The following is a 57,671-nucleotide window of genomic DNA, read 5'->3' on the forward strand; positions in this document are numbered from 1 at the left end:
TTTAGAGCAGGCGACTGCTGAAGTCAAAGCAAAAGTGATCGAAGCGAAAGCCTATAAAGCAGCTCAAGCAAAAATTGCCAGCATCCTGAATGATTTTAAAACCCAGCCAGCGGCACAAGTGGTTGCCAAGTCTCAGGTGAACTTTGAAAATGCGGGTACTTTTGCGCGTTCTCAAGGTTTGAAACGTCCGATCGAGCGTGCTGCCTTCAGTATTCCGGCGCCAGCGAAAGAAGGTTTATGGTCTGCTACGACTGCGAAATTACCAAATGAATTGGTGATCGTGGCAGTTTCAAATGTCAACAGTAGTGTTGCCAGTACTTTGCCAGCAGAGCAGGTACAAGAGTTGAATAAACTGTACCAGCAGTTCCGTGGACAACAAATCCTGGAAGATTACACTGAATATTTAAAATCAAAAGCCAAGATTAAATAATGATTTGATCTAGGTCATAAAAAAGCCAGTGGTTATCCACTGGCTTTTTTGTTAAAGCAAAAAGCTTATTTTTTCTGGATAAATTTTGCTTCCTCTGATTGAGGATATTGGCTGAGCAGCTTGCTTTTATATTGATTGGCTAAAGCTGTGTTTTTATCAACTTCTTTGGCGATACTATAGAGTTGATACACTGCACGAGATGCTTTAGCTGAGTTTGGATAGCGTGTCGCAACAATATTATAGTTTTGTTTTGCCGCTTTATAATCCACAGGCTCAACAGCCAGATAAAATTCAGCTAGCCAAAAATAGGCATTCCCCACATAAATGCCGTTGGGATGGTTTTTAATAAAGTTTTGCATCGGCTGAATCGCCTTTTTTGCGCCACCTTGTTTATAGGCATCCAGGGCTACGGTATACGCCGCTTTTTCTAATTCAATCTGGCTGCTGGCACTCTCTGTTGTTGCTGTATTGGTCTGTGGTTGTGCAGCCGGAGCTTGCGTGGTGGCCGGTGTCGTCTGTTGCGATACCGGTGCTGCAGGTACGATCGCAGGAGCACTGGTGTCTGCACTGGTTGAGGCAGTTGCAGCCGATGGATCTTGTGCCTCAGGATTGTCCTCAGGCGGATCAATTTTTTGTGACAGCAGTTCCAGACGCTGATCCAGATCGGTATAACGGTTAGTTAACTCTTTTTTTAATTGCTCGATGGCATTGTCATGTTCTTCAAGCTGACCACGTAACTTGCGGATCTCTTCTTCAAGCTTTTGGTTCTTCTGCATGATTTCCCAGTTCAGACTCGGCGTACCGGCAACCACATTACTGGCTTGTTGCTGGCTTAAAGCACGCGATTCAATAGGGACGTTGGCATATAAATGTGCACTACTGAGCAGGGCAATAAAAAGTACGGAATGCTTTTTTAGCATAAAAATTCATCCATAAGTTGAAATATAAAGCTGTGGCCGAACAAGTCTTCACTGTTTACTTGCAACACACCAGATATAGATTTTTGATTTAGCCATTAAAACAGCAACTCATTTAAATGCAATAAGCATTTACAATCTTCAAGCACTTTTGAAGAAAATTAATCGGTTGTTGTTGAATGTTTGCACATCTTTAGAGTAAATCGATCAAAAATACAGAGGGTTTGATGATGAATTAGGCAGTTGAGCTAAAAACTCACTGAAAAACAGAGACAAGTCTTGCAACTCAGGCAAAAATCTCTATACTTTGTCAGGCAATGGTAGCCCTGCTGGTAGCTTCGCAATTGTACTCTACGAACCCCGCCAGGACCGGAAGGTAGCAACGGTAGTAGAACTATGATGTGCCGAAGTCATGCTGGTAGGGCTGCCACCAGTTATTCTTCTTCGCTCGTTCGAGCAATCGCTTTCATAATCACACCCATATCAAAGCCACGGTATTGTAAAAACCTGATTTGTCTTGCCTTTATTTTCGGGTCAGTCGCGACTTCTTCGCCAAATTTCTTTAGTTTCAGTTGATAGGCCTGATCGAGCCAATCCACTTCTTGCAATTCTTCTGTAATCAGTTCTGCGTCCAGCTGTTTAGCTTTCAGTGCCTGCTTAATGCGTTGTAGGCCTTTTCCTTTTCTTAACTGACTTGCCAAAGTCAGCTCGGCCACACGCTGGTCACTTTGATAATTATTCTGCGCCAGTTCCTCTACCAGTTTCTCGACTTCTTCGGAATTGATCGCATATTGATTGAGCTTGGCAATCAGTTCTGCCTGTGAATAGTCGCGACGTGTGAGTAGGGCAAAGGCATACGAGCGTAGTCGCGTTCCGGTCAGGGTTTTGGGTTTTTCTGTTTTTTCACTATTAAACAAAATCGATTTCCTCATGAAACAAAAACGCCCCGAAGGGCGTTTTAGCTTAACTTTCTAAAAAGTCTGGTTCTTCTTCATCTTCAGTTTGTGCAGCTTCAACATTGGTTTTAGTCAGAAGTTGCTCACGAATCTGTTTTTCAATCTCTTGCGCCATGGCTGGATTCTCTTCAAAATGACGAATCACATTGTTTTTACCTTGGCCAATTTTGTTGCCTTGGTAGGAATACCATGCACCTGCTTTTTGTACGATATCTTGCTGAACTGCAAGATCAACCACTTCACCTAACTGATTGGTACCTTTGCCATACATAATCTGGAACACGGCTTCTTTAAAAGGAGGCGCCATTTTATTTTTGACAACTTTAACGCGAGTTTCGTTACCAGTAATCTCATCACCTTCTTTCACTGCACCAATACGACGGATATCTAGACGTACAGACGCATAGAATTTAAGTGCGTTACCACCAGTGGTGGTTTCCGGGCTACCAAACATTACACCAATCTTCATACGGATCTGGTTAATGAAGATCACCATACAGTTAGAACGCTTTGCATTACCTGTGATTTTACGTAATGCCTGACTCATCAAGCGTGCTTGTAGACCCATGTGTGAATCACCCATTTCGCCTTCAATTTCGGCTTTAGGGGTTAACGCAGCGACAGAGTCGACAACGATCAAGTCAATAGCCCCTGAACGTACCAGCATATCTGCGATTTCTAGCGCTTGTTCACCGTGATCGGGTTGAGAGACCAGCAGGTTATCAATATCGACACCAAGCTTACGTGCGTATTCTGGATCTAATGCATGTTCCGCATCGATAAATGCACATGTACCGCCATTTTTCTGACATTGCGCAATGGCTTGCAACGTCATGGTCGTTTTACCTGATGATTCAGGACCGTAGATCTCGATGATACGGCCTTTAGGCAATCCGCCAATCCCTAATGCGATATCCAGTGTTAAAGAACCTGTAGAAACAGCTTCAACTGCCTGTACAGTGTTATCACCTAGGCGCATTACTGTATTTTTACCAAATTGTTTTTCAATCTGGCTTAACGCAGCTTGTAACGCCTTGCTTTTATTATCATCCATCTCAAAACCTCAAAACTTTATTTCTTAACGACTAACCCAAGTGGATGTATTGAATCTCAACTTGTTGGGACTTGAGTATAGTGGCAGATTCTCGTTGTTTATTCTACATCTGATCTCTGTCTATGCGACACAAGATGACGCACCCAAAATTAGAAAATTTTATTCATCATGATAAGACCATGACTGTACATTTTCCTGCTTAAAACGATTGATATCACGACGATCTTTTTTGCTTGGTCGATGATCTGGTCGGGCTAGATTATGCATTTTTCGTTGTGATGCATGCAACTCCCGACGGGCAATACTTTCAGCTGTTTCTTCATAAAGCAGTTGTGCGGCCGGCGCGCCACCACGTACCGCTGAAAGAGCTTTGACTACCACGGTCTTTTTCTCAAAACCCTGCTGGATGGTCAATTCCATACCAATACGCACGTCTCTGGAGACTTTAACGCGATCATTATTGTGGTGGACTTTACCACCTTCTATCGCAGCTTTGGCAATTGAACGTGTTTTAAAAAAACGTGCAGCCCAAAGCCATTTATCAATACGCATGGCGTCCATGCTTTCTGGTTCATGCTGTCTTGGCATCTGTTACCTGTAGGTTGGGTTCAAGATAATCAAAAAGTTCAGTTAAATGATCAAGTGCCGGATAGGGTAATTCGGTTGCCACTCTGGCAGTTTTACTGCTTGAGGGCTGTAAAATACTAAACAGCTGAGTAATACCGAAATCTTCTGCGCTTTTGAGCACGGCAACGGTATCATCAATAAAGACGGCCTGAGCCGGATCAAAGGGATGCAATTGCTGTAGTTTTTGCCAAAAAGCGGTTTCTTCTTTGGCGTGCCCAAGTTCTTCACTACTGATCATTACTTCAAAATAGGGGCGAAGTTCCACATTTTCAAGCTTCAATTGCAGGCCTGCACGATCGGCATTGGTCAGTAACCAGCAACGATAACCTTCGGCTTTGAGTTGTTGTAACAATTGATGGCAGCCAGCACGTGGGCCAATTTTCTGGCGATGCTGGTATTGAAGTTGCAGGACATCGACTCCGACTTTAGCCGTCCAGAACGCCGAAGAGTACCAAGATAGTGTATGCTTATGTTGTTGGTAAAACTGAAATAGGGTTTGCTGACTTTGTTCCAGGCTGCATTGATGCACTTGAGCATGTTGCTCAGGCAAACAGTGATTCCAGATAAAGTCGTCAAATGCTAAATCGAGTAAAGTGCCATCCATGTCGAACATGGCAATCGGCTGCTGCTGTAAATCTGAATATGACATAAGGTTGGTCTATGTTTATTAAAACGCTTGCCCCACAAGATCAGTTAATTTCACAACTTGTTCCGATCATGGCGCAGGCTAGTCAATTATTGCTGGAAGAATACCAAAGTTATTGTGCCGGGTGCGAGTTTAATATTCAGGAAAAGAGTGATGATTCTCCGGTAACGCAGGCGGATCTGAAAGTGAATCATTTTTTAATGAAGCATTTAGCGACCATCACCCCGCAACTGCCGGTATTGTCGGAAGAGAGTGATTATTCGGCGCGGTCTGCTTGGCAACGCTGCTGGATGCTGGACCCTTTAGATGGCACCAAGGAATTTATCCATGAGCGTGATGAATTCACCATTAATCTGAGTCTGATTGAGGATGACCGGACTACATTTGCAATCATTGCAGTACCATGTGAGCAGGTGATGTATATCGGCTATACCTCACAATTGCCTTATAAATATAGTTTTAGTCGACAAGCATGGTTTCAGTACCAGATTGAAGAACATGATTGTTCCGCACCCCTGCAAATTGGTCTGAGTCATAACAGCAAAAATCCGAAGTATAAAAACTTTATGCAACCGATCTTGCAACATCGTGCTATTGAGCGCCGCGAAGCGGGCAGCGCCTATAAGTTTTGTATGATGCTGGAAGGTGAAATTGATATTTATCCTCGCTTTCATCCCACCTCGGAATGGGATACCAGTTCAGGGCAGGCTTTACTGGAAAGCATTGGTGGTGGCCTGATGACGCTGGATCAAAAGCCTTTTTTATATAATCAGCGTGAAACGGTTTTAAATGGCGGTTTTATCGCGTTTCGAGATCAGCATTGCAAAAAAATTGCTTATGAGGCTCTGGCACTTTCAGGCATTTTGGATTGAGAGTCATTCCACTCATGCTATAGTGGGTTAAATCCGAATTTGTGTATGAATATGGCCCTGCATTTATTGCCGAAAAGTATGTTCGAAGCAATTGATTTATTACCTGGTGCTTCAACCCCTGTCACCTTGTTTACCCGACACTCCTTGCGTGAGTTGGTGGATGGGCAGGGCTTGGCGGGTTATGATCTGCAATTGACAGAACCCGGGCGTGATCTGGCTTATGCTTGGGGAGAGTATTTAAGTCAACATAGCGATCGGGCCATTCAGCATTGTATTTCAAGTCCAATTCAACGTTGTGTCGATACCGCGGCCTTAATGATCGAAGGTGCGGACCAGACCCGTAAAGCAGTGAATACTCATCGTATTGAAATTGTGGAACAGCGTTTACTGGTTGAGCCAGGAAGTTTCGTACTAGACATCAAGCAGGCTGCGCCCTATTTCCGTAAGCAGGGCGCTTTAGGCTTTATTAACAGTTTTGTGAATAATGCACTGCCTGGGATGAAACATCCGATCACTGGCGTATTTGATGTCTTGGAACTGCTGTACCATACTCATCCCACTCAGCAAAATAGCCTAAGTCTAGCAGTAAGTCATGACACGATTCTTGCGGCTATCATTGCCGTCATTTCCGGAAAAAACCAGATTGAGCAAACAGATTGGCCTGCGATGATGGAAGGTTTGTTTGTATGGTTTGAAGGCGATGATTTTGCCGAAAGCCAGTTAAAATGGATTTGGCGCGGCGAGAAAAATGTTTTGAATATAAAGCAGTTTTTAAATAGATAGAGGTACAGAAAATTTGGAGCTGTAATGTATAAAATGAGGCAGGCGGGATTGCTCTAAATATGCCAACAATATCAGTGTTTACTAAAGCCCAAATATTTTTATTTGGGCTTTGTTCTGAAGGCGATTGAAGAAAGGAAATTAGCGGCATTTACCGGTTTTTTGTCCTTCAATACTGCTTAAATTGGCTTGTAGTTTAGTGGATGCAGAGCACTGCAGATCCCCAGAAATAACCGATTTTTCCAAGTGAATCATGGTTGCGGCCTGCGCTGCCCGTACATCACCACTCACGCTTGAATTGATTAAGCGAACGGCTTTGGCTTGATGGGCTTGTATGCTGCCCTGAACGGATGAGCTGTTTAGAATCAGGCTGGCATCTTTCTGAATATTTACATCGCCTTCAATGGAGGCATTATTTACCGTACAGGTGGCGCCAGCTGGAATAGTAAGATCACTGAGTGTATTGTTATCGATGGTGCTATTACATGTTGCTGCAAAGGAAAAGCTGCTGCATAAAGCAAAGGCAGTGGGAATAATAACTTTCCAGATTTTATTCATGATGCTCTCCAGCATGTGATATTTAATTATTTATATACACTTCAATTTAAATTAATTTTATTTTCATAAAATAGAGCGTTTAAGTTGTAGAAATGTAGTTGGGCATTGGTCTGGTTGTGATCTTGTACCCGTGTTTATTATTCTAAAATTACAATAAATTAAGCATGCTATTTCAATATTAAAAATTAACTTCACATTCGATCATTTAAATTGTTAGTATGATAAATACATGATTTATATTAATTTTAATTAATTAACAGAATTTATCATTAACGATAATCTGACAAGTTTTTCTTGGGGAAATGTGATGCAATTACAACTTAAGCATTTAACGGCCTGTTTGCTGTCCATGATGCTGGTGGCTTGCGGTGGTGGTTCAGATGACAGCGGTACAACACATCATACTGAGCCACCGAAGAATGATCATACCACGGCTGGAAGTGGCAGTCTGGTTCCCGACGATGGAAGCAGTGAGTTGCCAGGCGATGGGACACCTGAGATACCGGATCAAGGTGGTGGTACGACAACAGAAACGCCATCGATACCTCCTGTTCTGGAAAAGTATCCTGAACCTGACAAAGATGTGATCGATGAAGCGGTTTTGGGCTTTTATGATTACGATAAACTCGGACTGCCAAGAATATTACGCAATGATTTAAATGGCGGATTTGCTGCAATGTTGCAATTTGCACAAAGCCATGTGGTCAATCCTAACCAGAATGAAAAAGACTCGATGCCACGCTTAACCGCGGAAAAAGATGCGTTGTTGCTGGTGACACCATTGGCGGAAATGGGTGATCTGCAGGCATTAAATGTCGAAATTTATCGGGATAATCAACTGCTACGAACGGTTAAATTGAAAGAACCCTCAAGAATTGCAGCTTCGGATCAATCCAATACCGATGGGCGCCCGCCTGTCAGTTATTCGACGCGGGCATGGACAGTCGCATTGAAATGGCATGAAATCCGAGCGGGTCTGCATCTTCGGGTGATTGATCCATTGAATAATCGTAGTGGTGATTTAACGGCAGACAAGATTGATCTGGCCGCACCAGGAGAGTTGGTGCTACAGAATATCCGTTTAGGCTTATTAACTGATCTGCCGAAATCTACGGGTCATTATATGCTGCTTGAGCCTGCCAAAGCGGGCACTGATTACTTCCAGACCATTCCGGCGGCGCGTATGATCGTTGCAAAATATGATGATTTAAAACTCGATAGGGTCATGGTTGCAAGTGGTGTCATTTATGACACAGTCAGTGCCACAACAGGGGATGTATATAGCGGTGATATGCGTGAAGATACTGCTAAATCGACCTTCGGTGTGGGCATTAATTTGGCGAATGCTGGAGTGACGAGTGCATCTATGCGTGATCAAGTACAGCCATTGGTCTTTGACGAGGTGGCAAAAATTGATAGACCACTTGCTCAGAGTGTGGTGGCGCATTATGCACGCGGGAAATATAGCAATGGTGAGGCCACCCATGGCTTAAGTGGTGGTAATGGTATGTTGACCTTGATCGACTCTGTGGGGAATGAGTTTAGTCATGAAATCGGCCATCATTATGGGCTTGGGCATTATCCTGGTGCCGTGGGTGAGAATATGTTCTGGGCTGCACATCATGCGGATAGTGGTTGGGGGTATATCGCCTTTAGAAACAAAATGCGTGGCAATCTTAACTGGACCAATACCAGTCTAGGCGATGGTGCCAATGGCGTACCGAACTTCCTGAATAAATATGCCTATGGTTGGGATGCGATGTCGGGCGGTGCAACGGCCAGTAGTATTTCCAAATATACCCATTACACCGGTTATAGCACCTACCTAAAAATTCAGCCAGCTTTTGATCGTTATGTATGGGATGCGAGTTCGCCGACCGGTTATAAAAAGTGGAATGCCAGCACCCGTATGATGGAGGTTGCGCAACCTAAAACGCCAAATTCAAGTAATGTCTGGTATAACCGTGCCGATGGTAACTATCTAAAACCAAGAATGTTTGGTGTACCTGTGTATACGATTTTAGGGGGTTACGATCCAGAGACACAAGTTGGTTTGATTTATCCGGCAGCAAAAGGAAATTGGGGGAATGTATTTGATCTACCGCAAGTAAATCCAGCTGCTGTAACCGCAAATTGCTGGCTCAATGTACAGTTTGCAAGTGCAACACAAAATATTGCTTTGGCGCCGCAGCGCATGAATGGTAATGCCAATAAGTTCCATATTAATCTTGCTCAAACTGAGGCACCACAGCAGGTCAAGCTTTATTGTAAAAAGGCCAATCAGGCAGCAGTTTTATTGTCGAGTATGTCGATTCCTGCCAATACGCCTGCGTTAACACCGGCAGTTGATATTGGTAAGGAGGCAGAATATTCAGCTCTAAGAACAATTGAGTTACCGCAGCTGGAACAGGCTTTGCTCGATAATAAGAATAAGCGGGTTGTGAACCTCTCACCTGAAGCTAGATTGCTGTTTGATTCATATCGAAGCTTTAAGGATCAGTTATCCGCTGATGCACAAACCGAAATGATGCGTTATACCCAGCAGCAAATTAAGCTTTATCGTGTAAATCGCTGGATCAATGTCTATCGCTCGGATTTAAGCAATTTGAATCCTGATGCGGTAAATGCCTTTCAGTCCTTTGTCGAAAAACTAGCGCTTAAAGGGGATTTGAACTTTGCATCGAGTACAAGTTTGATGAACCGAACCAACTGTCTAAAAGCTGAGACGTCTGCGAATGGCCAGTTCAATGCCTTTATTAGCGGCCCGACGGGTTGTATCGGTGATGATTCGGAAAAATGGGTTTATGATGCCTTGGGCAAAATCCATAACAAGCAATATATTGATCAATGCCTAACCACTACGGCTGGAAATGTGATTAATCTGATGCCATGTGGTACTGCAAATAGTCAGGTGTGGGAGACGGATACTGTTGCGCAGGCAATAAAGCAGTCAAATCAGTGTTTTGATCTGGAAGGTGGGTATCTAAGCAATAATCGTGCACGCTTAATCCGTTATCGCTGTACCAATGGGGCCAATCAGAAATGGAGTATTCCGGTGATGAATCATAGTTTGCTTCTTGCAGGACTATCTGCCAGGAATTTACCAATCGCCGCTAAGGCTTTATCAGTAACACCTTAATTACTATAGTATCTAAGTTGATTTTATAAATAAAAAATATGAAGCTCTTTGCGGCTTCATATTTTTTCATCAATAAAATGTCCTAAAAAGTTAAAAATAATAAAAACGGTACTTTTAAAATCAATCTTTTTTCGTCATGATAGGAAAATAAAAAGAGAAAACCGACACATAATTGGATAAAAAGATGTTATCAAACACAATTTATTTATGGGAGCCTGAGATTTTTACAGGCAAAGTGCCCGCAGAAGATGATTCTCAACAGGTTGCTTTTGAGCTGCATCAGCAATATTGCAACACTTCCAGCCAGGGTAAAACATTACAGGCTTGGTTGGAGTTATTTTCAGATAAAATTTGCGATCCTCAATATCAAGCCTATTTTTCCGAGCCTACTCAACAATGGGTACAAGGGCTCAAGAGCAAGTTTGCTCAAGGATTATGTGCCAGTGTGCAAGTTGAAGTGCTGGCCAATGAGGCTCAAAATGATGCAATGTATCGGGTTTTTTATGAAACGGTTCAAGAGACCGGGGTCGGGTTTTATGAGCCGAATTATAATGTGTGGGCGATTGGTGAATTGCAGTCTCCTGAAAATGCCGTCTCAAATATGCTGCAACCGTATTTATTGGAGCCATTAGAGTTAAAACGAATTCAGCCTGTACAAGAGGCGAAATCGCTGTTGCAAACAGGTGATTTTGAGATGCCACATAATATGGCTGCTGCAGAGCAACTGATTGGTCAATGGTTTGAGCAGCAGGACGATACCCGGCATCTCAAGCTTGATGTGTTTAATGTAGCGCATGATTTTATTTCAAACTGGGGGAATATTGGTCGACCGGAGCTGGCGCTGGATACGGGTTACCGGTGTTTTTTATTGACCCAGAAACAGCTGGGTGTGTTTTATCAATTGAAGATGGTGCTGAGAAAACTGACCATTAGTCCGATGCTGTCTTTTGCAATGGATTTTACCGATCGTTTTATTCCTCAGCACTTGCAGGAGCAGTTATCTGAACGGTTGATTTTTAGGCTGCGTTCGATGGATGTGCATCGGCGTGCTAATGGGGAATATAATCCAGAACCTTGTTTTGCATTAACGGGACGTTGGGAAAGCAAGGCCAATATTCAGGATTTCTTTAAACAGCTGGATGCTTATATTGCTTTTATCTTTACAAATCTGGGGCACGGCAAACTGGGAGCGCTGCAAGCGTGGGCCTATGGCGATATGCCGGCAGACTTTATGGTGGATCTGGATTTTCGTTTTGAATTGATGATGATTGCACTGAGTCAGGATCATGATTATCTAAATGAGCGCTATCAGTTTTATAAACGGTCTTTTACTCAGCACAATGCGCGTGCGCGTGATCTGGGATTGCTCGAGGAAAGTTATAAATTTTGTCAGAAACTGATGCTGCTTGTGAAAGAGGCGGGAACAGGTTTACAGCCATATTTGAAAAACTGAAGACAATAAAAAAGCCCGAAAATTCGGGCTCTTTTATATGCATCAAATTAGTTAGCTAATGCTTTAACTTGAGCATTCAAGCGGCTCTTATGACGAGCAGCTTTGTTTTTGTGGATGATGCCTTTATCAGCCATACGGTCGATTACAGGAACAGCTTTTTTGTAAGCTTCTGTAGCAACAGTATAATCACCAGCAGCGATCGCATTTACAGTACGTTTGATGTAAGTACGAACCATAGAACGCAAGCTTGCGTTGTGTTTACGTGCTTTAACGTTTTGACGAGCACGTTTTTTAGCTTGAGCAGAGTTTGCCACTCGTGCACTCCTTGAAAATAAGTTGGTCTGGGCGGGCTGAAGTTAAAACCAAAATAACATTGGCAACATTCACCAGCCCGTAAACAAGTGCCATATTTTGAGGAAACTAAGCCCCGAAGTCAAGTCTTGTGATACTTTTAAGTACATTTAACAGGTGATAATCGTCCAATAAAACGTTACATTAAGCCTAGTCATGGCTTGGAAGAATTAAAAATGAGAACAGGTGATAAAAAAGCAATTGTAATTGGTGCGACAGGACTGGTCGGTCAGGCACTGGTGGATGAACTGCAACAAGCTGAAGATTTTAATGCTATTACCGTAGTCGTCAGGAAAAATTCAGAAACATTAAACGCTTATAGCAAGGTCACCCAGCTGATTCTGGACGACTTCCTGTTGTTGAATGATGAAGATGTCAATGCCTATACCCATGCCTTTAGTTGCTTGGGAAGCACTATTAAACAGGCGGGTTCCAAAGAGGCTTTTTATGCAATTGATTATGAAATCAATGCGCATTTTGCTGATTTGATTCAGGATAAAAATATTCATTTATTGCTGATAAGTGCGTTGGGAGCGAACGCAAATTCGCCAATTTTCTATAATAAAGTCAAAGGTGAACTGGAAAATTACCTGAAGAGCCTGTCAATTTATAAGCTATCAATTTTCCAGCCCTCACTTTTAATCGGCAAACGTAGTGAGGTTCGTCTGCTTGAAGATCTGGCACAGACAGCATTTAAACTGGTCGAAAAAACCTGGACTCGGCCGTTTAAACTTAAACCTGTTACCGCAGAACAATTGGCGCATACTATGCGAGTTGCAGCACAAACACAGACTGCCGCATTCAAACTCTACGATAACCTGAGTATACAACAAAGCAAATAATGGAGAATTTCAGTGACGACAATTCCTTTTGTAACCTGTGATTTGTTAGATGATAACCCGGAAAAAGAGCTACAAGTGGTCATCCCGTCTTTAGATGGTAAATTCTTTAAAAGCTATGGCGCGCGTAAAACCTTTGGCGGTCAAGTGGTGACTGTAAAGTGTTTTGAAGATAACTCACGTGTGAAAGAGCTGTTGGCAACCGATGGTACAGGGAAAGTACTGGTAGTCGATGGTGGTGCATCAATGCGTTGTGCCTTGATGGGAGACATGATTGCCGAGTCCGCAGTGAAACATCGCTGGAACGGGGTGGTGATCTATGGCTGTGTCCGTGATGTGGATGCACTGGCAGAACTGGATTTGGGCGTACATGCGTTGGCTGCAATCCCGCAAAAAAGTAATCGTAAAGGCATAGGCGAAGTCGATATTAGCTTGTATTTTGGTGGTGTGACAATCAACTCGGGCGATTATATCTACGCAGATAATAATGGCATTGTGATTGCAAAAGAAAAATTAGTCGACTGCTAAAAGGAGAGTGCGATGCTGAATAGGGTGAATCACCAACTCAAGGTTTTACAATCGGTTGTTGCCAGTGTAATCGAAGGCGGACGAGGGGCAATGGGAACACCATTCCCTAATCAGCCGGCAAAGGCAATAAAACTGTATGAGTTTGAAGGTTCACCATTTTGCCGCCGTGTCCGTGAAGTGATCACCTTACTGAATCTAGATGTAGAAATTTATCCATGTCCTAAAGGCGGGCAAAAATATCGACAGATCGTTAAAGCCAAAGGTGGGAAAAAACAGTTTCCCTTTTTGATTGATGAAAATACCGGTGACCAGTTATATGAGTCACAAGCCATTATTCATCATCTGTTTAAGCACTATGGCAAAACAGGGAAAACACCGAAAAAGTATAGCCATTATCCAAAACTTCCGTATGTCTCTACGTTGGCCACAGTCGCTAACGCAGCGCGTGGCATCTGGATTGATCCGCAGATTGTTGATCGTCCAGCACCAGCGCAGTTATTGGAACTGTGGAGTTTTGAGGCGAGCCCGTATACCCGTTTGGTGCGTGAAGTCCTGACCGAGTTAGAACTGCCCTATATTTTGCATAATGTACCGAAAGAACGTTGGCAGGATATGGGGCCAGCCGTGTTGCGTCTAAAGCCCGGTAAGTATATTCCGTTGCCGAATGGCAAACGTGAAAAGGTGGTTGAGGTCATGGGACGCGATATTCAGGTGCCTTATCTGGTTGATCCGAATACAGGTGTGAAAATGTTTGAATCTGCCAAAATTATGGAATATTTAAAGAAGCAGTACGGCGTATAATTGTTCAGAAAGCATCTTTTAACAGGTGCTTTTTTATATCAACTGCTAGGGAGGTTGCTTCAATTATGGGTTTAGCGGTTTAATACAGTTGAAAAAATAATGATGTGATCTTGAAATGTTAAGCCAACTGAGCAACTTATTTAAAAGTTCTAAAGAAACACCCGAGCAACTATTTCTAAAAGAACACGCTCTGTCTTTTGATGCTGAGCAGGGGCCAATTTTAAATGGTGTGGTACTGAATGATTTGGGTTTTCGTCTGGAATATTTCTCAAACCGAAAATTAGAACGATTTGATGATTTAGAAAAGCTGTTCCGGATTGCACCACAAATTAATGAAAAAATTGATCTGGAATTACACTCGCAACGTTTTGTTGAGCGGTTGGGAAATAATCAAGAAAATCTCAAAGAACTCAAGCAAGCAATTAAAGTTTTAAATGATTATTATGTGAAGTTTAAACGGGCGAGATAGAGCAGTATAAGTCGAACACCCTCCATCAAGTAACCAGCACATATAAGGCGTGGCTACAAAAGTGTAGTCTTACCCTATATTCGGGTATGAACTTTCATAAAGATAATAACTAGAGACAACTGAATGGCACATCGTATTTATTTATATAATGTTAATAAAGATAAACAGCATAGCGATTTGGGCTATCTAGGTGAGTGGAAATATGAAATTCCACAGTTGTTACTTCCGCTGTTTTTTGCACAACCTTCCCGTAAGGGGCATTTGCTGTACTTTGACCGCCAAGGTGGTGTTGAGTACTTACAACGTTTTTACGATTTATTAAATGAACAATATCAATTCAGTGAACAGGCGGGCTGTGTAGAGGCCCAGCAGACCATGTTCGAGCTGTTACAGCACTTGCCTTATGAACAGATAGAAATGGATGCCACTGATGTCTTTAATATGAATGAGGACAGTCATCGTCAGCAGGCACAGCAATGGCTTGAAGACATCCTGGATAAAAAAGCCTTGTATGATCAGGCTCTGGAGCAACGGGATCTAACTGTTCTGGATGCGGTATTAGCCAGAACGGGCTATGAAAACTTTTGGGATATCTTACAGACAGACTGGGTGCAATGGGGACTGGGCTATTGGGAAGAATCACTTTATCGGGATGCATCGGAAAGCTTTGAGGAAAATGGCCTATGGGGACTCAGAAACCGTCAGGGAGAAGTTGTTCTTGCACCGCAGATGAGCGAGATCTGGGCGTTTAATGATGAGGGGATTGCCGTATTTGAGCGCAATGCACAATATGGTTATCTCAATCATTATGGGAAGATTCTGCTCGAAGCTCAGTTTGCAGATGCCTATGACAGTTTTCAACTGGAAGGTATAAATTATGCAGTGGTTCATCCACAGGAAAAGCCGGAATTAGAAGGCCTAATCTGTGTGGAAGATGGTCAATGGATGATTCCCGCCTACTATGAAGCGGTAGAGCAGCTACTTTACTCGGATGTTTTTAATGTATTTAAAGCAGGCCAGTATCGCCTGGTTAATCTCCAGCATCAGGCTATTGTCGCTGAATCATCGGATCATCCTTTCGATCTGGATTATTTAAATGAACAGGTTAAGCTGTATTACTGCGCACAAAAAGGCTCGGCAAAGAGACGTTATTTCCTGAGTAACGGCAGCTATCTGGGAGAGTATATTGAAGATGTACTACAACCGCTCAGTAATGGCTATTTATGGGTCAAGCCGAATAAGTTCCAGCGCAAGATTTGTGTACTAAAACCAAATGGCGAGTTACTGATTGATGATATTGATCAGCTAAAGGAATGGTCGGGGTATGGTTATTGTAGTTTTGCTTATTGCAAAAATAAGCAATGGTCTGTCTATCAGACCGAAACCCATCGCTTTTTGTTGCCGCAAGGTATGGATAAGCTGATTGAGGGAGAATATCTGCATGAACTCGAAGATATTTATCCTTTTGAACATGCAGGGCAATATGGTCTATTCGATGCCAAGCAACAGCGATGGCTGATCCCGCTTGCCAATCAGTTTAAGCGTATCCAGCATGTCAGTCACGGCTTGTTCCAGTGCATCACAACAGCGGGAAGCCATTACTACGATGCAAAACAAAACATGCAGGGAACAACAGGTTTTGATTATATTGCGCCGGCAATTGAGCGTTATGACCCGGAACAAGGGCTATTAACTTTATTCAAAGCGCTGAATGTATTTTTTATCAACCCGCAGCGTCAACTGGTACAAGCTGACCCTGATCAGATTGCTCAATTTTATCTGCGGCGCTTTAATTTCCAAGGCAAGGATTTAAGATTTTTCGAGCAGTTCTATTCACGCTGGAAGGCCGCCCAAGGCGATAGCTATTTTGGCCAGCTGAAGGTCAACACCTTGTTAAAAATGGCGCAATCTTTTGAAGAACATCATGATATTGCGCAAGCCATACAATATTATCAGGCTGCTGTGGATCAGGGGGATAGTGAGAGTATGGTGGCCTTGGGCCTGATTTATAATAACGGTGAAGGTGTGCAGCAAGATTATGTGCGCGCGCTGGACTATTACTGGCAAGCAGTGCAACTGAACAATTCGTGGGGTTGGAACAATCTGGGGTGTATGTATCTTAACGGGCACGGAATTGAGCAGGATGTCCAACTGGCGATTGAATGTTTTAACAAGAGTGCACAATTGGGTAACGGGCAAGCCTGCAAAAATCTGGCAGGGTTTTATTATGACGGGATTGAGGTTGAACAGGATCTGGAGCTTGCCAAAACATATTATCAACGTGCCGAGCAGCAGTTTTATTTCAGTGGAGAACAGCTTGCTGATATCTACTATCAACAGGCGGAGTATGCTCAAGTTGCCAAGCTGATTAAGCGTGATAAAGACGAAGCATATACGGCGATCTATTATGCGCTGATGTATGAAGCAGGGCATCAGTTTAAGCAGAATATTAAAAAGGCCATTCAATATTTCGAGAAGGCATTGCAGTATGCTGATTATGCTTATGCATTGAAGCAGTTACTGCATTATTATGCTGAATCGGAACAGTTTAAAAATCCTGAAAAATATCAGCACTGGCAGGAATATATCGTAAGTAATGCTATACAACTTGATGAATCTGCATCTGATTAAGCAGGGCGTAAGCGCAGTAAAGCACTGAGCAATAAAAAAAGCTGAATCAAGTGATTCAGCTTTTTTTGCTTCAGTCGGTGAGCAATTATTTTTCAATAATCGCGGTCACACCTTGACCACCCGCAGCACAGATCGAAACAAGGATACGACCTGAACCTTTTTGGTTTAAGATTTTCGCAGCCGTCGCGATGATACGACCACCTGTAGCGGCGAATGGGTGACCCGCAGCTAAAGAAGAACCTTTAACGTTGAGTTTGCTACGATCAATTGAACCTAAAGGTGCATCTAGACCTAAACGCTCTTTACAGAACTTTTCATCTTCCCAAGCTTTCAAGGTAGAAAGTACTTGTGATGCAAATGCTTCGTGGATTTCATAGTAGTCGAAATCTTGAAGTTTAAGGCCAGCACGCTCAAGCATACGCGGAACTGCATAAGCAGGGGCCATTAATAAGCCTTCTTTCTTGCCCACGAAATCAACCGCAGCAGTTTCAGAGAAAGTCAGGTAAGCAAGTACTTCGTGACCATTGGCTTTCGCCCATTCTTCAGACGCTAAAAGAACGCATGACGCACCATCAGTTAATGGTGTAGAGTTACCTGCTGTCATGGTTGCAGCTTCGCCTTTACCAAACACTGGTTTTAATTTTGCCAGTTTTTCGGCAGTTGAGTCAGCACGTAAGTTATTGTCACGGCTTAAACCCAGGAATGGCGTGATTAAGTCATCGAAGAAACCTTCTTCGTATGCTTTTGCCATTTTTTGGTGAGAAGAAGCAGCTAGCGCATCTTGTTCTTCACGTGGAATACCCCACTCAAGCGCAGTGATTGCTTGGTGGTCACCCATTGATAAACCGGTACGTGGTTCACCATTTTTAGGCGCATCCATCAGGTCTTTTACATTGATTTTCGCTAAAGCTTTTAAACGGTCTTTACCTGTTTTGGCAATGTTAAGCTCAAGCAGGGCTTTACGTAAGCCGTCACCGAAAGCGATTGGCGCGTCAGAAGTGGTATCAACACCACCTGCGATACCCACTTCGATTTGACCTAAAGCAATTTTGTTTGCGACCAGGAAAGCGGCCTGTAAACCTGTACCACATGCTTGTTGAATGTCATAAGCAGGGGTTTCTGGTGCAAGTTGCGTATTTAATACACATTCACGCGTCATGTTAAAATCACGGCTGTGCTTTAATACTGCGCCCGCAACCACTTCACCTAGGCGTTGACCTTGCAGGTTGAAGCGCTCAACCAAACCGTTTAACGCAGCTGTAAACATGTCGATGTTAGAAGCTGTGAAGTAAGCGCCGTTAGAGCGAGCGAAAGGAATACGGTTACCGCCGATAATGGCAACACGGCGCACAGTGTTTTGGCTCATGGTTTTATCCTGTTGAACAGAAGGTTTGGTTGTTTTAGCAGTCGCTGCTTTCGTCGTTGTAGAAGACGCAGCGCTTTTTGCAGCGCCTGCACTACGTGTTGTAGAACGGGCACGCGTTGTTTTTGGTGTCGTGGTTGCTGCTTTTGGAGTTGTGCTCGCAGTTTTACGTTTCGTAGAAGCTGCTGTTGATGTATTTGACACATTCTCCTGAGCAGAATTGTCGACTGCTGGATTTTCTTGAGTTGTTTTGCTCATAAGGCTTTTCCAAGCATAATTGCGATATTCTTGCTACAAACATACCATATTTCCCATACAGCTGTATTGACTAGAATGACGCTTGCGACCACATTCAGGTCAAGACATCCAGACATGAACTCAAGTATGATTTGTGATGAGTCAATCAGACATTGATTTCATGCCATATCCCAACATGATTCATGTGTTTGTAACAAATTCATTTGTATGAGAGATAATAACCATGACTGATCAATACCAAGCATTTACACAATCACCTTTAGGTAAATTTGTTGTAAAAAATTTAGGTCTGCCATCACCAGTGACGCTAGATCGTTTTGAAAGTGCCCAACCTGTTGTGAATGGGGCAGTATTGCTTGGCGCAGCACCATCAAGTACGGTTTCTGCTGCGATTGCTCAAGTTCTTAGCAATATTCATGCAGATAGCTATGTCGGTAATAATGTTGAGTTACAGCAGACTGCTGCAAAAGTCGGTTTAAATCTGCGTCCATTAAATGCCGATGATAAAGAATCTAAATTCAAAGCGGTTGTATTTGATGCCTCTGGCATTCAGGATTCTGAGCAGTTAAAAGAGTTGTATAACTTTTTCAATCCAATCGCTCGTCAAATCTCAAGTTCAGGTCGTGTGATTGTGATCGGTACCACACCTGAAACTGCAAAAACAGTCAAACAGGCGATTGCACAACGTGCGCTTGAAGGTTTCATCAAATCTATTGGTAAAGAGTTCAAAAAAGGCATTACTGCTCAAGTGGTTTATGTCGACCAAGGTGCAGAAGCGAACCTTGAATCAACTTTACGTTTCTTGATTTCACCACGTTCTGCTTATGTATCAGGTCAAGTGATCCGTGTATCTAAAGCTGATGTGGCTGATTTAGACTGGGCGAAGCCACTTGCAGGTAAAACAGCATTGGTTACCGGTGCGAGCCGTGGTATCGGTGAAGCGATTGCACATGTATTGGCGCGTGATGGTGCACATGTCATTTGTTTAGATGTACCGCAACAACAAGCGGATCTTGAGCGTGTGGCAGGTTCAATTGGCGGTTCAGTACTCGCAATCGACATTACGGCTGCGGATGCGGGTGAAAAAATCAAGACTGCTGCTGCAAAACAAGGCGGTTTAGACGTGATCGTGCATAATGCAGGGATTACCCGTGACAAAACTTTGGCAAATATGAAGCCTGAGCTTTGGGATCTTGTCATTAACATCAACTTGTCTGCCATTGAACGTGTTAACGATTACTTACTATCTCATGACGGTTTAAATGCCAATGGCCGTATCGTTTGTGTATCATCAATCAGTGGTATCGCGGGTAACCTCGGTCAAACCAACTATGCAGTATCTAAAGCAGGGGTGATCGGTCTGGTTAAATTTACTGCGCCGACATTGAAAAATGGTATTACCATCAATGCAGTTGCACCAGGTTTCATTGAAACGCAAATGACTGCTGCGATTCCATTCGCGATTCGTGAAGCTGGTCGCCGTATGAACTCAATGAATCAAGGTGGTTTACCTGTAGATGTAGCTGAAGCAATTGCGTGGTATGCATCTACTGGTTCAACAGGTGTGACTGGTAACGTGGTACGCGTCTGTGGTCAAAGCTTGTTAGGTGCTTAAGCATTAGGGTTTTGAAGAGGGGTGCTTGTGCATCCCTTTTTTATAAAAATATTGAAAGGTTTATTATGAATACACGTCATTTTAGTCAGTTGCCAAAACCTTATTTAGCTTATCCAAAAGTCATTCAAGGTCTCATTTTCAAAAAGCCAAAAGGTGAAAAAGTTCTGCCACAAGTTGAGTATGTGGTAGATGCACTTAAAATTGATAGCAAACATTTAGAAAGCTATAACGAGATTTGTGGTTTTAAAAATGATGGTGTTGTACCTGCAATTTATCTGGCGGTTTTGTCGCAAAGTCTGCAAATGCACATGATGACCAGCGAAGCATTTCCATTCCCGATCTTGGGTTTGGTGCATATTCGTAACCAGATCAAGCAAATACGTAATATTGGTGTGAATGAGCAAATCACGTTGTCATGCAAGTTTGGTGAACTAAAACCGCACGACAAAGGTTTGCAATTTGATTTCATTACCACTGCCAAAGTTGCCGGTGAAGTGGTGATGGAAAGTTTAACTACCTATTTATCACGTCAGAAAACTGAGAAAAAAGCAGGCGAAAAAGCTAAAGATACGCAAGAACCCGCTTATCAACCACAAGCAGAGTGGAATATTTCAGAAAATACTGGGCGCCGTTATGCGGTGATTTCTGGCGACTTTAATCTAATTCATATTCATGCGGTGACTGCAAAAGCGTTTGGCTTTAAACAGGCGATTGCACATGGTATGTGGAGCAAGGCCAAAGCTTTGGCGAGCATTGAGCTTCCAGCAGCTTATGAAGCTGATGTCTGGTTTAAACTGCCAATGTATTTACCTTCAACGGTTGAGTTCCTTACCGCAGCTGAAGCAAAGCAAACAGATTTCCTGATCCGTAATCTGAAATCTAAAAAGCCACATGTGGCAGGTACAGTGAAGGCACTTTAATCTATTCTTAAATTGTAATGCTCCCTGTTGTGCGCAATAGGGAGACCATAAAAACATAAATATCATAAGGAATTGAGCTTTGATTAAAGAATTATTATTTGCGGATACATATCATTATCACGGTAGCGTTGATGAACGCTTTATTGATCTGGCTCACCAGTTTAGCCGTTTACAGGATGCACGTAGTCAGCAAGGTGGCGCGGCATTGGTGGTGTATTTTCAAGGGCAGAAAGTTGTTGATATTTTCACGGGGAAAAAATCTCAACATGAAGACTGGCAAGCCGATACCTTGGCCATGTGCTATTCAACCGGTAAGGGGATTCTTGCAACGCTGGCACATATTTTAGTGAGTGAAGGCGTGCTGGATTATGAGCAGCCGATTGCACATTATTGGCCTGAATTCGCTCAAAATGGCAAGGCCAATATTACCTTGCGTCATGTGTTATCCCATCAAAGCGGTTTGTTTGATATTCGCAATATGATTGATACTGCGACAGAAATGCTGGATTGGTCGCATATGCTGGATGTGGTGGCTGCAGCAACACCGCGTTTTGCGGCAGGACAAAGTTTTGCCTATCAACCCTTGACCTATGGGTGGATTTTGGGTGGTGTGATTGAGAAAGCAGCCAAACAGCCGTTAAGCTGGCTGATGCAACGTTATCTGGTACAACCGCTTGAACTGGATGGCGCTTATTTTGGAACGCCTGCTTCAGAATTAGATCGTGTTGCACGTTTATTGGAAAAACCCAAAACGGCATCTCAAGCTAAACCGCAGAACAAGAAAAACAGTCAACCCCGTAAAGCCTCTTTATCGGAACGCTTATTAGAGCTTTCAGGACAAAACCCGCAAGATTTTCAGGATGCCATGATTCCTAAAGGGATGCGCCATTTTAGCTTCTATAGTGATGAGGGCTTACAAGCGGTCATTCCGGCAGCCAATGGTGTATTTACTGCAGATAGTCTGGCTAAAGTGTATGCCATGCTGGCCAATCAGGGGCAATGGCAAGGTCAGCAACTGATTCGACCAGAAGTGTTCAAGCAACTCAGTACGGTACAAAGCAAAACACGTGATCAGGTCATGCCGATTCCAATGCACTGGCGTTTGGGCTACCACCGTATTCTCACCCTGGGCAAACGTGCGCCCCACGGCTTTGGACATGTGGGCTTTAATGGCTCGGGGGCTTGGTGTGATGTTGATCGTGAACTGAGTTTTGCTTATACCCACAATTTTAATGTGACTTCAGCAACCGGTGATTATCGTTTGTGGGGCCTGAGTCAAGAAACATTACGTTGTGCCGATGCAATTTTAAATGGGCGCAAAGGCTGGTTTTAATTGCTCTTATTTTGATAGGGCGGAATATGATAAATCACTGCTTCATATTTACGTTCAGTCTTGTATGCAGCAATAGTGCCCCCTAAAAATTCAGCCAGTTTACGACTAGGCTGATTATCGACTGCTACTGGATATAAAAAATATTGAGCGGATAGATGAGTAGAGGCCCAACGGAATACTTCTAAAATCGCTTCTTTGGCAAAGCCTTGATTGTGGCAATCTTCCCGAATCCATAATCCGAGTTCCGGTGTCGACGTCTGCATACCATGCACACCGATCAGGCCAATAAAACGCTGCTCTTGTTTATGGCGCAATACAAAGTGTTGGTCGCTATGCTTTGTTGCTTTGACTAACCATTGCTGAGCAATTGTTTCCTGCTCTGCAAAACTGTGTGCAGGCTCCCAACTCATATAGCGCGTTAGCGTTGTTGTAACGCATGGGTAGATATCAGCAAGATCATCCAGTTGAAACGTAAATAAATTAAGTCTTTGGCTTTGTAATAAAGGTGGTTTCATTGTTTGCTCATTTTAGTTTTAAACAATTCTGCCTGAATCATGGCTTCGGTATGACGTTTAAAGTCAATTTCATTTAAACCATTCAGCCCGAGTTTGTAAATTCCTTCCAGACCACAGACAAATGCAATTAACCGCCATGCAATGTCATGGCTATTGCTCTCAAAATGAAACTCTCCCTGTGCCTGACCTTCATTGATCATATTGACAATGGAAAGATGCCAATCTTGCATGGCGATATTGTAGGCCCGTTTAATTTCTTCATCTTGGTCAATCAGCACTTCAGCTTCATTCCAAAGTCTTAAATAAGGCTGAATCTGTTCAATGTTTTCGCAACCCAGCAGGAGGGAAAGACGTTGTAAGGCATTGGCTGTGCTGACCTGATTTTCAATTTCGTCCAGTTGTTGCATCAGTTTGATAAATGCTTCTGCTTTTAAATGCGAGCTGGAGGCAAAATGATGATGGACTTGTCCTGTCGAGGTTTGGGCTTCGGTGGCAATGCGGCGCACAGTCATCGCAGAAAAACCTTCGTTTAAGGCGACCTGCATGGCTGCCTGTAGAATCATTTCACGACGTTGTTCGCGATTTAAATAAGCCATTCTTTATTCGCACCTCTACCAGGATATAAATCGGGAACACACTACTCCAAATTTAAAAGTTGGACAAGCGTTCAATTTTGGTTATAATGACATCAATTTGAACAATTGTCCAATTTAGAGGCATTTATGTCACGCAAGTGGTTAATTCTTGCAATCGTTGTATTGATCTATCTCCCAGTATCGATTGATGCAACCGTTTTACACGTGGCGACACCAACGTTGAGTGAGTCACTTTCTTTAACAGCAAATGAGTTGCTGTGGATTATTGATATCTATTCTCTAGTTATGGCCGGTCTGATTTTACCCATGGGTGCATTGGGTGACCGAATTGGCTTTAAACGCCTGATGATCATTGGCGGCATCTTATTTGGTCTGGCATCACTGGCAGCCGCATTCTCTTCGACTGCTTATGCCTTGATTGGTTCGCGGGCTTTACTGGCCGTAGGTGCGGCCATGATTCTGCCTGCCACTTTATCTGCGGTCCGTAATACCTTCCTGGATGAAAAGCAACGTAACTTTGCGCTTGGCATCTGGGCAACGGTCGGCGGGGGCGGTGCTGCCTTTGGTCCGTTGCTCGGTGGTTTTTTACTTGAGCACTTTCATTGGGGTTCAGTGTTCCTGATTAATGTGCCGATTATGCTAGCTGTATTGGCTTTAACAGTCTTCGTGATTCCAAAACAGGCAGGGCAACCAAAACAGAACCTTAATCTGTTACAGGCGATTGTGCTGGTGGTTGCGATCCTGAGCATGATCTATGCCGTGAAAACCGTGATGCATGGTTTTAGCATCTGGTCGGTGTTGATATTCGCAGTGGGTTTTAGTTTGCTGGTGGGCTTTATCCGTAAACAGCTCACCTCAACTTCGCCAATGATCGATATTCAATTGTTTAAACATCCGGTGATTGCAACGGGTGTGGTGATGGCAATTGTCTCCATGATGGCACTGGTCGGTTTTGAATTGCTGATTTCACAGGAACTGCAATTTGTTTACCAGCTTTCGCCATTGGCTGCGGGTGCATTCATTTTACCGTTTATGGTGGCGATCAGTCTGGGTGGTCCAATTGCCAGTATGCTGGTCAACCGTTTTGGACTGCGTTCGGTGGCGTCGCTGGGGATGTTGATGAGTGCTGTCAGTTTGTGGGGCCTGGCCAGTACAGACTTTATGCAGGCGAAGATGCAGGTCTGGAGCTGGATGGTTGTGCTGGGAATCAGCGTAGAAATTGCTTTACTGGCGTCCACCTCGGCCATTATGTCGTCAGTGCCGCCAAGTAAAGCCACGGCAGCAGGGGCAATTGAAGGCATGGCTTATGAATTGGGTGCAGGCCTAGGCATTGCCTTTTTCGGTCTGATGTTGTCATGGTTCTACGCCAACTCGATTGTGGTACCAACCGATGTGCCATCTGGCATCATTGAACAGGTGAGTAGCTCGATTGGTGAGGCAGTTCAGGCTGCCAAGCAATTACAGCCCATGATTGCTGAGCATGTGATTGCAGCTGCAAAACAGGCTTTTAGCCAATCGCATCGTTCCGTGTTGAATGTGGCAGCCTTATTATTCTTGATCTTGTCGATCTTTATCTGGTTTGCTTTACCAAAGCGAGTCAAGGTCGTTGAGGAATAATGATTGACCCTGATCTAAAGTAGTTTAGATCAGGGTGTTTTTTTAAGGAACGTTTATCCCAAACTGACGTAAGATTTTACACAACTGAATCATCGGCAAGCCCATCAAGGTGGTTTGATCATCACCCACCATTCTTTCAAATAAGCTAATGCCCAAGCTTTCACATTTAAAACTACCGGCACAATGCAAGGGCTGGTCAATCTCAATATAGCGCTCAATTTCTGCCAAGGTCAGCTGACGAAATTTGACTTGGTAATGTTCGACCCGTGTCGTTTCAAAGCCAGACTGTACATGTTGAACACTGAGCGCAGTGCTGAAAAATACAGTTTGACCCGAGTTGGCCTGTAATTGCTGAATGGCATTTTTAACACTCAGCGGCTTGCCAATAAAATCATAGGGGGCGTATTCACGCCAAGCGACCTGATCGGAACCAATCACAATCGCATCTGGATGTTGCGCAGCAATTACAGCTGCTTTCTCAAAAGCGAGACGTTTAGCCAAATCGTCGGCATGTAATTCACCTGTTGCAGATTCATCAATATCAGGCGAGATACTGCGATAATCCAGCCTTAAACGATCCATGAGGTCTTTACGGGTCTGGCTGCCGGACGCCAGAATCAGTTCATATTGACGCATTACACTGCATATTCCACAAGAATATTGAGCGGTACATAGTGTAGTACCGCGTTGTGGCATGCATTCAGTTTGATCGGCGGTGCATGCCCAGCCTGATAGGCTTCAACCCAGCGCGTTACACAGATACACCAGAAGTCACCCGGTTTAAGACCTGGGAAGCCGACTTCAGGTAAGGGGGTGATCAGGTCATTGCCGACTTTTTGTGAGAAATTCAGAAATTCAGAGGTCATTTGCGCGCACATGGTATGTTGGCCTGAATCGGTGACCGCGGTGTGACAAAAACCATTACGGAAATATCCGGTTAAGGGATCATAACAACAGCTGGCTAAAGGTTCGCCAAGCACATTTAAACGATTAATTTTAGGATCTGGATGAATAGACATAATAATAATAAAGATCGAGTGACGTTGATTATCATAATCAAAAGTGACGGCTTCGGCAGCTTTTCTGCAAAAAAACTCACCTTTATTTCAGAGAATCATTTAAAATTGTGCCGTTTTTAAAATCAACTAGAGAGCCATCCATGAATTTTCAGCGCATGACTGATCTTGATTTAGCAGGTAAACGTGTCCTTATTCGTGAAGACTTAAACGTTCCTGTAAAAAATGGGGAAATTACCAGTGATGCACGTTTACGTGCGGCATTGCCGACTATTAAAGCTGCTTTAGAGAAAGGCGCGGCAGTGATGGTATTTTCTCATTTGGGTCGTCCTGTAGAAGGTGAGCCAAAACCAGAACAATCACTTGCGCCAGTTGCTGCTTATTTAAGTAAAGCTTTGGGTCAAGACGTTAAATTATTTACAGACTATCTAGATGGTGTGGACGTTGCAGCAGGTCAGGTGGTATTACTTGAAAACGTGCGTTTCAACCACGGTGAAAAGAAGAATAACGAAGAACTGGCAAAAAAATATGCAGCGCTTTGTGATGTATTCGTCATGGATGCATTTGGTACAGCGCACCGTGCAGAAGCATCAACAGAAGGTGCAGCACGTTTTGCACCAATCGCAGCGGCAGGTCCTTTACTGGCTGCTGAGTTAGATGCGCTTGGTCGTGCCATGCAAACCCCAGAAAAACCAATGGTGGCGATTGTTGCCGGTTCTAAAGTATCAACCAAGCTTGATGTATTAAATTCATTGTCTACCATCTGCGATCAATTGATTGTTGGCGGCGGTATTGCCAATACCTTCCTTGCAGCAGCAGGTTATAACGTGGGCAAATCACTTTACGAAGCTGACCTGGTTGAAACGGCAAAACAAATTGCTGCAAAAGTCAGTGTACCATTGCCAACGGATGTTGTGGTTGCAGATGCCAGTCAGATCAACTTTGAAGACTTCCTGGGTTCATTGGCAAGCGCGCAAGCTGTTGTGAAAAATGTTGCAGATGTGACTGACACCGATATGATTCTGGATGTTGGTCCTGAAACGGCTAAAGCATTTGCAGAAATCCTGAAATCTTCAAAAACCATTCTTTGGAATGGCCCAGTGGGCGTATTTGAAGTGGATCAATTCGGTGAAGGGACCAAAGCACTTTCTTTGGCGATTGCTGAATCTGCTGGTTTCTCGATTGCAGGTGGTGGTGACACATTGGCTGCGATTGATAAATATGAAGTTGCTGACCAAATTGGTTATATCTCAACCGGTGGCGGTGCTTTCCTTGAGTTCGTAGAAGGCAAGACTTTACCGGCGGTTGCGGTTCTACTTGAACGTGCTTAATCAAGACGTAGCGCTTTGATTAAATAAAGAAATAAAAAAGAGTCGATTTAAATCGGCTCTTTTTACTTTTGTATAACAGGGTCGTCATTAAAGTGTCATATATCTGAAATATGCTTGTCACAAGTTAATCAAGTTACTGTGGAAAGACGTGATGAAATTTAAATTGACCCTTGCCGCGCTAATCATTGCTCCAATCATGCTGACTGCATGTGCAAAGAAAGATGAATCGAAAAATGCTGAACAGCAAGATCAGGCAGCTTCTGCTGTATCTACTCAATCGACACAGACCACTCCCGAACAACAAGCTGCAATTGATGCCATTGATAAGCCCAATCTAGATGAACATAATAGCAATGTTGCAGAGCATGGGGCGGCTTCGGAAGTTGCTGCGAGCCAAGCTCACTAAGCCATAAATAAAATAAAAGCCGATGTAGAAACATCGGCTTTTTTGTATTTAGGCGTTGGCCTTGCAATAGAAGGTGAGAGTGGTCTGATAATCATCATCTTTGGCTAAAGAGGCATTTTTACCGGTAATGGTGCCAATCACACCTGCGGCGGCTTCAACCATCTTGCCGGTTTGCTCATCCACCACACCTTTGAGTACGCCTTGATAGGCGGTTTTTTCATCTACAACAACAGGTGAGGTATTGCGGTTACAGGTTTTTTGAGCAGCACTAATCGCATTATTTTTGGCGATCAGGTTGGTTTTACCAATGCCCGTCACTTCAAACTGATTATTTTCTTTTTGAATGGCCAAGGTATTGGTCGGTGTAGATGCACATGCCGTCAGACCCAATGCTAGGCCACCAAGTAAACTCATGATGAAGGTTTTTTTCATTGCTTGTTCTCAAGTGATTACATAATCATATTATTTGAACATATAATTTATGGGTGCTTTGGCAGGTTATGTACAGTTTATGCAGAGACTCTGTTAATTTTGTCAAATGAATGATGAGCTTAGTAATCATGAGGTTTTCCATTTATTGACAAAAAAGCAATATAACCCATCCTTACAAGCAGGAATTAGGCATAGTGGAATTGATTCAGATTATGCTAATCTAGCGCCATCCTTGTGTTAGTTAGATTCATTTCAATGACGGACTCAAATATAGAGACAATTCATCAAAATATTCATCAACGTCAATCTATTGGGCAACTCATTGAGCCTGCACCGAATACAGAACAACTTGAAAAAGCAGTGCAAGCTGCGCTGACTGCCCCAGATCATCATCGTTTAAAACCGACCCGTTTTGTCATCGTTACTGCTGAGCAACGCGCTGCTTTTGGTGAGCATCTGGCTAAAGCCTTGGCAGACCTCGGAGAAACAGATCCTGCCCAGCTCGATCGGGTCAAGCAGCATCCGTTCCGTGCACCGTTGCTGGTTCTGGCTTTAACGACGCTTCAGGATCATCCCAAAGTACCGCACTTTGAACAGATCCTGAGCACGGGCGCAGCGATTCAGAACTTCTTGTTATCTTTACAGGCCCAAGGGTTTGCCAGCATGTGGCGTTCAGGTGCCGTCGTTGAGTCAAACTGGTTAAAACAGCAGTTGGGTTTAAAAGAGCAAGATTTAATTTCAGGAATTATTTATATTGGCACTGCGGCAAAGGCGATTGCACCACGTGCAGAAATAAACAGTCAGGATTTTGTCAAGGTGTGGCAAGCAAACTAAGCTCGGTTTGTAATGATGAAAGAAAGAAAACAGGTTTCAGGATAAAAAATGACAGAGTTAAAATTTAGCGATTTAGTTGAACCGGTGGCTGTAGATCAAAAAACAGCATTAAGAATTACAGTATTGGGTGGTGGTAGTTTTGGTACAGCCATGGCTAACCTGGCCGTGCGTAATGGCTGCGATACCATGATCTGGATTCGTGATGCTGCCGTCGCAGAAGAAATTAACCAGACTCACGTCAATAAACGCTATTTACCTGATTTTACTTTGGAAGCCGGATTGCGTGCAGTCGCTGATCTGGAGCTTGCAGTACGTGACCGTGACATTATTCTGGTGGCGATTCCGAGCCATTCATTTCGTGATGTGTTAAAGCAGATTGCACCGTTTATTACTTCTCAGGCTGTAGTTTCATTGACCAAAGGGATTGAGGCCAAAACCTTCAGTTTCATGAGCGATATTATTCGCACAGAATTGCCGGAAGTACCCTACGGTGTGTTATCGGGTCCCAACCTTGCCAAAGAAATCATGGCAGGTATGCCATCAGGTACGGTGATTGCCAGTGATTCTGAACTGGTTCGCTATGCCGTTCAGCATGCCTTACACAGTGCTTTATTCCGTGTGTTTGGTAGCGATGATGTGCATGGTGTGGAATTGGGCGGTGCATTGAAAAATATCTATGCCGTGGCGATGGGGATGGGGGATGCCTACAAGATTGGTGAAAATACCAAGAGTATGATCCTGACCCGTGCCTTGGCTGAGATGAGTCGTTTTGCGGTCAAGCAGGGTGCCAATCCTTTAACATTCTTGGGATTGTCGGGTGTCGGTGATTTATTCGCAACCTGTAATAGTCCATTAAGCCGTAATTATCAGATTGGCTTTGCGCTGGGTTCAGGTAAAACACTGGATCAGGCAAGCAAAGAATTGGGGCAGACCGCTGAAGGGATTAATACCATTGTTCAGGTGCGTACCAAAGCACAAGAACTGGATGTATATATGCCGATTACCAATGCGCTATATGAAGTGATTTTTGAAGGCGCACCACCCATGAATATTGCATTGTCGTTAATGAAAAATGGTCATCGTAGTGATGTAGAGTTTGTTTTACCTCATCATGAAGTCTAAGCAAAATCATGAGATGTATCAAAAAACTGTCATCTATTCGCGTTATGATACCGCTATAAAAAATAAGGTCGTTTTATGCAGTTAACTTTAGTTCGTCACGGTGAAGCGTCTCCAGCCATTAATGGAAACGATATGCAACGCCCCTTAACCCAGCGTGGTCATCAGCAGGCTGAGCAAACCGGGCAGTTTTTAAAAGATGTAATTCAGCCAGACATCTTTGTGGTGAGCCCTTTGTTGCGTGCCCAGGAAACTTTGGCCCATATCAAGGCACATTTTCACGGTATTCCCGTATTGATTTGCGATAAAATCAAACCGGATGATGATGCCAAAGATGCGATTGAATGGTTGTCAAAATTACCGTATGAGTCAATTGCAGTGGTCTGTCATATGAATGTGGTAGCGCATATTGCTGAACAGTTGACCCATGAGAACTTTAATCCATTTGCATTGGCAGAAGCCCGTATTTATGATCAAGCTGTGATCGCGAATGGACTATCGACACAAAACAACCGTTTTACGCCAACATTATAATTTTTATATATCCGCGTTAGGATAAGGGTACTGAACACCGATGCTGTATTTATGGATGCCCGAAACCAATGGAACATGGTATTGGTCGGCTGGGGAAAACTGGTTGCAGGCAGACAGTCTTGAGCAACTGATTCAAGACTTGCAGGCGCATAGCGGAAAAGAGACCGTGGTTTATTTTCCAAGCCGTCATGCGCAGATGTTGCAACAGGCGATGACCAAGGTACATTACAAGCAACTGGGTCAAGAAGGGATTAAATATCTTCTGGAAGAGTTTGTAAGCTTGCCGATTGACCAGATGAAAGTGGTCCATCATTTTCAGCAGGATCAGGTCAGTATTCTGGGGGTAGCACAGTCAACTATTGAAACCTGGCAACATGCACTTAGTCTGTTACCTGTCCAGATCAGTGCCTTCTTGCCTGACTTTTTGATTTTGCCTGAACCCGCACAGCATGAAGTGGTGCTGGTCAATCTCTATGATCAATTATTGGTCAGGGAAAATGCATGGTTGGGGAACTCGGTGGATGATCTGGGTTTATTTCTTGAGTTCCAGCCAGCTGAAACGCAGTTTAAGTTTGCCAATTTAAATGCTGCCCAGATGGACAGTCTGGCAACGGCATCCAGCAAAGACCAGCGCACGGAATTCAGTTATCAATTTCAGCCGCTGTTAAAAGCAAAACAGCATCCGTTTAATGTTTTGCCGAAGTCAAAACATGCCGAAACCCAATGGTCGGGTTATTGGAAAGCTGCAGCGGCAGTACTGTTGGCTGTGATCGTGGTGCAACTAGGCTATGATGCCTTACGCTGGTCGAAACTGAAAAAAGTCGCGGATCAGACCGCTGCTCAAGCCATTGACCAGTATAAATACTGGTTCGGCGAAAATATCAGGGTCACTGAACAAAATATCAAGAGCCAGTTTGAAAGCCAGTTACGGATGAGTCAGCTGGGCGATACTCAGGCACTTTCATTGTTGAGTCGTGTCGGGCCTATCCTGATGCAAAAACAGATTGTGGCCCAGCAAGTCAGCTATGAGGCTTCAACACTGGCCATGTCACTCAAGGCAAAATCGGCAGAAGATCTGCAAGGGCTGACCCAGCAATTAAATCAACAAGGTTTTCAGGCTGAGTTAGGTAATGTGCAGGCGGACAGTGTCGGCGCAATCGGGGTGGTAAAAGTAAAATAATGAAAGCACTAACACGTTTACAAAACAGCTTCGACCAGAAAATTGAAGCGCTTAATGACTATCTGCAAGGTTTATCTGTACGTGAGCGCGTGATGGTTATTTTTACGACCATCTTTGTGATCGTGACTATTATTGGTTTTTCCTTGTGGAAAATGCACGCTTTGGCCGATCAACAGCAAAAACGTTTAAATGAACTCAAGGATCTGACCGTCTGGATGCAGAGTAATGCTGCTACCATGAAGCCTGCTAATGATCTTGCACTGTCCGCTGCAGACAAGATTCAGCGTACTGCCCAGCAGCAGGGCCTGGCTGTCTCCTCCCAGCAAAATGGAGAACAGATTCAACTGGTGGCAGAACATCAGAACTATGCTGTTTTAGCTAACTTTTTAATGCAGTTGTCACAAATGGGCATTAGCATTCAAAAAATGGAGATGGTATCAAACAACAATCAGATTAAATTGACTGCAACAGTGCAATAACATCAGGGTTTTGGATTTTTTACACAGTATGAGGGCTCAGCCTGAATGCGTAGCCTTTTTGTAATACATGGTCTTTCTTAACGGGCGACACTGGAACTCAATCATAAACCGTAAACAAAGTCAGCGAAGGTCGGTTGTATGAGGAATACTACTGCATAGCTTCCTGTCTAGAGCAGTCCGGCGTATTTTTTTCAGAATATAAATAGGTTGTTGGGACTAAAGCAAAAAATCAGCAAACTGGCTTATAAAGTTTGCCAACGGGGTCTCCTTATCTACATTTGAAGTCTCGTTTGAATGGTTTTGTTGAAGTCAGGCAATATATGGCTGAAATGTCACCAGACCTTAAAAAATAACCCTATGTCAGGCATGGCGTTTTGATACGCCTATGCCTATAATATGCCTACTTGAAAAAACAGTAGACTGTGATTGGTATGTTATATTCATTGGCTCGCCCTTTGTTGTTTACTTTAGCGCCAGAGCGTGCACATGAACTTACACTTTCAATGCTGGATAAAGCCCATAAAATTGGCTTCATGCATCAGAAAGTAGCAGCAAAACCTGTGACATGTATGGGCATTGAATTCCCGAATCCTGTAGGTCTTGCCGCTGGTTTGGATAAAAATGGTGCGCATATTGATGCTTTAGCAGCTTTAGGCTTCGGTTTTATCGAAATTGGAACCATTACCCCACGTCCACAAGCAGGTAATCCTCAACCGCGTTTATTCCGTATTCCTCAGGCAAAAGCCATTATTAACCGTATGGGTTTTAATAATGACGGCGTGGATAAACTGATTGAGAATGTCAAGGCAGCAAAATTTAAAGGTGTGCTAGGTATTAACATTGGTAAAAATGCCGATACGCCAGTTGAAGATGCGGTTTCTGATTATCTGATCTGTCTCGAAAAAGTTTATAATTACGCTTCCTATGTTACGGTGAATATCTCATCGCCAAATACCAAAAACTTACGTAGCTTACAAAGTGGTGACGCACTGACAGAGTTGTTACAAACATTAAAAGATCGACAACTAGAGCTGGCAAAACAATATAATCATTATGTTCCTCTGGTGCTTAAAGTTGCACCTGATCTCACTGCAGAAGATATTGATTTTATTGCAGCACAATTATTGCAATTCAAGATTGATGGTCTCATCGTGACCAATACCACGCTGGGCCGTGAAGGTGTCGAAAACCTGGAAAACGGTAATGAAGCGGGTGGTTTGTCTGGTGCGCCTGTATTTGAGAAAAGTACCGAATGTTTGCGTCAGTTTGCGAAAGTACTTGCGGGCCAGATTCCTTTGATTGGTGTTGGCGGTATTCTGGCAGGCGAACATGCGGTTGCGAAACAACAGGCAGGAGCGAGCCTCGTTCAGGTCTATAGCGGACTGATTTATACCGGTCCGACCCTGATTAAAGATTGTGTTAATGCGATGACATTGTGAAATGAACACGCTTGATATCATTATTCTGGTCATCTTGCTCATTGGAGGGCTGAACGGTTTGCGCCAAGGATTTATTAAAGCCTTTGCCAACTTGATCGGATGGATATTTGCATTGATCATTGGAGCAAAATACGCTGTGTTATTGGCCCCTGCGATGAGCAGTCTGAGCCAAGACCCGGTTGTGCAAAAAATTGCAGCTTTTGCTTTTATCGTATTGATCATCGTGGTGTGTACCTGGATTGTTTCGGCATTACTCAACGGGCTCTTGAAAAGTTTAAAACTGGGCCCATTAAATCGTTTAGCAGGGGGCGCTTTTGGTTCGCTCAAAGGCCTTTTGATTGTGCTGATCACTATGCAGGGGCTTGGACCATGGGTTGAAAGCTCACCGCACTGGAAACAGTCTAAATTTGTACAAATTTTATTACCTTACGCACCTTTGGCAACTGAAATGTCCAAAGATGCGGCAAATCAAGCCTTACATCAAATGACATCCGAAGGTGCGCTATTACATCGCCCTTCACCAGAAATGGACGAATCGGAACGTGCATCAGTCACTGAGCGTTCTGATCATTCGACGAAAAATCCTTTTTATTAATCGCTAGCTTGTCGCGAGGTTGCTATGTGTGGAGTTGTTGGGATAGCCGGTAAATCACCAGTGAACCAAATGTTATTTGATGCCTTAACGATGCTGCAACATCGAGGACAGGATGCCGCAGGGATCGTAACCTGCCACCAAGGGCGTTTATTTCTCCGCAAAGATAACGGTATGGTACGCGATGTATTTCATACCCGTCACATGCGTGCATTGCTTGGCAACTACGGGATTGGACATGTGCGTTACCCAACCGCAGGTTCATCCAGCAGTGCTGAAGCACAGCCGTTTTATGTAAACTCTCCTTACGGGATTACCCTTGCACACAATGGTAACCTGACCAATGCCGCAGAAATTCATGATGACCTGTTTAAAACAGATTTACGTCATATGAATACGGATTCCGATTCAGAAGTCCTGCTCAACGTATTTGCGCATGAACTGCAAAAGCTTCGCACTTTAAATCCAACTCCGGACGATATTTTCCACACCGTTTCTCGCGTACATGAGCGTTGTAAAGGTGCTTATGGCGTGGTTGCCATGATCACAGGCCACGGTCTGGTCGGCTTCCGTGACCCGAATGGTATCCGTCCGCTGGTCTACGGTTCTCGCGAAACTGAGCAAGGCACTGAATATATTATCGCTTCTGAGTCAGTTGCGATTACCGCACTCGGTTTTAAAGTTGAGCGTGATATTGCGCCAGGTGAAGCGATTTTCATTGATGAAAATGGTCAGTTGTTTAGCAAGCAATGTGCTGCAAACCCAGAATATCGTCCATGTATTTTCGAATACGTGTATTTTGCGCGACCAGATGCCACGATCGACGGGATTTCCGTGTATAAAGCCCGCTTGAAAATGGGTGAGAAGCTGGCGTACAAGATTTTGAAAGAATGGGGTGAGCAGCACGATATTGATGTGGTGATTCCAATTCCGGATACCAGCCGTACTTCCGCTTTAGAGTTGGCCAATATTTTAGGGGTGAAATTCCGTGAAGGGTTTATGAAAAACCGCTATATCGGACGTACCTTCATTATGCCAGGTCAGCAACAGCGTAAAAAATCGGTTCGTCAAAAACTGAATCCGGTCGAGCTTGAGTTTAAAGACAAGAATGTACTTCTGGTTGATGACTCGATTGTGCGTGGCACCACCTGTAACGAAATTATCCAGATGGCACGTGATTCGGGTGCGAAGAAAGTATTCTTTGCTTCAGCCGCGCCAATGGTGAAATATCCAAACGTCTATGGTATTGATATGCCAGCCAAGGCTGAACTGATTGCATCAGGACGTACCGTGGAAGAAATCCGTGAAAATATTGGTGCAGACCGTCTGGTTTTCCAGGATCTGGAAGATTTGAAAAATGCCGTGCGTACCAGTAAAGTGCCAGATCTGACTGAATTTGATTGTTCAGTCTTTGATGGTATTTATGTCGCAGGTGGTATTGACAAGGCTTACCTTGATAAACTTGAGCAAAAACGTAGCGACTCTGCCAAAAATAAACTGGATAGCTATATCGATGTGAATATTGATGCCGCTTCGGTAGATTTAACCGGTATCAAAGAAATGTAAACCTTTTGGTCCATAGAAAAGCGGGAATTTCCCGCTTTTTTATTTTATGATAGCGGATACGGAAGTCCTTAATAGAAACAATGTAATCAGGAAAATTTACATTGAGAGAAATGAGCCATTACTTAATCGAAAATAAGAATATTGCATGGTCAATGAGCTTTTGTTGGCTGGCGATGTTATTGACCGTTTTTATTCTTAATCTAATTTTAGGTTTGGTGGTTCATTTTTTTGATTATACCCAGCCCATCTGGTGGCATGCGCTGAGTCCCTATTTTATTTTATTGCTGATTTGTGTGCTGTTCTGGTCGGTCGGCGCAGAATTATATGTACTCCGTGAAGGTGGGCATTCACTTGCCAAGCAATTAAAAGCCAGACGTCTGGTATTTGATGAAAGTACACCGGAAGAAAGTACGGCATTAAAAATTGTGGAGCAAGTTGCCAAAAGTTTTTCCATCGATCCTCCTGCTGTCTATGTATTACCGGATGAAGTCGGGGTAAATGCCTTAACCGCAGGCTTCAGATCACAGGATATTGTAATTATCCTGACCTGGGGGGCTTTGCAAAACCTGGATGAGTTGGAACTGTATGGCTTGCTCAGTTATGAGTTTAACCAGATTCTATCCGGAGAAGCCGTCGAAAATACCAAGCTAAAATTGTTATACAGTGGCTTAACCACATTTAGCCAATGGGGCAGTAAGCTGGCTCAAGCGGGCTATAGTCCCTATGCAACCTCGTATCGCAATAAGTTTGAAACCATCTTTGTCGCGATAGGGGGCGTGATCTGGCTGATTGGTAGTTTAGGTATTTTGATTACTCGTGCAATTAAATACCTTACCTTGAGTGGGCGAACTTTTCGCAATGATCTCAAGACCATGCGATTGATGAATAATAATGCCAATATTCAAACCTTATTGCGGATTTACGTGCATCATTCCGGTTCGCAAATTCATAGCGCCTATTCTGAATCCATTTCACATATGTGTTTTGCCAACTCATTGAGCCCGCAAAGCTGGATGAATATTCATCCCAGCATTAAAGATCGCATCTATGAATTGAACCCGACCTTATTGCAAGATTTACAGTTGGAAAATCTCAGAAAACTGCGTAATCGTCCTTTGTTTAGCCTGTTTCGTTCGCTGGAAGAAGAAACCACCGACATTACCACGCCGTGGAGCTCACCGCAGCCTTTGCCGCTGTTGCGTTTGTCGCCAATTAGCTTTGCCTTGAACGATGCGATTAAGCCGCTTAACCCAGAGATACGTAAAAACAAGAAACGCCCTGAATTGATTCAGCGCGCCATGCAAACCGCAACGGGTTCGCGTGAGGTGATGGTGGCGATTTTGATGATCCGTCAATATCGTGAATTTATTCCACAGGATGCACCGGTCAGCCATGCCATCGTCGATGCCTTACTGAATCTGGATGGACGTATCCATGTGCAGATTTTCCATGATGCCTGCAAGAATATTGGGCACATGCCAGCCAGTATCGCCCGTCAATTTCTTACCAAGCTGGCCTGTATTATTCAGGAAGATGGGGAAGTGGGCTTGCTGGATGCTTTGTTGCTGGAACGCGTCAAACATGAACTGAATTTAATGCCGGCCCATCTACCTGCGGCTTTTGAAGATGTGAAATCCCAGATTGTGCATTTGATTGATGCCTTGCTGCATGTTCAGCAAATTAACAGTCCAAATCAGCTTGAGGTGCGGGAACGTATCTTGCAATTGTTGTTGACTGAAGACGAAATGCAAACCTATGCCGATATTTCGGATGAGCCACTGGATCTGGCGGAAATCCTGAATGATGTGTCAGGCTTGTTATTGCGCGATCGCCTCAATATTTTGTCGATTGCAGAAAGATGTCTGTGGAACGACCGGATTATTACCCAGGATGAGCTGGATGTTTTAGAGCTTTTATATTGGCGTCTGGGTTTTGATACACACGAAGTGGTTGAGCAAATGCAAAAGAAAAATAGTCTGATGATTATTTAAGGGACATTCGCTTGCACGTGTTTTTTTGATAAAAACGTTACGTGACAAACACATAAAATGCTGCCATTTCAAGGTAAGCTTGCCATTTATTTTTATTCTTGTATTACCTGCTTTTGAGTAATTTATGGAACATATTGAAATTTTAAAAGCCTTGTTTTTAGGCTTTATTGAGGGTTTAACCGAATTCCTGCCCATTTCAAGTACCGGTCATTTGATTTTATTTGGTCATATGATCGACTTTCATTCCGATGATGGTCGGGTGTTTGAGGTGGTGATTCAACTGGGTGCAATTCTGGCGGTGTGCTGGTTATATCGACAAAAGATTTTTGACCTGATCAAAGGTTTTTTTAGTGGCGATGCAGAAGCACGGCATTTTGCTTTTAGCGTTTTACTGGCATTTATTCCAGCGGTGGTGATCGGGGTATTTGCAGTCGATTTTATTAAGAGTGTCCTGTTTAGTCCGCTGGTGGTTGCAGTCGCTTTAATAGTCGGTGGTCTGATCATTTTCTGGGTGGAGTCGATTAAATTTGAGCATAAAACCACGGATGCAACCAAGATTACCTATAAGCAAGCGTTTCTTGTGGGCTGTGCACAATGTGTGGCCATGATTCCGGGAACTTCGCGTTCAGGCGCGACCATTGTTGGGGGGATGTTCTCAGGCTTGTCTCGTAAAGCCGCAACCGAATTTTCATTCTTTCTGGCGATGCCGACCATGTTGGGCGCAGCAGTATTTGACCTGGCACGTAATGCGGATGTATTGACGCAAGACAATATGCTGAATATTGCGGTAGGTTTTGTCGCGGCCTTTATCTCGGCACTATTTGTGGTTAGCGCCCTGGTAAAATTTGTTGAACGTCATACCTTACGTGTGTTTGCTTGGTACCGTATTGTACTCGGTATTATTTTACTGTTTGTTTTCCTATAAATAATAAAAAAACTCTTCCTTTTGGCACATGCTAAAAGGAAGATTCTCAGTTAAGATTTCAATCTCTTATATCTCATCTTTCATATTTCCAGATCGGTTCGACTGCAACATGACAATAGCTAAAATGAATGCGCGTGATTTAATAATAGATTTACTGCTGGGCTTACAAGGCGGTGCAATTTCAATTAAGCAGATTATTGTGGCGGCCAGACTATTTGATATTAGTGAGAACAGCATTCGCGTCGCAGTGACCCGCTTGTCCAGTGATGGCGTGATTGAAGCAATTGAGCGCGGTATCTATCAGTTTACGGTGCAGTCGCATGAATGGGCTGATGTCATGCTAAACCGTAAACAAGGCATTAAACAGACCAAGAACTGGAATCATCAATATCTGGCAGTATTAACCGGAGCGTTAGGGCGTGTTGACCGTACCGCTTTAAATCGGCGTGAAAGAGCACTCAAGCATTTTGGTTTTAAAGAGCTGGAACAGGGAATTTATATCCGTCCGGATAATCTGGCTATTGGTTTTGATGCGCTTTTTTCCGAACTGAAGTCTTCGGGACTGGAAGAGTCTGCCAAGATCTGTCAAATCAATCATTTTGATGCGACAACTTTAGCGAATTTGCCAAAACTTTGGGCAACCGAGACCTTAAACCAGAATTATGAAAAATATGCCCAGATGATTCAGCAGTGGTTAGCGACTGTATCGCAACTCTCCTTAGAGGATGCTGCTCGAGAGTCTTTATTGCTTGGGCGACAGACCATTTCTTTATTGATGAATGATCCTTTATTGCCAGAAGATTTTGTAGATGTGCAACTGCGCAAGCAATTCGCTGCAAGTGTACAACAGCTGGATCAGACTGGACTGGACGCATGGCGCAAATTTTATGAAAGCCATGTCGAGTAAACTCTGATTACAAATATTACATCTATTTTAATTTTAATTTATTGACAGAAATATTACTAAGTTTAGAATAAAAATATAAATTGTGTAGTTTTATAAAAATAGACAGCTCCAGGCAGGGTAAACAGATGAATACACGTGTTGCAATTAGTGACTTATTCAGTAGAGAGGAAATTACTGAACTCACAGCAAAATCAGATTTGCATGGCAGTTGGGCGGTGTTCTCGACCTGGGCCGTGATTGGCGGGACTTTTGCTGCCGTAGCCAGTTCATGGCAATATTTGCCCGCTTGGGGTAAATTACTGATGTGCATAGCAGCACTGGTCATTTTGGCAGGACGTCAGCTGGCCTTGGCGATTATCATGCATGATGCCTCACATCAGAGCCTGTTTAAAACCAAATGGCTGAATGACACATTCACTGACTGGTTATGCGCGCGTCCGATCTGGAATGATTTACATAAATACCGTGCCCATCACATGCGTCATCACAGCAAAACCTCGACAGTAGATGATCCCGATCTATCACTGGTCGCGGGTTTTCCCACCTCTAAGAAATCATTGATGCGCAAATTTATGCGTGACTTAACCGGAGTGACCGGATTTAAGTTTGCGGTCGGTCGTGTGCTGATGGATATTGAGAAAATGGAGTGGACAGTTTCCAATGACCGTCGCTGGATTTCTCAGGAAGGCAAACACTGGACTGATTATCCTAAAGCCTTTTTAAAGAATAGTGGTGGGGCAATTGCCACCAATGCCGCGCTATTTTCAGCGCTATGGGCGGCAGGTCATCCTAAACTTTATGCATTGTGGGTGGTGGCATATTTAACCCCATTTCCTTTATTTCTCAGAGTCCGTTCAATGGCAGAGCATGCTGGCATGGAGACCAGTCACAGTGCCTTAACCAATACCCGGACCACCAAAGCGGGCTTTCTGGCACGCGCCTTGGTTGCTCCGATCAATGTGAACTATCATAAAGAACATCATTTGATGGCAGCGGTCCCTTATTTTAAATTGCCAAAAGTGCATCAAATGCTACGTGAACGTGGACATGTGGCTGAACCGCCAAGCTATTGGCAGGTATTAAATCAGCTTTCCAGTCAGACAGATTAAATGAGCGTGACAAGCAGGGATCAAACAACAGAAGCAAGGGAAGAACGCATGGCAGCAACAAAAGACCAAATCATGGGATTTCTGGCACAAGAATTTCCGCAAGCACTAATGAAAAGTAGCATTGAAGAAATTACACCCAGAGGAGCACAGCTGCTTTATCGTGTTGATACAGGTGATTTACGGCCAGGTCAGACGGTTTCTGGGCCGACCTTAATGCTGGTCGCGGATTACGTGCTGTACATTGCCATTTTGGGACATTTAGGTCTGGTTGCGATGGCGGTGACCACCAATATGACCATTAACTTTTTTCGTAAACCAAATGGCAATCGCGATATTCGAGCTGTTTGTAAGTTGATAAAAGTGGGTAAAACCTTGGTTACGGGCGAAGTCTGGTTATATTCACTGGATGATGAAGAACCTGTGGCCCATGTGATTGGCACTTATGCGCTACCACAAAAATCATCTGACTGAATATCTAGAACGGGTCAATGATTCAGCTGATCTGCAGGATCTACTCGGTTTTTATTGACGGCAAATCACTTAAAAAAATAAAACATGTCATAGGATCATGCGGCTCAATCAGGTGTGATCAATAGATAACCAATCTGATTCGGGAAGAACGGAATGATCATTAAAAACGGTTTGATGGCTTTGGCATTGCTAGGATGTGCAGTCGCTACACAGGCCAAGCAAACAGTGTGTGTATTCGATCCTGTGGGTAAATCGGGCGATGCTTTTGCATTGGCAAAGGATTATGCGCTTGAAGCCAAGAAATGGGGGGCTGATATCGATTTACGTGCCTATGTCGATGAGCGTGTGGCTGCAGAAGATCTGAAGGTCGGGCAATGCGATGGAGCGATTATCAGTGGCTTACGTGGCCGACAGTTCAATAAATATGTCGGTTCTCTAGATGCGATTGGTGCACTGACCGATTTAAAAACGGCAATTTTAGCCTATCAAATCTTGTCCAAGCCACAAGCTGCAAAAAGCATGATCAATGGACCTTATGAAATTGCCGGGCTTGGTACCATTGGGCCTGCTTATCTGTTTGTTTCTGACCGTAGTATCAATACCCTAGCCAAGGCTGCCGGAAAGAAGGTCGGGGTATTTGCCTATGATGAGGCACAGCCGAAGCTGGTGGCTCAGGTCGGTGCCCAAGCAGTTTCGGTTGATGTGACCAATGCCGGTGCCAAATTCAATAATCACCAGATTGATATCGTGCCTGCACCGATTGTGGCCTATAAGCCTTTTGAACTTTATAAAGGTTTAGGCGATAAAGGCGGCATCGTAAAATTCCCGCTCACGCAAATCTCGGCAAATTTTATTATTCGCAAGGATAAGTTTCCGGCAGGTTTTGGACAAAAGTCACGTGAATGGGTGGCAGGTCAATTGGGCCGTACCTTTAATATAATCGCCAAATATGAAAAGGAAATCCCAGCCAGATACTGGATGAATATTTCCCCTGAAGAGCAGGTGAATTATATGAAAATGATGCGTGAGGCACGTATTTCCCTGACCAAGGCCGGGATTTATGATCCGAAAATGATGAACTTCTTGAAGAAGGTCCGTTGCAAGCAAAATCCAAATAGTTTTGAATGTGCACTGAATGATGAATAAATCATGAATTAGGCTCGGCATAATCCTCTTTATTGTTTGTAATTTAGAGGGTTTTTGCTTTTTAATCAGGCCATATATTTTAAAAAACATAACAACAATGCTGTAGGCGAAACTGCCAGAACATGCTACAACTAAAGCTGTCCAAATTTATTTGTACCCACGATTTTTAACTTATATGACGATACCGCCCGACTTGATACCTTTATCGCAAATTGAGTCAAATCAAGAACATATTTTAGCGATCAAGCGTAATGATTTAGTACCTTTATTAAACGATCCACATCGTTTAAATCATTATGCAGATCATTTGGTACAAGCCCAGAGTGTTTTGCTCAATGGTGTTGATCCTAAACTGAATCAGCAATTGAGCGAAGTGATTAGCCAGATTATTCAGCAGCTTTCGCTTTCAAAAAAATATCTGGGTGGACGTCGCTTCAATGCATTGCAAAAATGGTTGGGGATTGATGTCGAATATGATGCGGGTCAAGTCAAATATCTCAAAGATTTAGATCGTCTGATTCAGGAAGCCAATCACCTGAGTCAGCGCTTGCAGATAGAAATCCAGAAATCGCAGTCACGTCTGCAACAGGCATTGGGTTTGCGTGAGCAGATGGCAGCCTATATTCAGGCCGCGGATGAGTTTTTAAAAGAATATCCTCAATTTAGCAAGCAGCAAGTGCTGGACCATTTTGTCGAGCGCCTGTCAAAAAAAGTGAATACGCTACAAACCTTACAGAGCAGCAATGATATTGCGATGAAGCAGATGCAATTGTCCCAGCATTTGTCGTTTAGTCTGTTAGACCGTTTTAAGGAAGCGCAACAGGTGTTAATTCCTGCATGGCAATATCATTTGAAGCAAAGTCGTGAGTCCGGGTCATCGTCGACCATTGAGCAACTGGACAAGAGCCGAGAAAACCTGATTCAAAATTTGAAAAAATCATTACAGAAATAAGAGGGGAATACCATGTCAGATTCAGAACTTAGCAAAGTATCTCATGAACTTGAACTCAAAACTGAGCAACGTTTCGAGCAGCTTAACCTGAAAGAGCTGGGTTTACAGCCGCACGACCTTGCCGAGGTGATGGATGCGCATAAAGAGCTGGCAGAGATGAGTCCGACTGTTGTGGCTGAATATGGCAAAAATATTGCCAACAAGACCTCAACCTATACGGATGAATTGCTGAGTCTGGTGCAGAATAAAGATCTGGATAACACCGGGCAAAAACTCAATGAAGTGGTGCAGGTCGCCCAGCAGCTGAATACGTCTAGCATTTTGAATAAATCAAAAAGCTCGGGTTTTTTAGGTGGCCTACTCAGCAAGTTTAAAAGCGCCAAACAAAATTTTGATCAGCATTTTAATACCACCAAAGAACAGATCGATGTTTTGGTTAAGGAAATTGAAAGCTCGCAATCTGGCTTGAAGGCACGGGTTGGTACGCTCGATAAAATGTTTGATGCCGTACAGGATGAATACAAGCAGCTAGGTGTGTATATCGCAGCAGGTCAGTTGAAGCAACAGGATATCCAGCAGCAGATTTCGGCTTTGACTGCTCAAGAGCAGGACCAGCAGACCACACAGCAGATTTATGATCTGAATCACTTAGCCAATAATCTGGAAAAACGGGTCAGTGATTTACAGGTGTTACAACAGTCTGCGATGCAAACATTGCCCATGATCCGCATTATCCAGTCGAATAACCTAATGCTGGTCGATAAATTCTATGCGATTAAAAACATCACTTTACCAGCTTGGAAAAACCAGATTAGTCTGGCAATTTCATTGCAGGAGCAAAAGAATAGCGTACAGCTTGCCAAAGCCATTGATGACACCACCAATGAGTTATTACGCCGTAATGCAGAGTTACTTCATCAAAACTCGGTTGATACGGCTAAAGCCAATCAGCGTTCAGTGATTGATGTGGAAACCCTTGAACATGTCCAAAACACCCTCATTAAAACAGTAAATGATGTGATTCAGATCCAGAAAGAAGGCATGCAGAAACGTGCGGAAGCCACGACACGGTTACGGGCCTTACAGGATAGTCTGAATCATCTGGTGCTGGAGAATAGCCAGCCACCTCAATCTTGATACGATTAATTTTTTGAAGGAAAGATCATTGTCACCGATAGACGATTTTAGTGTACAGCCGCTTGGCCAGCGTTTAGATGTGTTAAAAAAACGTCAGCGTCATTTAATGATCTGGTTTTTTCTAAGTAGTACTCTGGCGCTTGTTACCATTGCATCGCTATTTTTTCAAAAAGAATTGATCTATCGTTTCTTCGATCTTTCCATGCATGTTCAGGTACTCGATTTGCCTTATCATGTCCAGGAGCTTGTTCCTTTCAAGCAACCTGTCGATTATTTATTTAATTTACTGTCATGGGTCGGCTGGCTGTTCCTGAAAATCCTGGTTTCATTTGTTGGGGCATTTTTTCTGGTCAGCTGGGCAAAAAAACTCAAGTTTTTTCAGCAGCGTTTTCAGGCTTGGACGCAACGCTTTCTGGCATGGATCATTGCATTTATCTTACTCTGGTCTGGTTTAAGCTACATTCAGTATGACTGGAAAGATGAAACCCAACAGGCTTATCAGCAGTGGATGAGTTATCAAAATAATATTGTAGAAAGCCAGATTGCTCAGGATTTGCAGCAAGCCGAAATTTCTTCGACTGAAAAAGCGTATGTGCTGGCCCAAGTGGCCTTATTGCATCAGCCCGCCGATCGTAAGACCGCCAATGTCTATATGAATCAGCTGATTGATGCAGAAAAGAATGATCCGCTTTTGTTTAAGAAATACGATTTCAAGCCTGAGCAGTTGTGGGTCATGCAACAGCAACTTTACGGTAAAAGCATCACTGCACTTACACAACCGCTGGATTTACGGGCCCAGCAAGCCGAGCGTATTTCTCAGATTGTGAATGTGATCTTGTGCGGAGTCATTATTCTGGTTTTGGCTTTAACTGCCATTTTATACATGCTCGCCAAGCATTTAAAAAATCGTCGCAATCGGATCAGTCAAAAGCTTGAGTATTAATCTGTTTTTATGTTCAGAACGCCTGACAGCGTACCGCACCGCGTTAACCTTCGTCGTTGCCGTAGTATGCTGTGCTGGTCGATTTGTTTTTGATGGATTTATTCGATTGAAATCATAAAAACATACTGTTTTACCTATTTATCATTTTTACGTAATATAGCCTTATTGAATGAATTGACCGATTTAAAAGTCTTAGGGTTTGGAGAAATACATGTTAGATCAAAATATTAAAACTCAATTAAAAGCTTATTTAGAACGTTTAGAAAGTCCGATCGAACTGGTTGCTGCTTTAGATGACTCAGACAAAGCAGAGAAAATCAAAGAACTGGTGACTGAAATCGCAGAACTTTCTGATCAGGTTACGGCGCGTTTTGACGGTTCAAACGCTCGCCGTCCTAGCTTCGGTGTTGCCAAAGCAGGTGAACAACCGCGTGTGTTCTTTGCTGGTTTGCCAATGGGCCATGAGTTTACTTCTTTGATTCTGGCATTATTGCAAGTATCGGGTTATGCACCGAAAGTTTCTGATGAAGTCTTAGCCCAGATCAAAGGCCTCAACCTGACTGCCAACTTTGATGTGTTTGTGTCACTAAGCTGCCACAACTGTCCAGATGTAGTGCAGGCACTTAACCTGATTGCAATCAACAACCCGAACACCACCGCAACCATGATTGATGGTGCTTTCTTCCAGGATGAAGTGGAAGAGCGTAAAATCTTGGCCGTACCAATGGTGTTCCAAGACAATGAACATATCGGTCAAGGTCGTATGACTTTGGAAGAAATCGTGGCCAAGTTAGATACCCATTCTGCTGAGAAAGATGCAGCAGCAATCAATGCCAAAGATGCATTTGATGTGTTGGTGATTGGTGGTGGGCCTGCCGGTGGTACTGCGGCAATCTATGCAGCGCGTAAAGGCATCAAGACCGGTATCGTAGCTGAACGCTTTGGCGGTCAGGTGATGGATACCATGGACATTGAAAACTTCACCACGGTGCAAAAAACCGTTGGTCCGAAGTTTGCTCAGGATATGGAAGCGCACGTCCGTGAATACGGTGTGGATATCATGAACCTGCAACGTGTCAGCAAGATCACAGGTGCAGATCAAACGGCCAACGGTCTGGTTGAAGTTGAACTGGAAAATGGTGCCAAGCTTGAATCGAAAACCATCATTCTTTCCACCGGTGCACGCTGGAGAGAGATGAATGTGCCGGGTGAAGCCGAATACCGTACCCGTGGTGTGGCTTACTGCCCGCACTGTGATGGCCCATTATTCAAAGGCAAACGTGTTGCAGTGATTGGTGGCGGTAACTCGGGTGTTGAAGCAGCGATTGACCTTGCCGGTATTGTTGAGCATGTCACACTGGTTGAATTCGATACCAAACTTCGTGCCGACCAGGTGTTGCAAGACAAGTTAAACAGCTTGCCAAATACTACCGTAATCATGAATGCATTAAGTACCGAAGTGGTCGGTGACGGTGCTCAGGTGACAGCATTGAAATATAAAGACCGTGCTACTGATGTTGAACATACAGTTGAGCTGGCAGGGATCTTTGTACAGATCGGCTTATTGCCAAACACTGACTTCCTGAAGAACAGTGCGGTGGAGTTGAGCAACCGTGGCGAGATCGTGATCAACGACCGTAACGAAACCAGTGTCAAGGGTGTATTTGCCGCAGGTGACTGTACCACAGTGCCTTACAAGCAAATTATCATTGCCACAGGTGAAGGTGCCAAGGCTTCACTGTCTGCCTTTGATTATATGATCCGTTCAGGTGTCTAAATAATCTGATAAAAAAAGCCCCAATGATTTGGGGCTTTTTTTTATTGGGTTTAGTTTTTAGTCGGTTTATATAAGCCATGATCGACCAGATGTTCACGTAAAATACGGCGAAGTTCCAATACGGCTTCAGGTGTTTCCTGAATAGAGTGACCGCCGGTGAAAATCTTTTCCGATACCGCACCATCCAGATGGGCACTTTTATAAGGCACAATGCCATCGGTGATAACCTCTGGATCATTGCTTTTGGTGACATTTCCCATAATGGAATGGAAAACCAGCCCTTTTTCTGGCGGAATGGTGGCAGTTAATTCCATAAATTTGGATTTTTTACTCAGATCACTTGGGCCATTCTGGATCACGTCATTGGTCAGGGTTTTGACAAATTCCTTAAGGTCCATGTCATCGCTGGTAAGTGTATCCGCCAAAGTGGTCAAGAACGTCGCAGGGAGCTTGATAATCTTTCGGGCTGCCAAGGTAAACCAGCGATCGGCATAATCTGTACCACGATGCGGGGATGCCAGGAAAATGGCGCGATCAAAATTGGTAATCGGTTCCATTTTCAGTCGCTCGCCAATCACCGGATGTTTGCGCAATCGTGCCTGCTGGCGGCTATTCATCATGGTCAGTGCCTCTTTGGAAATATCCGCATTGCTCACTAAAAGCCGGCTGATAATCCCACCCATACTATGACCGATTAAAACTGCATCCTGTGCAGCGGCATCTTTCGGGTTCAGTGAAGCAAAGGCTTGCTTTAACAGGGCATAGATTTGAAAACGGCTTTCCAGAATCGGCATATTGGTGGAGTAGAACACTTGCCAGACCTGATAATGTTCACGTAATACAGGATCGCCCATAATATCGTTAGTCACCGCAATCCAGGCTTCAGGACTACTGGCCAGACCATGCACCAGTACGATCACTTTCTTGTTTGGATTATAAGGTTCAAGCATGTAGAGATGCGGCATGGTCAGATGCTGATCGCGGTCAATCAGGGTCAGGTAGGCAGCAGTGCCTAAGTTATTTTCAGCTAACCATAGACCATAAGGTGCAGAGAAATTGGCTGCCAGTGAATATTCTTTTCCGGCAATACTTACTTTCTCGACACTATAGGGATCATAAACTTTGACTTCAAAGTTTGGATTATTTAAAACATCATTGATCGTTGCAGCCGCATTCTTGGGTTGAGCAATAATGGTGGCAGCCAGATAACGGGCTTTATGAATATTCGGGTTAACACCATTGGGGTAGTCAAAGCTTAATGGATCAAGAATATATTTATTGTCTCCGTGGGCAGCATTCTCTGATGAAGGGAATACCGCAACGAAATCCGAGCCGAAACCATCCCGACGGTTAATCGCTCTTAAGCCGGAAAAGTTCATGTTATAGCTGGAAATAAACTTCTCAAGCTGCATGTTTTGCAAGCGCTGATAAGACTGGATATCAATGGTATAGGTACTTTTACCAATTTTAATGGTCGGGGTAATGGTTTTAGCCGGATTTCTTAAGCTATGGACATTGACCAGCTTGGTCAAGGCCTGATTATAGAAATCCCGGATCTGAACTTGTCTGTTATCGAAAATACGCTCTTGCGGCTGGCGAGCGGTTTTAAATAAATAAGCATAACTATAACGGATGCTCTTATCGAGGGCTTCAAGCTCTTGATCCAGACACTGTTCATAGGTTTTCTGAATTGTTTTTTGTTGTTCTTCGCCCTTATGTTTGCTGAGCTTGCTGACTTTACATTCAGACGAGTCAGACAGACTCATAGCTTTGGAAAGGTATAATTCACTGGAAGTTGATAACAGCTGCTCGTCCTGAATCTGCGGAATTTTATGCAGATCTGCAATACATTCATCTGGTGTCTGCATGCAGACTTTTGCTTCTTTGCCTGACATTGACAACACATTGAGACTGGCTTCGCTCAATCTCTTCTGGGTCAGAATACTATTACGCTCGTTCGCAATCGTGACATTCAGGTCTTGCTGTTTCAGACTGACAACTTGGCAGCCACTCATTACCATCGCACTGAGTAGGCTAATCGCAAATAAACGTTGATTCGGGGTAAATGCTAGCATTATAAATCAGCAAGTTGGCTGGGAGATGGTAGCTATAATACGAAAATCGAATGTTTTTTCAATCATCCATAAAAAAATAGACTGTACACGACAGTCTATTTTTCACTACAGCATGGGCGAGTAATTAGTTCAATACTTGCCACACATTCCAGCGTTTTCCAGATTCAACTTCCTTGATCAGACGATCAGTGACCTCAGCTTCATCTGGGTAATTGATTTTGTAGTTCTTTAAGGTTTGAAGCGCATTTTTCTTTTGCTCTAACCAGAGATAATTGTTGGCAGCAGACAGATAAGCTTCTTGAACACCACCTTTCATCGCCTTATCTAAATAAGGAATCGCTTCACGTTGACCGCCACCTTCAGACAGGCCAAAACCGAACCAGAAGTTTGTTTCAGCATCATTCGGGTTCATTGCCAGAATACGTTGCGCATAGTTCAAGGATTTAGTGGTATAAGCGGTACCCAAATCCATATTACGAGCCATTACACTTGCTTTAAAGGCACGTGTCAGAACATCAATAGATGCATTTGGTTTTTCTGCCAAAGCATCCAGTTTTTGCGTGGTTTCTTTTAACTTGGCTTCATAGCCCTTGCGTTCTTGACGGTCAGGGAAGCGAGGTGGATAGTGACGCGCTTTACCTTCAACCAGTTGTAAGAAGTCATCAATCTCGGTCACGTCGACTTCGTTTTCACCAGCAAGAACCGCATATTTAACATTACGTTGTTTACTGTCGATGGTCGGAACGATCAGTTTATTGATATCTAATGTGGTTGTTTTTGACGGGTCATTCTGTAATGACACCACCATTTTAGTCGCAGGCTGGGCTGCAGCATCTTTAAGTGCAACTTCAAAGCTTGGCGGCGCATCATATTTGATTGGATTTAAAGCATAGAACGGTGCGGTTGGTTCTGGCTCTTTGAATACAAATGGCTCAGAAGCTTTATCTTTTTTGACAGGGGCGATGCCACAAGCGGTTAAAAAAGAAGTTGAAAGTACAAGTAATGCCAAAGGCTTAAAATTCATGCTTACATCCATTAATTTTAGTTAAATGAGAAGTAGATCGTTGGTTTCACCAGTCTAGGAAAAGCAAAACCAACTTGCAATGATAAGCTTGTTACATTTCTTATATATCTGCTTATGTTGCCGAAGTTTTGTTCTGTGCTTCGCACTCGCGTCTAACTTCTTCAATAATTTTCAGTTCTTCTTTACTCAATGGTTGATTTTTAGAACTTTGCGGAGCGAAACTCGGATCCAGTTCCGACAGGCGCTGACACAGCACATTCATCCGCTTTTCATTTTTTTGCATACGGTCCAGAAGGACACGAATACCTTCTAAAATAGGATCAGACTGATCCTGAGTGGTGGCATAAGGCTGGAAGCCAATACTTTCAGCATAGTCACGGCGACTGACTTCATCCTGTTCAACCTGACTTTTATCTTTGAAGATATATCGGGCAGGGTTACCGACCGCAGTCACATTTTCAGGCACTTCCTTCGTTACTACCGCATTTGAACCGACTTTTGCACCTTTATGCACAGTAAACGGACCTAGAATTTTTGCACCCGCACCCACCACCACACCATCTTCCAGCGTCGGATGGCGTTTGCCTTTATTCCAGGTGGTGCCGCCTAAAGTAACACCATGGTAAAGCGTCACATCATTGCCAATTTCTGCCGTTTCGCCAATGACCACACCCATGCCGTGATCGATAAAGAAACGTTTGCCAATTTTTGCACCCGGGTGAATTTCAATCCCTGTAGCAAAGCGGCTAAATGAAGAAAGCAGGCGAGCCGTACCCTTGTATTCTTTTTTCCACAATTCATGTGCCATACGATGCATGATCAGCGCATGGATACCAGGGTAGGTGGTGAGCACTTCCAGCGTGTTTCGAGCTGCAGGATCACGTGCAAACACAGCCTCGATATCTTCTTTAAGCTGTTTAATCATTTGAACGATCCTCCGTGTTTGTCTTTTTCCATGAACCATTGGCAAGTGCCTGAACGCGACTGAAGATGCCGCGTAATAAATGATACTCCATACGATCTAATTGTATCCTGCCAAATAAACGACGCAAGCGTAATGGCAGTAAACGTGGATTATTCGGGTCTAAAAACTCGATTTCAGTCAGCATTTTTTCCAGATGAGGATAGAACTCTTCCATCTGTTGCTGTGTCACCAGCGGTTCATCCCATTCCATACTTTGCTGTTGTTTCAGTTGCATATGGTCATTTGGTGTATCTGTAACTTGAGTATTTTGTTCAAGTGCAGCCATTCTCAATTCATAACAGACCACCTGAATGGCTTGTGCGACATTCAGCACGCCATACTCAGGATTGACTGGAATGGTTAAGTGGTAATTGGCCAAGGCCAGTTCTTCGTTGGTCAGGCCACGATCTTCACGACCAAAGACAATGGCAATATGTTGTGCTTTGCTTGCCGCCTGTAAGGCTTCTTTTGCCGCAGGGCGAACATCGAGCAATGGCCATGGAATAGTGCGACTACGGGCACTGGTGCCGAATACAATATGACAATCCTGAATGGCCTGTTCCAAAGTCTCAACAATTTCAATCTGTTCAACCAAATCCTGTGCACCCGCTGCCAAAGCATCAATATCGGGATGTGGATAGGTTTTCGGTGCAACCAGTACCAGCTTGGACAGGGCCATGGTTTTCATTGCACGTAAAGCACTACCAATATTGGCGGGTAGGGTGGTATTGACCATGACAATACGGACATGATCCAAATGTTTGGACACGTTATTTGAGTCAAACTGGTTCATATAATATCCAGAATTAAGAGTATTGAGAGACTTCTGCCTGATAGAGATCAAGCGCTTCATCCATTGACATATTGTCAGGCGGCGGCGCGATATTTGCCACTTTCGGCGCTTCTGCAACTTTGGCTGCTTTAGACTTCACCTGATATTCGATCGCAATTGTTTCTTTGCCAAAATAATCACGCAGCTTGCTGAGCAACTCATCCAGTGGTGCAACTTTCCATTGTGGACCGAGGTGTAACTCGGCGGTTGCAAAACTTTGGTCCAGCTGGATGTGTAGACCGATATGCTGGCACATATCCACATTACAATAAGGTAAAAGAATGGCTTGTAAATCTTTCGCCAACGTTTTGCTCATCAGCTCTTGAGCCAGTCGAACCTGAATGCTTTGGGCACGTTTCTGGCGAATTTCATTTAGACTGAATGCCTTGCTTAAGCGTGCCATTGGACGGTCAAAACCTTCACGTTCGTAGATTTCACCTTCAATCACCACCACTTGTTCTAAGCGGACCACCTCTTTATAGCGCTGGAAACGCTCGTGGTTGCAACTGATTTCGACACGGGCTGTACCATCATCCAGTGTGATCATAATCCGGTTCGGGAAGTTGGCAATATCAACCACTAAACCTGCAAAAACAGTAGTCACACCGCGACGGGTCGGGGTCAGTTCATTCAGTTTTGCAGAAATAAATGATTTCAATTCCGGGCGATAGACATCAATTGGGTGACCTGTGAGGTAGAGACCCAGTGTGTCTTTTTCACCTTTCAGGCGTACTTCGTCTGACCACGGTTTCACGGGTTTGGCCGGTTTACGCTGAACTTCTTCAACTTCACCAAACAAGTCCATAATTCCTGTTTCACGGTTACTACGCGCTTGTTCGGCTGCTTGTACGGCTTCTGGCAATTGTGCCATTAAGCTCGAACGTTCAATACCGAGACAATCCAGCGCACCCGCACGGATCAGGGCTTCCAGAGTCCGTTTATTGATCTTTTTCAAATCAATACGATGACAGAAGTCGAATAAATCCTTATATGGACCTTCGTTGATGCGTGAGTCGATGACCGATTGCATCGCTTGCTCACCGACACCTTTAATGGCACCTAGACCATACACAATGGTGGCTTCATCGCTGGCATGGAAATGATACAAAGACATATTCACTGAAGGTGGCAGTACTTCCAGTTTGTTATTACGGCAGTCATCAATCAGGAACACGATACTGTCGGTGTTCTGCATTTCCGAAGATAATACCGCCGCCATAAATTCAGCAGGATAATGGGCTTTTAACCAGGCGGTGTGGTAGGCAACCAGGGCATAGGCTGCGGCATGCGATTTGTTAAAACCATAGCCTGCGAACTTTTCCATATAGTCAAAGATATGGTTGGCGGTGGCTTCATCAATATCTTTTTTCGCAGCACCTTCAATAAAGATCTGGCGCTGTTTAACCATTTCTTCAGGTTTCTTTTTACCCATGGCACGACGAAGTAAGTCTGCGCCACCAAGGGTATAGCCTGCACAGAACTGTGCAGCCTGCATTACCTGTTCCTGATAAACCATAATCCCGTAAGTTGGTTCCAGTACGCCCTCAAGTAGCGGATGAAGATACTCGAATTCTCCGCCATGCATACGATGGATAAAGTCGGGAATCAGATCCATCGGACCCGGACGGTACAAGGAAACGAAGGCAATAATTTCTTCAAATTTGCTTGGTCGTGCTTCCTTCAACATCTTTTTCATGCCGACGGATTCAAACTGGAATACCGCAGTCGTATTTGCTTCAGCAAACACCAGATAAGCATCTTTATCGTCTAAAGGGACATTGGAAATGTTCAGAGGGATCTCGGATTTGATCCGTTTATTGATATTCTGAACGGCATCTTCAATGACCGTCAGGTTACGTAAGCCCAAAAAGTCGAACTTAACCAGACCTGCGGCTTCAACATCGTCCTTATCATATTGTGCAACACGGTTGGTCCCATCAGGATCACACAACACTGCCGAGTAATCGGTAATTTTACCCGGTGCAATGACCACACCGCCGGCATGTTTACCGGTATTACGTGTAATCCCTTCCAGCTTGAGTGCCATTTCCCAGATTTCGGCAGCATCATCGTTGTCCGGATTGGATGGATTGGTGACGATGTCCTTGAGCTGCGGTTCCATATCGATCGCAGTGGCCAGATCAACACCCAGTGGCTTGGTCGGTACCATTTTGGAAATACGGTCAGCCAGACCATAAGATTTACCCAAGACACGTGCCACATCCCGGATCGCACCTTTTGCCGCCATGGTACCGAAGGTGGCAATCTGTGAAACCGCTTGACGACCATAATTTTGTGCCACGTATTCAATTACACGGTCACGGCCTGCAATACAGAAATCGACGTCAAAGTCGGGCATCGAGACACGTTCCGGGTTTAAGAAACGTTCAAACAGCAAGTCATAACGGAGTGGGTCAAGATCGGTAATTTTTAAGCTATAGGCCACCAGTGAGCCTGCACCTGAACCACGGCCCGGACCAACAGGCACACCATTATTTTTGGCCCATTGAATGAAGTCCATAACGATCAGGAAGTAACCCGGGAAGCCCATCTTGAGAATAATGTCGACTTCATATTTGATTCGCTCATCATACGGTTTGCGAATCTCAGCCCAGTCTTCGTCACGTTCAGCAACTGGATAAAGTACATTTAAACGTTCTTCTAAACCTTCACGAGATAAATGCTCGAAATAGGTGTCGATGGTATAGCCATCTGGAATCGGGAAATCAGGTAAGAAATAAGTCCCGAGCTGTAAAGCGACATTACAACGTTTTGCAATATGGTAAGTATTTTCAATCGCACTCGGAATGTCTGAAAACAGCTCAGACATTTGTTCGCCCGTTTTAAAATATTGTTCAGGGCTATAGTTTTTGGGGCGTTTAGCATCGCCAAGGACATAACCGTCCGCAATACAGACACGTGCTTCATGCGCGTCAAAATCTATTTGTTCAACAAAGTGAACATCGTTATGGGCAACAACACCAATCTGATATTTGGCGGCTAGTTTTACGGCTTGCTGAATAAAATCTTCTTCACCGACACGTTCAGTACGGGTTAAGGCCAGATAAACGCGATTACCAAACTTCTCAATCCATGCTTCCAGTAAAGGTTCAGCTTTTTGTGGATTGGAAGAGCAGAGCATTTTGCCCACATCGCTATGTTGACCCAGCATGACAATCAGGTCTTCAGCCTGTTCAAGTATCCACTCTTTTTGTACGCATGGAATACTTAACTGTTGGCCTTCGATAAAACCGCGAGACACGATTTCAGTCAGGTTACGCCAGCCGGTATTGCTCATGGCCAGCAGGGTGGCACGATGTTCGGCATCGTTGAGGCGAATGACACTGCCTAAAACCGGTTTAATGCCTTTTTTTAGGCAGGCTTCATAAAATTTTACTGCGGCATGCAGGTTGGATAAGTCTGTGAGTGCCAGCGCAGGCATCTCATCTTTTACGGCAGCCTTGACCAAATCAGGTATGCGAACAATCGATTCTGTAATCGAAAACTCTGTATGGATACCGAGATGAACAAACCGCATAGAAGGACTATCCTTTTTCAAACCAACGCATAGTTTAGCATGCAAACCGAAAATGACATGCTTAATATTTTGGCAAACCGTGTGTTTGCTTTGTTATTTTGCTCAAAAGTTAAAAATTAGTTTTTGATTTCCTTACATATATCAATATCGTTTTACATCATTGGTTTTATCGCTAGAATGTGATCGCATAAAAATATAGCAATATGAGTTAGATAATGAGATTTAAAAATATTGTGCTTGCAATATTGTTGACCAGCGGTTGGGTAAATTTATCTTATGCTGATGACGCGCCAGACCGACAAGCTTTAATGGTACAGGCTCAGTCTGGTGATATGAATGCGCAATATGAGCTGGCCAAAGCCTACTATTTTGCTGAAGGCGTAGAATGGAATTATGATGAAGCTTTGACGTGGTTTAAAAGAGCTGCTGCACAAGGAAATGCGGATGCAATGTACCAGGTCGGTTATATGTATGATCTGGGAGAGGGTATTGAAGAAGATAACCTGACTGCCATGAAATGGTATGCCCAAGCTGCAGAAAAAGGGCAATTACGAGCACAATATAGTTTGGGTTATCTTTATCTTTCTGATGAAGACGGGGTGGTAACCAACCTTAAAAAGGGCGTGGAATGGATTACGCGAGCTGCAGATGCCGGATTTGATGTGGCTCAGACGACGTTAGGGCGTATGTATGAGGCAGGGCTGAAAGGTCTGCCGCAAGATCTTGGGAAGGCAAGACACTATTTACAGTTGGCTGCTCAGCAAGGCGATGCTACAGCAATGAATGCCTTGGCCTTTTTTTATATTGAAGGGACAGGAGGCGTCAAGAAAGATAATAAAGAGGCTTTGCGGTTATTTAGCTTGGCTTCTGAAGCATCTGGTCTTGCTTCTTTTAGTGCAGGACTGATGCATGAGTATGGTGAAGGAACCATTAAAAACTATAAAAAGGCAGCCGAGTTTTATGAACGTGCCTTAGAGCAGGATAATGAGGATGGCTGGCAGGGACTTGCGCGTCTATATAAAACTGGTGGTTTCGGTCTGGCCAAAAACCTGAAAAAATCGCAAGAGTATGAAAGGATATGGCGGGAAGCTCAAAGCGAGAACAATGCATGGGAATAAATATAAAAAATCCCCCTTTACTGAGAGGGATTTTTTTATTAACGCATTTTTGCCAGGAAGCGACCGAGGCGATTGATCGCTTCACGCAGCTCATTTTCCGCAGGCAGGAACACCACACGGAAGTGATCAGGTGTTGGCCAGTTAAAGCCGGTACCTTGTACCAATAATACTTTTTCAGCTTTTAACAGATCCAGCATTAGTTTCTCGTCATCTTCAACTGGATAAACCGCTGGATCAAGTTTAGGGAAGCAGTACATTGCGCCATCAGGCTTCACACAGCTGAGGCCGGGAATTTCATTCAGCATTTCCCAGGCAATATTTCGCTGCTCATATAAACGCCCACCCGGGCGAATCAAGTCATTAATCGACTGATAACCGCCTAAGGCTGTTTGAATTGCATATTGTGCTTGGTGGTTGGCACATAAGCGCATTGAAGCCAGCATATCCAGACCTTCGATATAGTCTGCAGCACGTGCTTTATTGCCTGTAATTGCCATCCAGCCCGCGCGATAACCGGCAATCCGGTAAGCTTTTGACAAGCCATTGAATGAGATACACAACTGGTC

The 57,671-nt window shown here is 43.8% G+C and carries 54 protein-coding genes and 1 other RNA gene (2 of these 55 only partly in view); 36 read left to right on the top strand and 19 right to left on the bottom strand.

Annotated elements, in window-relative coordinates; all coding sequences use genetic code 11:
• Positions 1–430, top strand: the final stretch of a protein-coding gene (locus MSG93_RS02545) for a SurA N-terminal domain-containing protein (RefSeq protein ID WP_324620388.1). It extends 1,442 nt beyond the left edge of the window; 430 of the gene's 1,872 nt are visible here — the last part of the coding sequence; its start codon lies off the left edge, out of view; its stop codon occupies positions 428–430.
• A gap of 65 nt (positions 431–495) precedes the next feature.
• Here the strand turns inward: MSG93_RS02545 and MSG93_RS02550 are convergent, their stop codons facing one another.
• On the bottom strand, positions 496–1,350 hold the full coding sequence (locus MSG93_RS02550; protein WP_324620390.1) for a YbgF trimerization domain-containing protein: 855 nt from the start codon (positions 1,348–1,350) through the stop codon (positions 496–498).
• Positions 1,351–1,674: 324 nt separating this feature from the next.
• Here MSG93_RS02550 and ffs point away from each other — a divergent pair.
• An RNA gene (ffs, locus tag MSG93_RS02555) (signal recognition particle sRNA small type) lies at positions 1,675–1,771 on the top strand.
• A gap of 10 nt (positions 1,772–1,781) precedes the next feature.
• Here the strand turns inward: ffs and MSG93_RS02560 are convergent.
• From MSG93_RS02560 to MSG93_RS02575, 4 genes are all read right to left on the bottom strand, one after another.
• A complete protein-coding gene (locus MSG93_RS02560) occupies positions 1,782–2,264 on the bottom strand; it encodes a regulatory protein RecX (protein ID WP_324620392.1) in 483 nt (160 codons plus the stop codon).
• Positions 2,265–2,310: 46 nt separating this feature from the next.
• Positions 2,311–3,357, bottom strand: coding sequence for a recombinase RecA (gene recA / locus MSG93_RS02565; protein ID WP_005229770.1), 1,047 nt, complete (start codon positions 3,355–3,357; stop codon positions 2,311–2,313).
• A gap of 159 nt (positions 3,358–3,516) precedes the next feature.
• The gene (locus MSG93_RS02570) at positions 3,517–3,945 is read right to left on the bottom strand and encodes an RNA-binding S4 domain-containing protein (RefSeq protein WP_005229771.1); all 429 of its coding nucleotides are present in this window, start codon (positions 3,943–3,945) and stop codon (positions 3,517–3,519) included.
• A complete protein-coding gene (locus tag MSG93_RS02575; protein WP_324620395.1) occupies positions 3,929–4,633 on the bottom strand; it encodes an HAD-IA family hydrolase in 705 nt (234 codons plus the stop codon). Before MSG93_RS02575 ends, MSG93_RS02570 begins: the two co-directional genes overlap by 17 nt.
• An 11-nt stretch (positions 4,634–4,644) precedes the next feature.
• Between MSG93_RS02575 and MSG93_RS02580 the strand changes: the two genes are divergently transcribed.
• Both MSG93_RS02580 and MSG93_RS02585 read left to right on the top strand, forming a co-directional pair.
• Complete coding sequence (locus MSG93_RS02580) at positions 4,645–5,502, top strand: 3'(2'),5'-bisphosphate nucleotidase CysQ family protein (RefSeq protein WP_199950326.1); 858 nt, start codon at positions 4,645–4,647, stop codon at positions 5,500–5,502.
• Between the two features lie 51 nt (positions 5,503–5,553).
• Positions 5,554–6,285 (top strand): histidine phosphatase family protein, encoded by a 732-nt coding sequence (locus MSG93_RS02585; RefSeq protein ID WP_324620648.1) that lies wholly within the window; start codon positions 5,554–5,556, stop codon positions 6,283–6,285.
• A gap of 138 nt (positions 6,286–6,423) precedes the next feature.
• On the opposite strand, the gene MSG93_RS02590 is transcribed toward MSG93_RS02585, so the two are convergent.
• Entirely contained in the window at positions 6,424–6,840 is a 417-nt protein-coding gene (locus tag MSG93_RS02590) for a hypothetical protein (RefSeq protein ID WP_324620398.1), read from the bottom strand.
• A gap of 307 nt (positions 6,841–7,147) precedes the next feature.
• Between MSG93_RS02590 and MSG93_RS02595 the strand changes: the two genes are divergently transcribed.
• On the top strand, positions 7,148–9,979 hold the full coding sequence (locus tag MSG93_RS02595) for a M66 family metalloprotease (RefSeq protein WP_324620400.1): 2,832 nt from the start codon (positions 7,148–7,150) through the stop codon (positions 9,977–9,979).
• A 184-nt stretch (positions 9,980–10,163) separates the two neighbouring features.
• Positions 10,164–11,432 carry a hypothetical protein gene (locus tag MSG93_RS02600; RefSeq protein WP_324620402.1) on the top strand — a complete coding sequence of 423 codons (1,269 nt, stop codon included), beginning with the start codon at positions 10,164–10,166 and terminating at the stop codon, positions 11,430–11,432.
• A gap of 47 nt (positions 11,433–11,479) precedes the next feature.
• Here MSG93_RS02600 and rpsT read toward each other — a convergent pair whose 3' ends face one another.
• Entirely contained in the window at positions 11,480–11,746 is a 267-nt protein-coding gene (rpsT, locus tag MSG93_RS02605; RefSeq protein WP_004771687.1) for a 30S ribosomal protein S20, read from the bottom strand.
• A 213-nt stretch (positions 11,747–11,959) separates the two neighbouring features.
• Between rpsT and MSG93_RS02610 the strand changes: the two genes are divergently transcribed.
• The 5 genes from MSG93_RS02610 (at position 11,960) to MSG93_RS02630 (ending at position 17,051) form a co-directional block, all read left to right on the top strand.
• A complete protein-coding gene (locus MSG93_RS02610) occupies positions 11,960–12,625 on the top strand; it encodes an NAD-dependent epimerase/dehydratase family protein (RefSeq protein ID WP_324620405.1) in 666 nt (221 codons plus the stop codon).
• A 12-nt stretch (positions 12,626–12,637) separates the two neighbouring features.
• A complete protein-coding gene (gene rraA, locus MSG93_RS02615; RefSeq protein ID WP_324620407.1) occupies positions 12,638–13,150 on the top strand; it encodes a ribonuclease E activity regulator RraA in 513 nt (170 codons plus the stop codon).
• A 12-nt stretch (positions 13,151–13,162) separates the two neighbouring features.
• A complete protein-coding gene (locus MSG93_RS02620) occupies positions 13,163–13,951 on the top strand; it encodes a glutathione S-transferase N-terminal domain-containing protein (RefSeq protein ID WP_324620409.1) in 789 nt (262 codons plus the stop codon).
• Positions 13,952–14,066: 115 nt separating this feature from the next.
• Entirely contained in the window at positions 14,067–14,420 is a 354-nt protein-coding gene (locus tag MSG93_RS02625; RefSeq protein WP_324620411.1) for a hypothetical protein, read from the top strand.
• A gap of 123 nt (positions 14,421–14,543) precedes the next feature.
• Positions 14,544–17,051 carry a tetratricopeptide repeat protein gene (locus MSG93_RS02630; protein WP_324620413.1) on the top strand — a complete coding sequence of 836 codons (2,508 nt, stop codon included), beginning with the start codon at positions 14,544–14,546 and terminating at the stop codon, positions 17,049–17,051.
• Between the two features lie 85 nt (positions 17,052–17,136).
• Here the strand turns inward: MSG93_RS02630 and MSG93_RS02635 are convergent, their stop codons facing one another.
• Positions 17,137–18,672 (bottom strand): acetyl-CoA C-acetyltransferase, encoded by a 1,536-nt coding sequence (locus tag MSG93_RS02635; protein ID WP_324620415.1) that lies wholly within the window; start codon positions 18,670–18,672, stop codon positions 17,137–17,139.
• 223 nt (positions 18,673–18,895) lie between these two features.
• Here MSG93_RS02635 and MSG93_RS02640 point away from each other — a divergent pair, with 223 nt between their 5' ends.
• The 3 genes from MSG93_RS02640 (at position 18,896) to MSG93_RS02650 (ending at position 22,540) form a co-directional block, all read left to right on the top strand.
• Positions 18,896–20,287 (top strand): 3-oxoacyl-ACP reductase, encoded by a 1,392-nt coding sequence (locus MSG93_RS02640; RefSeq protein ID WP_324620417.1) that lies wholly within the window; start codon positions 18,896–18,898, stop codon positions 20,285–20,287.
• A 65-nt stretch (positions 20,288–20,352) separates the two neighbouring features.
• Positions 20,353–21,207, top strand: a complete 855-nt coding sequence (locus MSG93_RS02645; protein WP_324620419.1) for a MaoC family dehydratase — start codon at positions 20,353–20,355, stop codon at positions 21,205–21,207.
• 79 nt (positions 21,208–21,286) lie between these two features.
• Positions 21,287–22,540, top strand: a complete 1,254-nt coding sequence (locus MSG93_RS02650) for a serine hydrolase domain-containing protein (RefSeq protein ID WP_324620421.1) — start codon at positions 21,287–21,289, stop codon at positions 22,538–22,540.
• Here the strand turns inward: MSG93_RS02650 and MSG93_RS02655 are convergent.
• Positions 22,537–23,055: a GNAT family N-acetyltransferase gene (locus MSG93_RS02655; protein WP_324620423.1), complete on the bottom strand. Its 519-nt coding sequence runs from the start codon at positions 23,053–23,055 to the stop codon at positions 22,537–22,539. The genes MSG93_RS02650 and MSG93_RS02655 overlap by 4 nt on opposite strands.
• Positions 23,052–23,651: a TetR family transcriptional regulator gene (locus tag MSG93_RS02660; protein ID WP_005285036.1), complete on the bottom strand. Its 600-nt coding sequence runs from the start codon at positions 23,649–23,651 to the stop codon at positions 23,052–23,054. Before MSG93_RS02660 ends, MSG93_RS02655 begins: the two co-directional genes overlap by 4 nt.
• Before the next feature lie 126 nt (positions 23,652–23,777).
• Between MSG93_RS02660 and MSG93_RS02665 the strand changes: the two genes are divergently transcribed.
• Positions 23,778–25,268 carry an MFS transporter gene (locus MSG93_RS02665; RefSeq protein WP_324620425.1) on the top strand — a complete coding sequence of 497 codons (1,491 nt, stop codon included), beginning with the start codon at positions 23,778–23,780 and terminating at the stop codon, positions 25,266–25,268.
• Positions 25,269–25,310: 42 nt separating this feature from the next.
• On the opposite strand, the gene MSG93_RS02670 is transcribed toward MSG93_RS02665, so the two are convergent.
• Together MSG93_RS02670 and MSG93_RS02675 are read right to left on the bottom strand one after the other, a co-directional pair.
• On the bottom strand, positions 25,311–25,904 hold the full coding sequence (locus MSG93_RS02670) for a Maf family protein (protein WP_324620427.1): 594 nt from the start codon (positions 25,902–25,904) through the stop codon (positions 25,311–25,313).
• Positions 25,904–26,287: a DUF2237 family protein gene (locus tag MSG93_RS02675; protein ID WP_005229802.1), complete on the bottom strand. Its 384-nt coding sequence runs from the start codon at positions 26,285–26,287 to the stop codon at positions 25,904–25,906. Before MSG93_RS02675 ends, MSG93_RS02670 begins: the two co-directional genes overlap by 1 nt.
• Before the next feature lie 140 nt (positions 26,288–26,427).
• Here MSG93_RS02675 and MSG93_RS02680 point away from each other — a divergent pair, with 140 nt between their 5' ends.
• Positions 26,428–27,615, top strand: a complete 1,188-nt coding sequence (locus tag MSG93_RS02680; protein WP_005229804.1) for a phosphoglycerate kinase — start codon at positions 26,428–26,430, stop codon at positions 27,613–27,615.
• A gap of 151 nt (positions 27,616–27,766) precedes the next feature.
• Entirely contained in the window at positions 27,767–28,021 is a 255-nt protein-coding gene (locus MSG93_RS02685) for a hypothetical protein (protein ID WP_324620430.1), read from the top strand.
• A gap of 48 nt (positions 28,022–28,069) precedes the next feature.
• Here MSG93_RS02685 and MSG93_RS02690 read toward each other — a convergent pair whose 3' ends face one another.
• Complete coding sequence (locus tag MSG93_RS02690; protein WP_005229807.1) at positions 28,070–28,453, bottom strand: hypothetical protein; 384 nt, start codon at positions 28,451–28,453, stop codon at positions 28,070–28,072.
• A 255-nt stretch (positions 28,454–28,708) separates the two neighbouring features.
• Between MSG93_RS02690 and MSG93_RS02695 the strand changes: the two genes are divergently transcribed.
• From MSG93_RS02695 to ahpF, 18 genes are all read left to right on the top strand, one after another.
• The gene (locus MSG93_RS02695; protein WP_199950343.1) at positions 28,709–29,287 is read left to right on the top strand and encodes a nitroreductase family protein; all 579 of its coding nucleotides are present in this window, start codon (positions 28,709–28,711) and stop codon (positions 29,285–29,287) included.
• Between the two features lie 48 nt (positions 29,288–29,335).
• Positions 29,336–30,409 carry an NAD(P)H-dependent glycerol-3-phosphate dehydrogenase gene (locus tag MSG93_RS02700; RefSeq protein ID WP_005229812.1) on the top strand — a complete coding sequence of 358 codons (1,074 nt, stop codon included), beginning with the start codon at positions 29,336–29,338 and terminating at the stop codon, positions 30,407–30,409.
• 75 nt (positions 30,410–30,484) lie between these two features.
• Positions 30,485–30,940, top strand: coding sequence for a phosphohistidine phosphatase SixA (gene sixA / locus MSG93_RS02705; protein WP_005229814.1), 456 nt, complete (start codon positions 30,485–30,487; stop codon positions 30,938–30,940).
• A gap of 40 nt (positions 30,941–30,980) precedes the next feature.
• On the top strand, positions 30,981–32,120 hold the full coding sequence (gene gspL, locus MSG93_RS02710; protein ID WP_005229816.1) for a type II secretion system protein GspL: 1,140 nt from the start codon (positions 30,981–30,983) through the stop codon (positions 32,118–32,120).
• On the top strand, positions 32,120–32,599 hold the full coding sequence (gspM, locus tag MSG93_RS02715; RefSeq protein WP_324620436.1) for a type II secretion system protein GspM: 480 nt from the start codon (positions 32,120–32,122) through the stop codon (positions 32,597–32,599). Before gspL ends, gspM begins: the two co-directional genes overlap by 1 nt.
• Positions 32,600–33,030: 431 nt before the next feature.
• Entirely contained in the window at positions 33,031–34,038 is a 1,008-nt protein-coding gene (locus MSG93_RS02720; protein ID WP_262754390.1) for a quinone-dependent dihydroorotate dehydrogenase, read from the top strand.
• A gap of 1 nt (position 34,039) precedes the next feature.
• Positions 34,040–34,633 carry a CvpA family protein gene (locus MSG93_RS02725; RefSeq protein ID WP_005229822.1) on the top strand — a complete coding sequence of 198 codons (594 nt, stop codon included), beginning with the start codon at positions 34,040–34,042 and terminating at the stop codon, positions 34,631–34,633.
• A 24-nt stretch (positions 34,634–34,657) separates the two neighbouring features.
• Positions 34,658–36,196: an amidophosphoribosyltransferase gene (gene purF / locus MSG93_RS02730; RefSeq protein ID WP_324620440.1), complete on the top strand. Its 1,539-nt coding sequence runs from the start codon at positions 34,658–34,660 to the stop codon at positions 36,194–36,196.
• A 101-nt stretch (positions 36,197–36,297) separates the two neighbouring features.
• Complete coding sequence (locus MSG93_RS02735; RefSeq protein WP_165569296.1) at positions 36,298–38,187, top strand: M48 family metalloprotease; 1,890 nt, start codon at positions 36,298–36,300, stop codon at positions 38,185–38,187.
• Between the two features lie 124 nt (positions 38,188–38,311).
• Positions 38,312–39,112 carry an undecaprenyl-diphosphate phosphatase gene (locus MSG93_RS02740; RefSeq protein ID WP_032867200.1) on the top strand — a complete coding sequence of 267 codons (801 nt, stop codon included), beginning with the start codon at positions 38,312–38,314 and terminating at the stop codon, positions 39,110–39,112.
• A gap of 109 nt (positions 39,113–39,221) precedes the next feature.
• The gene (locus MSG93_RS02745; RefSeq protein WP_324620444.1) at positions 39,222–40,019 is read left to right on the top strand and encodes a PaaX family transcriptional regulator; all 798 of its coding nucleotides are present in this window, start codon (positions 39,222–39,224) and stop codon (positions 40,017–40,019) included.
• Positions 40,020–40,144: 125 nt separating this feature from the next.
• Complete coding sequence (locus MSG93_RS02750; RefSeq protein WP_262474952.1) at positions 40,145–41,128, top strand: fatty acid desaturase family protein; 984 nt, start codon at positions 40,145–40,147, stop codon at positions 41,126–41,128.
• Positions 41,129–41,176: 48 nt separating this feature from the next.
• Positions 41,177–41,599 carry a PaaI family thioesterase gene (locus tag MSG93_RS02755; protein ID WP_005285065.1) on the top strand — a complete coding sequence of 141 codons (423 nt, stop codon included), beginning with the start codon at positions 41,177–41,179 and terminating at the stop codon, positions 41,597–41,599.
• Between the two features lie 174 nt (positions 41,600–41,773).
• Positions 41,774–42,745 carry a putative solute-binding protein gene (locus tag MSG93_RS02760; RefSeq protein WP_227614394.1) on the top strand — a complete coding sequence of 324 codons (972 nt, stop codon included), beginning with the start codon at positions 41,774–41,776 and terminating at the stop codon, positions 42,743–42,745.
• A gap of 175 nt (positions 42,746–42,920) precedes the next feature.
• On the top strand, positions 42,921–43,697 hold the full coding sequence (locus MSG93_RS02765; protein ID WP_324620449.1) for a tellurium resistance protein: 777 nt from the start codon (positions 42,921–42,923) through the stop codon (positions 43,695–43,697).
• Between the two features lie 12 nt (positions 43,698–43,709).
• The gene (locus MSG93_RS02770) at positions 43,710–44,834 is read left to right on the top strand and encodes a toxic anion resistance protein (RefSeq protein WP_005285074.1); all 1,125 of its coding nucleotides are present in this window, start codon (positions 43,710–43,712) and stop codon (positions 44,832–44,834) included.
• A gap of 28 nt (positions 44,835–44,862) precedes the next feature.
• Complete coding sequence (locus tag MSG93_RS02775; RefSeq protein WP_324620452.1) at positions 44,863–45,777, top strand: hypothetical protein; 915 nt, start codon at positions 44,863–44,865, stop codon at positions 45,775–45,777.
• A gap of 211 nt (positions 45,778–45,988) precedes the next feature.
• Positions 45,989–47,554, top strand: coding sequence for an alkyl hydroperoxide reductase subunit F (gene ahpF, locus MSG93_RS02780; protein ID WP_005285079.1), 1,566 nt, complete (start codon positions 45,989–45,991; stop codon positions 47,552–47,554).
• Positions 47,555–47,604: 50 nt separating this feature from the next.
• On the opposite strand, the gene MSG93_RS02785 is transcribed toward ahpF, so the two are convergent.
• From MSG93_RS02785 to dnaE, 5 genes are all read right to left on the bottom strand, one after another.
• Complete coding sequence (locus tag MSG93_RS02785) at positions 47,605–49,629, bottom strand: esterase/lipase family protein (protein ID WP_324620456.1); 2,025 nt, start codon at positions 49,627–49,629, stop codon at positions 47,605–47,607.
• Between the two features lie 124 nt (positions 49,630–49,753).
• On the bottom strand, positions 49,754–50,653 hold the full coding sequence (locus MSG93_RS02790) for an ABUW_2363 family tetratricopeptide repeat lipoprotein (protein ID WP_324620458.1): 900 nt from the start codon (positions 50,651–50,653) through the stop codon (positions 49,754–49,756).
• Positions 50,654–50,765: 112 nt separating this feature from the next.
• Positions 50,766–51,578 carry a serine O-acetyltransferase gene (cysE, locus tag MSG93_RS02795; RefSeq protein ID WP_005229844.1) on the bottom strand — a complete coding sequence of 271 codons (813 nt, stop codon included), beginning with the start codon at positions 51,576–51,578 and terminating at the stop codon, positions 50,766–50,768.
• A complete protein-coding gene (locus tag MSG93_RS02800; protein ID WP_324620461.1) occupies positions 51,571–52,410 on the bottom strand; it encodes an RNA methyltransferase in 840 nt (279 codons plus the stop codon). Before MSG93_RS02800 ends, cysE begins: the two co-directional genes overlap by 8 nt.
• A 13-nt stretch (positions 52,411–52,423) precedes the next feature.
• A complete protein-coding gene (gene dnaE, locus MSG93_RS02805; RefSeq protein ID WP_324620463.1) occupies positions 52,424–55,987 on the bottom strand; it encodes a DNA polymerase III subunit alpha in 3,564 nt (1,187 codons plus the stop codon).
• A gap of 215 nt (positions 55,988–56,202) precedes the next feature.
• On the opposite strand from dnaE, the gene MSG93_RS02810 reads away from it, so the two are divergent.
• Entirely contained in the window at positions 56,203–57,105 is a 903-nt protein-coding gene (locus MSG93_RS02810) for an SEL1-like repeat protein (protein WP_324620465.1), read from the top strand.
• A 38-nt stretch (positions 57,106–57,143) separates the two neighbouring features.
• Here MSG93_RS02810 and MSG93_RS02815 read toward each other — a convergent pair whose 3' ends face one another.
• Positions 57,144–57,671: the 3' end of a pyridoxal phosphate-dependent aminotransferase gene (locus MSG93_RS02815; protein ID WP_005229851.1), read on the bottom strand. It continues 903 nt past the right edge of the window; the window shows 528 of its 1,431 coding nt (coding positions 904–1,431); its start codon lies beyond the right edge, outside the window — the gene reads right to left on this strand; the stop codon is at positions 57,144–57,146.

The sequence above is a fragment of the Acinetobacter sp. IK40 genome (assembly GCF_035615075.1).
GTDB classification, from domain to species: Bacteria; Pseudomonadota; Gammaproteobacteria; order Pseudomonadales; family Moraxellaceae; genus Acinetobacter; species Acinetobacter courvalinii.

Coding starts and splice junctions, on each gene's coding strand:
- MSG93_RS02660 (WP_005285036.1), bottom strand. CDS start 23,651: ATGGCTTATTTAAATCGCGAACAACGTCGTGAAATGATTCTACAGGCA.
- MSG93_RS02620 (WP_324620409.1), top strand. CDS start 13,163: ATGCTGAATAGGGTGAATCACCAACTCAAGGTTTTACAATCGGTTGTT.
- MSG93_RS02610 (WP_324620405.1), top strand. CDS start 11,960: ATGAGAACAGGTGATAAAAAAGCAATTGTAATTGGTGCGACAGGACTG.
- MSG93_RS02635 (WP_324620415.1), bottom strand. CDS start 18,672: ATGAGCAAAACAACTCAAGAAAATCCAGCAGTCGACAATTCTGCTCAG.
- MSG93_RS02645 (WP_324620419.1), top strand. CDS start 20,353: ATGAATACACGTCATTTTAGTCAGTTGCCAAAACCTTATTTAGCTTAT.
- MSG93_RS02785 (WP_324620456.1), bottom strand. CDS start 49,629: ATGCTAGCATTTACCCCGAATCAACGTTTATTTGCGATTAGCCTACTC.
- MSG93_RS02760 (WP_227614394.1), top strand. CDS start 41,774: ATGGCTTTGGCATTGCTAGGATGTGCAGTCGCTACACAGGCCAAGCAA.
- MSG93_RS02755 (WP_005285065.1), top strand. CDS start 41,177: ATGGCAGCAACAAAAGACCAAATCATGGGATTTCTGGCACAAGAATTT.
- MSG93_RS02800 (WP_324620461.1), bottom strand. CDS start 52,410: ATGAACCAGTTTGACTCAAATAACGTGTCCAAACATTTGGATCATGTC.
- MSG93_RS02685 (WP_324620430.1), top strand. CDS start 27,767: ATGAAATTTAAATTGACCCTTGCCGCGCTAATCATTGCTCCAATCATG.
- MSG93_RS02725 (WP_005229822.1), top strand. CDS start 34,040: ATGAACACGCTTGATATCATTATTCTGGTCATCTTGCTCATTGGAGGG.
- sixA (WP_005229814.1), top strand. CDS start 30,485: ATGCAGTTAACTTTAGTTCGTCACGGTGAAGCGTCTCCAGCCATTAAT.
- MSG93_RS02675 (WP_005229802.1), bottom strand. CDS start 26,287: ATGTCTATTCATCCAGATCCTAAAATTAATCGTTTAAATGTGCTTGGC.
- MSG93_RS02580 (WP_199950326.1), top strand. CDS start 4,645: ATGTTTATTAAAACGCTTGCCCCACAAGATCAGTTAATTTCACAACTT.
- MSG93_RS02695 (WP_199950343.1), top strand. CDS start 28,709: ATGACGGACTCAAATATAGAGACAATTCATCAAAATATTCATCAACGT.
- MSG93_RS02690 (WP_005229807.1), bottom strand. CDS start 28,453: ATGAAAAAAACCTTCATCATGAGTTTACTTGGTGGCCTAGCATTGGGT.
- MSG93_RS02810 (WP_324620465.1), top strand. CDS start 56,203: ATGAGATTTAAAAATATTGTGCTTGCAATATTGTTGACCAGCGGTTGG.
- cysE (WP_005229844.1), bottom strand. CDS start 51,578: ATGATTAAACAGCTTAAAGAAGATATCGAGGCTGTGTTTGCACGTGAT.
- MSG93_RS02720 (WP_262754390.1), top strand. CDS start 33,031: ATGTTATATTCATTGGCTCGCCCTTTGTTGTTTACTTTAGCGCCAGAG.
- MSG93_RS02600 (WP_324620402.1), top strand. CDS start 10,164: ATGTTATCAAACACAATTTATTTATGGGAGCCTGAGATTTTTACAGGC.
- MSG93_RS02595 (WP_324620400.1), top strand. CDS start 7,148: ATGCAATTACAACTTAAGCATTTAACGGCCTGTTTGCTGTCCATGATG.
- dnaE (WP_324620463.1), bottom strand. CDS start 55,987: ATGCGGTTTGTTCATCTCGGTATCCATACAGAGTTTTCGATTACAGAA.
- MSG93_RS02665 (WP_324620425.1), top strand. CDS start 23,778: ATGTCACGCAAGTGGTTAATTCTTGCAATCGTTGTATTGATCTATCTC.
- ahpF (WP_005285079.1), top strand. CDS start 45,989: ATGTTAGATCAAAATATTAAAACTCAATTAAAAGCTTATTTAGAACGT.
- MSG93_RS02625 (WP_324620411.1), top strand. CDS start 14,067: ATGTTAAGCCAACTGAGCAACTTATTTAAAAGTTCTAAAGAAACACCC.
- MSG93_RS02745 (WP_324620444.1), top strand. CDS start 39,222: ATGACAATAGCTAAAATGAATGCGCGTGATTTAATAATAGATTTACTG.
- MSG93_RS02770 (WP_005285074.1), top strand. CDS start 43,710: ATGTCAGATTCAGAACTTAGCAAAGTATCTCATGAACTTGAACTCAAA.
- MSG93_RS02740 (WP_032867200.1), top strand. CDS start 38,312: ATGGAACATATTGAAATTTTAAAAGCCTTGTTTTTAGGCTTTATTGAG.
- recA (WP_005229770.1), bottom strand. CDS start 3,357: ATGGATGATAATAAAAGCAAGGCGTTACAAGCTGCGTTAAGCCAGATT.
- MSG93_RS02700 (WP_005229812.1), top strand. CDS start 29,336: ATGACAGAGTTAAAATTTAGCGATTTAGTTGAACCGGTGGCTGTAGAT.
- MSG93_RS02575 (WP_324620395.1), bottom strand. CDS start 4,633: ATGTCATATTCAGATTTACAGCAGCAGCCGATTGCCATGTTCGACATG.
- MSG93_RS02550 (WP_324620390.1), bottom strand. CDS start 1,350: ATGCTAAAAAAGCATTCCGTACTTTTTATTGCCCTGCTCAGTAGTGCA.
- MSG93_RS02790 (WP_324620458.1), bottom strand. CDS start 50,653: ATGAATTTTAAGCCTTTGGCATTACTTGTACTTTCAACTTCTTTTTTA.
- MSG93_RS02570 (WP_005229771.1), bottom strand. CDS start 3,945: ATGCCAAGACAGCATGAACCAGAAAGCATGGACGCCATGCGTATTGAT.
- MSG93_RS02640 (WP_324620417.1), top strand. CDS start 18,896: ATGACTGATCAATACCAAGCATTTACACAATCACCTTTAGGTAAATTT.
- MSG93_RS02655 (WP_324620423.1), bottom strand. CDS start 23,055: ATGAAACCACCTTTATTACAAAGCCAAAGACTTAATTTATTTACGTTT.
- MSG93_RS02765 (WP_324620449.1), top strand. CDS start 42,921: ATGACGATACCGCCCGACTTGATACCTTTATCGCAAATTGAGTCAAAT.
- purF (WP_324620440.1), top strand. CDS start 34,658: ATGTGTGGAGTTGTTGGGATAGCCGGTAAATCACCAGTGAACCAAATG.
- MSG93_RS02670 (WP_324620427.1), bottom strand. CDS start 25,904: ATGCGTCAATATGAACTGATTCTGGCGTCCGGCAGCCAGACCCGTAAA.
- MSG93_RS02585 (WP_324620648.1), top strand. CDS start 5,554: ATGGCCCTGCATTTATTGCCGAAAAGTATGTTCGAAGCAATTGATTTA.
- MSG93_RS02630 (WP_324620413.1), top strand. CDS start 14,544: ATGGCACATCGTATTTATTTATATAATGTTAATAAAGATAAACAGCAT.
- MSG93_RS02590 (WP_324620398.1), bottom strand. CDS start 6,840: ATGAATAAAATCTGGAAAGTTATTATTCCCACTGCCTTTGCTTTATGC.
- MSG93_RS02680 (WP_005229804.1), top strand. CDS start 26,428: ATGAATTTTCAGCGCATGACTGATCTTGATTTAGCAGGTAAACGTGTC.
- gspM (WP_324620436.1), top strand. CDS start 32,120: ATGAAAGCACTAACACGTTTACAAAACAGCTTCGACCAGAAAATTGAA.
- gspL (WP_005229816.1), top strand. CDS start 30,981: ATGCTGTATTTATGGATGCCCGAAACCAATGGAACATGGTATTGGTCG.
- MSG93_RS02750 (WP_262474952.1), top strand. CDS start 40,145: ATGAATACACGTGTTGCAATTAGTGACTTATTCAGTAGAGAGGAAATT.